This window comes from Rubinisphaera margarita, assembly GCF_022267515.1.
Taxonomy (GTDB): domain Bacteria; phylum Planctomycetota; class Planctomycetia; order Planctomycetales; family Planctomycetaceae; genus Rubinisphaera; species Rubinisphaera margarita.
On the sequence record NZ_JAKFGB010000013.1, the window covers coordinates 1 to 57,671 of the forward strand.

Sequence of the window (57,671 nt, forward strand, 5' to 3'; positions counted from 1 at the left end):
GAAGATGGAAAGCCAACATCCGAAGATGCCGACTGGTTTGATTTGATTTCTTCCGAAGAAGAAATCGGTCAGCCGTCACATACTTATTGCTGAACTCAAATCACCAACCAAATTGCCAAATATCATACGAAGGCCTCAACAGGCTCTTCGGTTTTAAGCAGACGTCAATACGCCTGCCGTCCGCGTCGCGATCCAGAAGATTCCAAATCGCGGGCTCGGCAGTTTACTGCCAAGATTTATTTTCGCAAGCGACTTTCATTCGTCAAGGAGAAAAGTCTCCAAAGAGCAGAAAGTGCGGGGCGAAAAAAAGAACGAATGCCTCAGGTCACGTCGACCCGTTGCATCCGTGTGTCGCGGAAGGGAATAATAACCTCCCGCCCTCTCGCGTCAACCAGACCGCCCGGGTTTTGTGAAAAAACGGCGAAAATCTCCCGGAGCGTCGGCGGATGACACCCCCTCCGGCGGCCGCTAGAATGTTATCTCACCAATAGTTACGCCATTTCTCCGATGCAGGAGCAAGTCATGTTTTCGCAGGTCGAAGAGTATCTCAAATCGCAGCAGACCGCCCATTTGGAGCAGCTGAAATCGTTTCTGCGGATCCCGAGCGTGAGTGCCGATCCCGAACGCAAAGCCGATATGCAGACGGCTGCCGACTTCGTTGCCGGCAAGCTGAAGGAGGCTGGACTCGACACACAGATTCATCCGGTCGATGGACACCCGATTGTCACCGGGGAATGGCGGAAGGCTGGTAAGGATGCCCCCACCGTTCTGGTCTACGGACATTACGACGTGCAGCCGCCCGATCCGCTCGATCTGTGGACGACGCCTCCATTCGAGCCGGACGTTCGCGATGGAAAGATCTACGCTCGTGGAGCGACCGACGACAAGGGGCAAATGCTGACGCATGTGCTGGCTGTCGATGCCTGGATGAAGACGGTCGGCAAGCTGCCTGTGAACGTGATCTTTGTCATCGAAGGCGAGGAAGAAGTTGGCAGCAACAATCTCGACCTCTTCCTCGAAAGCAAGAAAGAGGAGTATGCCTGTGATGTGGCGGTGGTGAGCGACACGAGTATGTACGCCGCGGATCTTCCGGCCATTACCTACGGGCTGCGGGGCATTCTGGCGTGTGAAGTGAAAGTGACCGGGCCGAATCGCGATCTGCATAGCGGGGTGTTTGGCGGAGCGGTGACGAATCCGATCAACGCGCTGACGCAGATGCTGGCGAAAGTGCAGGACGACGACGGCCGTGTGCTCATCCCCGGCTTCTACGATGATGTGATCGAGTTGACCGCCGAAGAACGGGAGCAGTTTGCTGCTCTGCCGTTTTCTGAAGACGACTTCAAGCAGGATCTTGGCGTCGATGCGGTCCACGGCGAGCCTGGGTATTCGACGACCGAACGCCGCTGGGCGCGGCCGACGTTTGATCTGAACGGGATCTATGGCGGGTATCAGGGAGCCGGGCCGAAGACGATTGTCCCCTCCTATGCTGTGGCGAAGATGACGTGTCGGCTGGTCCCGGATCAGGACGCCGCGAAACTGAGTGCGGCTCTGAAATCGCTGCTGAAATCAGTCTGCCCGCCGGGAATCAAGATGGAGTTCCGCGAATATCACGGCTGCACGGGGCACGTTTTCAATACGTCGGGACCGCATTTCCAGGCGGCTTCAAAGGCAATTGACTTCGCCTTTGGCAAGGAGCCGGTGATGATTCGCGAAGGGGGCTCGATTCCCGTTGTGGCGACGTTCCAGGAGATCTTCGGCGTTGAAACGCTGCTGCTCGGCTGGGGATTGAACAGCGACAATCTGCATAGCCCCGATGAGCACTTCCACGTGGCGAATTTCCAGCGCGGAACGCTGGCGAGTGCGAAGTTGTGGGAGGAGTTGGGGCGTTAGGCGTTAGGCAGCAGGTCGCGATGGATGACGCTGGCTTTGCCAGTGCTTTGACGACTGTTTGGGTGCACTGGCGGAGCCAGTGGCACACATTGAAAACAGGGAGCGTATTGGAGTGGCTTCGCCATCCAGACGCACGCGTCTGGGGCATCCGGTCATCAGAGGGGTTATAGCGTCATCAGCGTAAAGATGGTGACTATGACGCCTGTCATGGCGAGGAAGAGCCAGAAGGGGCTCCATTCTTTCAGCCGCCCGCCGAAGGTGTACCAGGGGTAGTAGCCGCCGGCCTGCCAGCCGTGATGCAGGTAGCAGCCGCAGGCCGGGCAGGCGTCGGCATCTTCGTAGACGGCTGCTCCACATTCGGGGCAATCGGCGGTGTCGGTTTCGTCGTCATTGTCGTAATGGTTGTCGCCGTAATCGAGGTCATCGTCCCAGTCGTCGTCTTCGTAATCCATGAGGCGATCTGCTATGCTTGGCCGAAGTTCTTGAGGTTGGTCTGCTCCGAAAAATGGGGGCAGCCGCACGATATCTGAAACCGGTCCCGCTGCCCAGACGGGACTTTCCGGATCGCGACTTATTCGCGTCCCAATAAGGTCTGTTCCATGCCCGCCATTACGATTCGTGACTCCGTTTCCGGCAGCCAGGCTCAGGTGTTGCCCGAACTTGGCTTCAATCTTTTTCAGTTTTCGGTTCCCATCAACGGGCAGACCGTTGAAGTTCTCGATGCGGACGAGAACTTCGCCGAAGGAAATGTGAAGCCGAGCCGCTGCGGAATCCCGATTCTGTTTCCGTTCCCGAACCGAATCGCCGAGGGCAAGTTCACGTGGGACGGCAAAGAATACCAGCTGCCGACGCCAAAACCGGGTGCTCATTATATTCACGGGTTCTGTCTCGACCGACCGTGGCGCGTTATCGAGCAGACCGAGAACTCGGTGACGGGTGAGTTTCAGTTGAGCAAAGATGCTCCGGATCGCCTCGAACTGTGGCCTGCCGATTTCATCATTCGCTGCACCTATCTGGTGCGCGGCAATGCCTTGAAGTCGCAGTTCTCGTTCACCAATCCGGACGACAAACCGCTGCCGTGGGGCTTCGGCACCCACGCCTACTTCCGGATTCCGCTCACCGACGGCAGTTCAACCGAGCATATCGTCCTGGAAGCTCCTGCTCACAAGAAGTGGATCCTGGAGAACTTCATTCCGACGGGCGAACAGGTCCCGGTTGATGAAGCCTGTGATCTGACCGACGGGGCGTACTACTCGACGCTGAAGCTGGACGATGTGCTCACCGACCTGCGGCCCGAGGGCGAGACGCTGGAGAGCCTGGTGATTGATGAAGGAGCCGGGCTTCAGATCGTGCAGGAATGCGACAATCGCTATCGCGAACTGGTCGTCTTCACGCCGCCGGGACGGAATGCGGTCTGCATGGAGCCGTATACGTGTCCGACCGATGCAATCAATCTTACCGCGAAGGGGATTGATTGCGGCTGGGAGACACTCGATCCGGGCAAGAGTGTCCAGACGTGGATTGATATTCGCGTCGAACCGATCATGGCCTGATTTCAACATGTCCTTCTTGAGATGAATCATTCAGAGACTGCGATGACAACGGCTGGAGAAGATGCGGTACGAATGCTGCTTGATGGCGTCGCCAATGGGGATGTCGACGTGCAGTCGGCTCTCAAGCGACTCGGCTCAATAACCGCACAGTCGGGGCCTGCCAGTCTCGATCTGGATCTCGATCGACGAGATCGGTGCGGATTTCCGGAAGCAGTTTATGGCACCGGAAAGCCAGCCGAGGTGATCATCTCCGCCTTTCAGCGTCAGTCGGCTGCCGGTCAGAACTGTCTGGCGACGCGCTGCTCGGAATCGCAGGCGGAAGCGGTGCTGCAGGAGATCCCCGAATGCGAGTGGAATCCGCTGGCACGCACGCTTCGTCTGACCGTGGAAACGAGCGAGCAGCCGAAGGGCGGGACGTTCGTCGTCACCGCTGGAACGACTGATCAACCGGTCGCCGAGGAAGCAGCCGAGACGCTGCGGTGGATGGGGTTTGATCCCGGAATGATTTTCGATGCCGGCGTGGCCGGGCCGCAGCGGTTGCTGCGATCGGTCGAGAAGCTGCAGCATGCGAAAGTGATTGTCGTCGTGGCTGGCATGGAAGGTGCATTGCCTTCCGTCGTGGGCGGCTGGGTTCCGTGTCCCGTGATTGCCGTGCCGACGAGCGTCGGTTATGGCGCCAACTTCGGTGGACTTTCGGCGTTACTGGGTATGCTTAACAGCTGTGCGGCGAATGTCTGCACGGTGAATATCGATGGTGGTTTCAAGGGCGGATATCTGGCCGGACTGATCGCTGCTCAGTCAGCGGACAACGAGAACTAGAGCGGATCGCTCTACCGGCTGTCCGCATACGATCACGTTCCTGCCTGAACCGCAGCAACTTATGCGGACGGAACGGCTACACAGATCAGTAAACTGCTCTAACGACGGAGACAACACGGATGGTGGCACGTATTGAAACACTTCCTCCCCTTCCTTCCCGAAGCCAGGATGCCCACAAGGGCACGTTTGGAACCGCACTGCTGATTGGCGGTTCGCGAGGGATGGCGGGTTCGATTTCGCTGGCCGCTCTGTCGGCTCTGAGAACCGGTGCCGGGTTGGTCTTCGTGGCCTGTCCCGAGTGCTGTCAGGATATTGTCGCGGGGTTCGATCCGTCGTACCTCACGGTCGGACTTCCCCAGCAGCCGGATGGAACCATCGCTTACGATGCCCAGGAGCTGATTAACAGTCACATCGAGAAGTCCACTGCAGTGGGCATTGGCCCCGGGCTCGGACAGTCGCGTGATGCCGAACTGCTGATGCTCGATTTGTATGTCTCGGTGAAGCAGCCGCTGGTGATTGACGCCGACGGGTTGAACGCCCTGGCCCGATTGCCGGATGGGATTCCGAAGAACCCGGCTGGTCCGCGAATTCTCACGCCGCATCCCGGTGAAATGGGGCGGCTGCTCGGCATCAGCAGCTCTGACGTACAATCGCGGCGGGACGAGATCGCCGAGGAGTTCGCCAAAGAGCACAACTGCGTGGTTGTTCTCAAAGGGTTTCAGACCATTGTCACCGATGGCGAGACGATGTTCGTGAACACCTCGGGCAACAGCGGGATGGCGACCGGAGGAACGGGCGATGTTCTGACCGGGTTGATTACGTCTTTGCTGGCTCAGGGGCTCTCGCCGATTGATGCAACGCGGATCGGCGTGCATTTGCATGGCGTGGCGGGGGATTTAATCGCCGAGCGATACGGAGAGCGGGGGCTGATCGCTTCCGATTTGCCGCTCGCGATCGCAGAAGCGATTCGGCAGCATCGCTGATCGAACACTCAAACGGTATCGATTAAACGCTTCGCACGGGCTGGTCCGTTCGGAGCGTTTTTTCGTGTTACGGCGGACGCCTATTCCGCATATCCGCTATCGCTTGGGGAAGTTGCAGCCGAGATGGCTCGGCTCGTCAGATTCCGTTCGGCCAGACGTTGGAAATGACGAAGCACGATAGAGAGTGCCTCCGCTGATTGCGGAACCAACTTTCCTGAGCACGTGCATCATGGCTAAAGTGAAAAAGAACAACGACGAACCCCGCCGCGGACTCTTCAGCGGCTGGCGGAACTGGCTGTACGACCCCCGGGTGATCATCGCCTGTGTGGGAATCTGCGCTGCTCCGTTTCTGGCGAACATGGCCCGGAAATCCGGGACCGACTTCACGACACTGCCGCAGTACCAGGTCGATCGTCGTGAGGTGAAGCTGACAGAATTGCCCACGTTCGTGCCGGTTGACCTTCTCGAACGAACCTGGCAGCGGGCAGGGCTGGAGCCGACGTTTTCGCTGCTTGAGCCGCAACTGGCGGAGCGAATCGGCAAGGCGTTCGAGTTGTCCCCCTGGGTGCGGGAAGTGAAGCACATTCGCCTGCGATACCCGAACAAGATTGAGATCGGCCTGGAATACCGGGAACCGGTGGCACTGGTGCAGTTGCAGCAGGGCTACTATCCGGTGGACCGCGATGGCATCCTGTTGCCTCCCATGGATTTCTCGATTAAGCAGCTGGGCAGTTATCCCGCGGTGGAAGGGATTGATTCCGTGCCTCGTGGACCCGCGGGTGACCACTGGGGCGATCTGGCGGTCTGGGGAGCAACGCGGCTCGCGGAGATGATGCTTGCAGCCGGCGACAAAGATTCCCCCTGGAAGCGATTCCACTTCAAAACCATTCGCGTCGAAGGACATTCGGCGACGGGAATCCGCTCCATCGATGATCTCAACCAGGTGCAGTATCGACTGATTACCGACAAAGGGAGTGAAGTCATCTGGGGGGTCGCTCCCGACGTGCCTGATCCGACCGAGCCCAACGCTGAAACCAAACTCAAGAGGCTCGAAATGTATTTCCGCGACTTCGGCGGCCTGCAGACGGCCCAGGGACCGGTGGAGATCGACCTCCGCCGCTGGAAAGATATCGCCCGCCGCCCGTTACCGTCACCAGATGGCCGAGTGACGCGCTAGAAAGAATTCAACGGGAGAGACTAGCCGAGGGATGTCGCTGAAAAAGCGGATGGCACAGAGACTGATCTCTGTGTTGCCAGGCAACAGGAAGCCTGTCTTCTGCGTTGATTGTTCGATGGACGGAACGAGACTTTGTCCGGCGAGCAACGAGGACGGCTGAGGAATGCCTGTCCCCTCTCGTTCAAGCTCAAGCTTGCCCTCGCAACAGCCGAGAGCAAGAATGACGGGACTTCAGTTCACTTCATTTCGACACCACATCGAACGTCCCCAATAAACAGAATCGACATTCATGGCGGTTACACAAGCCGATTTTCGGGCAGTTGGATCTCGCGAATTGCCGCTGCGCACGCGGCCCGATATCCGCATTGAACGAATCGGCTATCAGGGGACCGGCTACTGGATTGTGAAGGATCCGGTCGCGCTGCGCTATTATCGTCTGACGCGCGAACAGCATCAGGTGCTCGAGAAGATGCGGGGCTCGGCCACGCTGGATGAGATCCACGAAGATCTCCAGCGGGAGAATCCGTCGATTCCGGTGAAGACCAGCGACGTGCAGCGTCTGCTCGCCGACCTGCACGAAAAAAATCTGCTTTACACGAAGCGGCTCGGGCAGGGGCGCCCGCTGTTGCATCTCAATAAAAAGAATAAGCGGAAAGAGATTCAGCAGACGCTGCAAAACTTTCTCTTTCTGCGGCTGCCGGGCTGGGATCCGGAACGGACGCTCAACGCGATCTATCCGTTCTTCAAATGGATGTATACCCGCTGGGCCGTCGGCATGGTGGTGACGCTGGCGTGTGCCGCTCTGCTGCTGGTCAGTATTCAGTTCGAAGAGTTCCAGTCGAAGTTGCCGGAGTTCCAGCAGTTCTTCGGCTGGCCGAACCTGCTCTACATGTATCTGGTGATCGCCGGAGCGAAAGTGATCCACGAGTTCGGTCACGGGCTGACGTGCCGGCACTTCGGGGGGGAATGCCACAAGATCGGCGTTATGCTCCTGGTCTTCAGTCCGACGCTCTACTGCGATGTGTCGGACAGCTGGATGATGAAGAACAAATGGCATCGCATCTGGATTGGCGGAGCCGGGGCCTATATTGAGGTCTTTCTGTCCTCACTGGCGGTTTTCGGCTGGTGGTTCTCTGAGCCCGGGTTGTTCAATTATCTCTGTCTGAACCTGTTCTTCGTGACGACGGTTTCGACGGTCATCTTCAACCTGAACCCGCTGATCCGTTTCGACGGATACTACATGCTCAGCGATTATCTGGAGATCCCGAATCTCAAGCAGAAAGCCGACAAAGCCCTGCAGCGGGCCTTCGCCTGGTACTGCCTGGGAATCCACATTCCGGAAGACCCGTTCGCTCCAGATCGCGCCAAGCACTGGTTTATCCTCTATGCGGTCGCGTCGTGGATTTACAAATGGGTGCTCGTCTTAAGCATCGCCCTGTTCCTGTATACGTGGATGAAACCCTATGGACTGCAGAACCTGGCGGTGACGCTGACCGCCTTTTCGCTGGGAACGATGATTTACGGATTGGGGCGATCGCTCTATCAGATTCTGTCGATGCCGAGGAATGAACCGATGAGTAAGGTCAAGATCGCATTCTCCACGCTGGTGGCAGCCGGAATCCTCGCGGCTCTGCTCGCCATTCCGGTTCCCTGGTGGATCCACTCCAGTTTCACCCTGGAGCCGCATCAGGTGCAGCATGTCTATTCGCTGACGTCTGGACAAATCGCGGAAGTCAGCGCGAAGCCGGGGGAGTTGGTTGAAGCCGGTCAGACGTTGATGACGCTCCGAAATGATGAGCTGGAAGATGAGGAACTGCGACTCACTGCCCAGCTTGATATGGCAGAGGCCCGTCGACGGACCGCCATTTCGTTGAATGATCCGGATGAAGTCCGCATGGCCGACGAACGGATCACTTCGCTGAAGGACTTGCTGGCGCAGGTCCGCGAACAGATCGACAATCTGACCATCACCGCTCCGATCAGCGGACGCATCGTCGCAGCCGAATCGGTTCCTGAACCGCCGCTGGACGATCAGTCGAACTCCGAGCTTCGCCAGTGGTACGGCACCGTCTTCGAGGACCGCAATCTGAACGCCTCGCTTGAGCCAGCCACGCATGTCATGAGCATCGCTCCCGATGACGAAATGCAGGCCGTGCTGCTCGTCTCGCAGGACGACCGCAACGAGCTCAAGGTCGGCACGCCGGTTCTACTGCGGTGCTATCACCTGCCGGACAAAACCTTTGACGGCGAAGTCGCCAGCATTGCCGACCGCCAGAGCGATTACGCTCCCAAGCAGCTCTCCAACAAGAGCGGCGGCGACCTGGCGACAGTGACCGACCAGCAGGGCCGGGAAAAGCTGACGGATCTGGCGTATCAGGCCACAGTCAAAATCAACGAAGACACAGACCTGATGCGAAGCGGCCTGACGGGCCGAGCCCGTTTCATCGTCGACAAACGCTCCGTCGGCGGCTGGATCTGGCGCTACCTCCGCCAGACGTTTACCTTCCGCCTGTAGTGTGCAGGGCAAGTTCCGATCGCCCTGCGTGATCTGATTAAAGAGCGTCCCCGCTCTACCGAGCATCCGCGAAAGGGTGGCCCCGAAAGATTCTTTCGGGGCGGCGCAGCCGTGGGAGGACGGAATTTGACGTGGGTTCCTGGTGAGAAATTCGCACCCATAGAAAACGAAACAGGGTTGAATCTTCCCCGTCGCCAAACTGCGTTCTCCGACGGCTTCGCCGCCCTGATAGCAGAGCTATCACGGCCACCCGGGTTCATTCTCGGGTGGCACAGACATTCCTGTCTGTGCGTGATTGGACGTCGATTCCCGAAAGAGCACGACTGTCCAACCCTGCAGGCTACGGCACAAACGGGTCCGTTTTCTGAGCGCTGCCGAACGGGTGATTTGTGTCGGCCGGGTTGAGCGGCGTCATTGGTGAGTCGAAGCCTTCGCGGGTTGGCTGGAGCTGTTCCCGGGACCTGCGTTCGGCCGCTGTCTGCTGATGCTGAACGGTGCGGATATAAACCGGCAACGTCAGATGGCTGCGCGAACGGGCGGCCTGGTGTCCGGTTGCTTCCTGGGGCGTTGCCTGAGGAGAACGAGGCGCTGCGGTTGATCCGGGCTGATAAGCCGGAGCGGACTCAAGCTGAGCGGTTCCGCCCATCTGATTCTGCTGGCCTTGAGAGATGGCGGCCGTTTCGATGGGAGCCGGAGCGGTGGCCGGGGGTTGAGCGGCATCCGGAGACTGACCGCGAACGACATCGTTCCGCTCCAGATTCGCCTGGTTCAATGCCAGAGCATTCCCTTCCGGCAGATTCAGACTGGGACTGCCCGCCATTACCCAGGAGTCCCACTTCTGTTCCAGATTGCCGACCGAGTTTACGCCATAGTGGGAACTGAGAGCATGATCCCAACTGCCGTGCCGGTGGGCATCCTGCAGGAACTTCAGGAACGTCTGGCGTCCCCCCTGCTGAACGAGGTAATCGGTCAGCGAATAGCCCTGGGCATAGAGCTTCATCACGTCCCGCATGTCGGGCGGATACTCGGTCATCTTCAGCAGCGACTGCAGCGGAATCTTCCGGCCCGACCGCATGACATCGTCGAGCAGACGTGTCTGACGCCGGCGTTCCGATTCGTGCTCGATCAGCGTCGACATGCCTTCGTCGGCCCAGCGAGGCAGCGGGCGACGGAAGATGCAGGCGAGAATTGTATGCGTGATTTCGTGAGGCAGGACCGAATCAAGGATGCGTTCTTCGCTTCCTTGAATGTCCATGTTCCAGCCGAGCACTTCGCCGTTCTGGAAGTTGAAGGTGGTTGCTCCGCCGGCTCCGATCTGCCCGACGCGGCAGCGAATGGGACAGGGAGCGGACCAGTTCGGCAACTCCTGCCCGGCCCACATCACGGACAGTTCCTTGCGGAAGCGTTCGGCTTCCCGGCCCACCCGTTCGGCAAACTCAGCTGTCGGAGCGGTCACCACAAAGTTGGGCGTCCGAAACGAAGCCGCAGACAGCGGGGTCAGCGATGCGAACAGAACGGTCCAGCAGACCAGCGCAAAACGAGCGGCAGGTACACGAGCTTCCATGCTCTGGTATCCTCTTTGTTTTCAGTGAGCGTTGCGACGAAGGCGAGGGACCGAATTCCATTCAGCCCGGCATTCGGTGATCGTGCGATCGAATCGAATGCGCCTTCCGTGGAAGTGAGGGAGCCGTTTCGCAACCACTGTGCCAGTCACTGCAGTGAAGCTGCCGCGTAATGCTGCAGAATCGATCTTGCAATGCCACCCTGTGAAGCGATTCGAGACACTTTTCCAGATCTCGAATTTGCCTCCCTGTCCCGGCGGGATTGTAAGGCTTACAAGCAAACGCGCGAGCCCGAACCTGGCCTGTTTGTAAATTTGACAACAAAGAGACGCGCCTCATCGGGAAATGAGACAGCCTTCAAACGTCCCGCCAGCACCGATCCCTATTGTTCATTTTGACCAGGTTGCCTATCGTTTTCGCTGATTCAGATTGCAGTCCATGGAAAGGATGTCAGCCGTGGCCACGGAGAACGTCGAGAACGATCAACTCTATTATCCGCCCGCCGACGAACGGCAGCTCACTGCCCGAGCCGTCATCACCGGCTGTATTGTCGGGAGCGTCGTTTCCTGCACGAACATCTATATTGGACTGAAAATCGGCTGGGCATTTGGAGCCTCGATCATCTCTGCGGTGCTGGCGTTTTCGTTGTTCTCCATGTTCCAGAATCGACTTTCCATTCTGGAAACGAACATCGCTCAGACCGCTGGCTCGGCCGCCGGTTACATGTCGTCGGCTGCTGGCCTGCTGGCTCCAATTCCGGCGATGGCCATGCTCGGCTACGAGTTCCACTGGTCAGCTCTCATGCTCTGGGCGGTTTCGGTGGCCTTTCTCGGCGTCTTCTTTGCCGTTCCATTGCGACGGCAGGTCGTGGAAATCGACAAGCTTCGCTTTCCGACCGGTACTGCCACGGCTGAAACGATTCTTGCCATGTACGGCGACGCAGCCGAGGCTTTGGCGAAAGCCCGAATTCTGATTGTGGCGGGCGTTGTCGCGGGACTGTTCACACTAAATTATCACTTCTTCCCGATCCTTGAGAAACCTCAGATCCACACCTGGCCCATTCTGAGTGGTCTCTCGATTCTGGCCGTGGCGGCGACCTGGGGCTTCGAGGTCTATCTCGGTCCTTCTCTCATGGGAGCCGGATTTCTCATCGGCCCCCGAGTGGTGTTATCGCTCGTTGGGGGAGCCATTCTCGGCTGGGGCATTCTCGGTCCGATTTCTCAGCAGATGGGCTGGGCACCCGGCGAGGTGATGAGTTACTCAAACGGCCCGCGGGGCTGGCTGCTCTGGCCGGGGGTCGCTCTGATGGTCTCCGAAGCGCTGATGGCTCTGCTGCTCTCGTGGAAAACATTCGTGAACGCCCTCACGATGCCGGTGATACGGAATCTCGATACAGATGAAGGCGAGAGTGAGCCGACGCACATCCCCAACAGCTGGTGGATCGGTGGCCTGATCCTCGGCTCGATCCTGACGACATTCATTACGTACAACGTTTTCAGTATCCCCCCCTACCAGACGGTCATCGCCATCGCCCTCTCGGCAGTCCTGGCCGTGGTGGCAGTTCGTTCGGTCGGCGAAACCGATATCAATCCGATTGGCGGGATGGGCAAAGTGACTCAGCTTGTCTTTGGCGGCATCGCCCCGGGGAATATGGGCACGAACCTGATGAGTGCGGCCATTACCGCTGGCGGAGCTTCGCAGGCGGGCGACATGATGCAGGACCTGAAAACAGGTCGCCTGCTGGGAGCCGCCCCGCGGAAGCAGTTCTTCGCTCAGCTGTGCGGCATCTGCTTCGGGATCCTGTTCGCTGTTCCGGTCTACTTCATCTTCACGAAAGCCTACCCGCTCGGAAAAGACCAGCTTCCCGCTCCAGCCGCGATGGCCTGGAAGGCGATGGCCGAGGTGCTGAATGTCGGATTCTCTGCTCTGCCGCCGTATGCGGTGCATGCCATGGTGATCGCAGGGATCGTCGGGGCGCTGATTTCCATCCTGCGACTCAACAAGACCCTCCGCCCTTACATTCCTTCAGGACTGGCGATGGGCATCGCGTTCATCGTTCCCGCCTATTATTCCCTTGTGATGTTCTACGGTCTGGTCATCTACCTGATCTGGAAAACGGTCGCTCCTCAACAGGCCGAGCGGTACAACTTCGCACTGGCCTCTGGATTGATCGCCGGTGAAGGGCTGATGGGTATCGTGAACGCAGGTCTTACGATTCTGGGCATCGGCTGATTCAGTCTCTTGGTGGTCCCTTCCAAGCCGAGTCCCAGGAGGCGGAACCAATGCCTGTATCCGTTGATCTCATTTCCGCGGCCTTCAAACGCGATCCGTATCCCACCCTGATGCGGATGGTGGAGCAGGGGCCGGTAGTCGAGACGACCTTTCCGTTTCTGGGAAAGGTCTACATGGTCACGACGCATGCCGCGGTGAATGCCCTGTTGAAGGATACGAAGAATTTCATCCGCGATCCCCGGTCGCTCGGCAAGTCGCCTCTTCCCGGGTTCAACTGGTGGACACCGCGTTGCCTGAAGATCATGGCTTCGGGAATGATCATCCGCGATAATCCCGATCATCGACGGCTGCGGATACTCGTTGATCAGGCGTTCTCCCGTTCCAGCATGGAACAGTTGCAGCCGCGTGTCGAGCAGATCACCGATGACCTCCTGAGTGAGATCGAGCAAAAGGGGGCTGCCGGAGAGCCCGTCGATTTGGTGGAAGGTCTTTGCCGCCCTTTGCCGATTGCGGTCATCTCAGAGCTGCTGGGGCTGCCTCCCGAGGACCGCGACATGTTCGCCAACTGGGCCGAGCGTTTTGCGATTGATCCCTCGTTTCGCGGCCTGATCTCGCTGCTGCCAACTCTCTGGAAAATGGAGAGTTACGTTCGCAGGCAAATCAAACTCTGCCGCCAGTCTCCGCGGCCGGGGTTATTGAGCGCCCTGGTTGACGTCGAAGCCGAGGGTCAACAGCTGAGTGACGACGAAGCGGTCGGCATGACGTTGCTGTTGCTCTTCGCCGGACATGCCACGACGACAAATCTCATCGGCGACCTGATTCTCGAACTTTGCGCGCACTCGGATCAGAAGGATCTGCTTTTTGAAGACTGGTCCCGCATCGACGGAGCCGTGGAAGAAGCTCTGCGATATTCAGCTTCGGTCCTGAGCTCGAAACCGATGTATGCGGTCCACGATCTGAAATTTCACGGCCTTGAATTGGAGCGGGGAGATCGGGTGATGGCGCTGCTCTCCGCAGCGAACGTTGATCCCGCCGTGTTCCCGGAGCCTTTCCGGTTCGACATTCTCCGGAATCCGAATCCACATCTGGCATTCGGAACCGGTATTCATGTTTGCCTGGGACTTAAGCTCGCTCGGCTGGAAACGCGAGTGGCGATCTTACGCCTGCTCGGTCGATTCCCGAAACTTGAGCTGGCCGTTCCCCGTGAAGAGATCCGGTGGACAGCCCTCAAAGGCATGCGTGGACCGAGTCAACTTCCGGTCCATCTGCATTCAGAACAAGCCTGAACAGGTCGTTTTCCCGCCTGTCCGTCTACAAATGTCGCTCGGCAGAAACGCCGCATCTGACACGGACGGGGGGATCAACCACCTGAGCAGGTCTAGGCGGGGATCGACTGGCTGACACGGTCCTTGGAGACCGACGCCGCCTTGGCTTGAGTCACCCCGCCTGTCTCTTCAATCTCAAGTTCCAGCTCGCCGCGACGAATATCGATGAAGGCATCGGCATCGATACCGATTTTTACACGACCATTGGAAACCTTGAGCACTTTGATTTCGATTGAGTCACCGATCAGAATCCGTTCGTTGATTTTGCGTGACAGCACCAGCATCGCACCCTCCATGGAATTAACTGTAGATTTCGTGAAAAAAATCGAGCGTCAGCGGATGAAACACTGTTGCATTTGCCGTGCCAGATGCTCTCCGACGGGACCATTTTGAAATAATGGGTAGTCTGCGTAAATTCAGCCCGCGATTCGCTGACCGCCGATATGGGGGCGTTCTCCATCTCAGCAGGCGGCATTGATCGATCAGCAGCCCGATCGGCACGGCAGCGATCGCTGCGAAATCGACCAACCTGATCGTGCGTTCGATTTCGCAACATTCGACTGTGGTATTAAGACCGCATGTGTTGTTTTGGTGCACACTCAGACCCGGGAACGTCGAGGCCCTATTTACCATTTCCCGGAGAGTCGTTACGTTTCTCCCCAAGCGGAGGCTATTTCCGAGGAACCGGTTCTCCCAGGGAAGATCGCCTGTGAATGGCGTCAGATCTGCCTTCAGTCCCTGAGACGGAGCAGAGTCTGAAGGATGGATCGCTCACGTCGCCTGGCGACGCCCCCCAGCATCGGTTGCCCATATGAAAGTTCGAATCCTGATCCTCGATTCGCAGGATCCTCCGCTGTCCAGTCGCATCGAGGCCCATCCGAACTGGGAACTCGTGACCGTCCAGGAGACCGGTGCGGCCTGCACCCTGATCCGGGATCGCGAATGCCATCTGGCCATCGCCAACGATACCCAGACGGAATCCCTGTCCAAGGCGCTGCGGGAAGAGTGCAACGCCGATCTCAGTGAGGTGCCAATCATCGTCGTCAGCTCCGGCGATGATCACACCTCGACCGTCAACTCGCTGAGTCTGGGGGCCATCTGCTTCGTGCCGAAATCGGCTCCGGATCTGGTCCTTTCCGATGTCATTCACCGCATCCTCCGCGTCTGCGGCTACGGCGTCTCCCAGGAAAGCATCTTCAAAGATTGCCTCCAGTGTCATTTCGTTTTCCGGATCGACAACGACACGAGCATCGTCGCGAACTATGTGTCCCAGCTGCGTGAAATCATCTCCGTGATGACGAACGCCTCCACGCGGGACCGCATTCGTGTGGCCGTCGCGACAGAAGAAGCGCTGCTGAATGCCATCATCCACGGCAACCTCGAAGTCGACTCCGCACTCCGGAATGGAGACGGAACCAAATTCGTCAAGCGAATGAAAGAGCGGCAGGCGCAGGCTCCTTACGAAGGCCGCCGCGTGCGACTCACGACCAATATCGGGGAAAGCTCGATCGAAGTGATCGTCGCCGACGAGGGTCCGGGATTCGACCGTTCGGCAATTCCTGACCCAACCGACCCCGACTTCATCATGCGTCCCCACGGTCGGGGCCTGTTGTTGATTCAGACATTCATGGACGATGTCAGCTTCAATGAAACAGGGAACGAGATCACGATGCGGAAGTCGTTCGAAACCGAACCGTCGGACGCCTGACCATCAGAGTTGTCGGATGTCGCTGGCTCGCGCGGGGTGCCACTGGCTCGGCCAGTGTCCTCGTGCAACGCGTCCGACCCGCCGGCCTCGACTCTAACCGTGCATCCGCCTCGCCAGTGAGAACGCTCCCAGCACCCCGGCTTCGCTCCCCAGAGAGGGCGGCACGATATAGTTGTCGATGTTCTCCAGAATCTCGGGAGCCTGAACGTAGCCGTTGAGGAGCTTCACCACATGCTTCCGCACGAGGTGATGCAGATTCGGATGCTCCATGACGCCCCCACCCAGAATGACCTTCTGCGGTGACACCGTGCAGATGTAATTCACAACCGCATGAGCCAGATACTCCGCTTCGAGGTCCCAGGCCGGATGGTCGGACGGCAGGTCCTTCCCCGCCTTGCCCCAGCGATCTTCAATAGCCGGGCCACAGGCGAGACCTTCGAGACAATCGCCATGGAACGGGCAGCGGCCTGGAAAGGGATCGCGTTCCAGATTGTGCGGAATGCGGATGTGCCCCATTTCGGGATGAATCAGACCGTGCATCAGCTCGCCATTGACCAGTCCACCGCCGCCAATCCCGGTGCCGATCGTGAGATAGATGAATGTATCGAGTCCCTGTGCGGCTCCCCAGGTATGCTCGCTGAGTGCGGCGACATTCACGTCGGTATCGAACGCGACGGGAACCTTGAGCGCGTCCCGAATTGGCTGCACGAAGTTGGTATGACTCCAGTGCGGCTTGGGCGTCGCGGTGATGTAGCCGAAATGCTCGGAATCGGGGTTCGGATCGACCGGACCGAACGAGCCAATTCCGATCGCTTCGAACGCGTTCTTGTCGGTGGCGTGCTTCTTGAAGAAATCGATGCAGCGACCGATCGTCTCGTCCGGAGTTGTTGTCGGGAATCGTTCGATATGCTGAATATCATCGGGGTCGCTGCCGATCGCGCACACGAACTTGGTTCCCCCCGCTTCAATTCCGCCATACAGTAATTGCATCGTTGCCAACCTCTGGTTTCCGGTCTGGTGCGTTCGATCGCTCGGCGAGCACTGGCCTCCCATTGTATCGGGAGGTCTTCAGGATCAAGCAAGCCGCGGTCGATGCTATGATAATTTCCCTCCATTTGACCAGTCACTGCCGTGAGCATTCTTTCGGATTCATCCTCGGCTGCCACTCCCTCTCCAGAGACAGCGTCCACTGTCAGTACGCTGCTGCAAGGATTGATGGGCGGAATGCTCGCCATTCAGATGGCGCTGACCGCGCCGCTCTGGGGTCATGGGCACTTCTTCCCGCAGATCCCTCTGTGGGCGGCCTGGAATCACCCGACGATCGCTGTTGGAGAAATGGTCGTGATAGTTCTTTCAGGAGCCGGCATCCTCTGGATCCTCGCGGCCTTCCTGCAGAAGTTTCGTCAATCGCCGCGCACGGGGATACTGGAGCGGTTGCTGTGGGGCGTGACTGGCGTCGCTTTGCTGACAGCGATGCTCGACAATCAACACCGCATTCAGGCCTGGGCGGTGCAGTTTCTGCTCTACGCGGTCTGCTTTTCGCTGCTCCGTCCCGCGATGCAGATCCACTGGCTGCGGTGGATAACCATTTCGATCTATTTCTTCTCCGCCGTCTCGAAGCTCGATGCCTCATTTCTGAACTCGCACGGTCAGACGATGCTCGATGGAATCCTGCAGCTGGCGAGGATCGACGCCGATTTACCGCCCGCTTTGAGAAGCGGCATCGCGCTCAGCATTCCCGCCTTTGAATTGCTGACCGCGTTCCTGCTTCTGTGGTCGCGGACACGGCGGATCGGCTGGTACTGCAGCCTGTTGATGCACTCGGCTCTGATTCTGGTGCTCGGCCCCTTCGGGCTGAATCATCATTTGCCGGTGCTGATCTGGAACTTCTTCTTCATCCTGCAGAACTCACTCCTGTTCGGGAGAGGAGCGGACATTGTCGCAGCCGACGCAGGTTCCTGCTCCGACTGGTCGTGGAACGCCGCGACATACGCTCGCATCGTGCTGACTGGCTGCCTGCTGTTTCCGGTCAGTGAATGGTTCAACGTCGGAGATGTCTGGCCATCGTGGGGTCTGTATGCCTCTCGGGGTGCGAAAGTGAACTTCTACCTTCGGGAAAGCGCGCTGGAAAAGATTCCGCGGGAACTGCAGGCTCACTGCTTCCGCACAGCCGAGTATCCGGAGTACGTACGGGTCGACCTTTACCGCTGGTCGTTTGCGGAAACGAATGCGCCACCCTATCCGGAAGACCGCTTTCTGATCGGAGTTTCCTCCGTAACGATTCGGAAATACGATCTCGAGTCTGATTTCGTTCTCGTCCATCACGGCACAGCGAGCCGCTGGTCGGGACAACGCAGCGTCACCATGCTCGATGATTTCAGCGAACTCCAGAGCTTCTCCGACCGGTTCTGGTTTAATGCGTCTCAGGGGACCCTGAACGATCCAGTCGCTCGTCCGGATCCGTTTTGAACGAGCCAACGAGCGGCTCCTGTTCCGGACGCTGCTGAAACAGGTGTACTTCCCAGCGATCGTACCCAACTGCGGACGCGTCGTCCGCGACGATCTCCAGAACGCGATCGACATCCTGTTGGAACTGCGGTGAGCTTTCTTCCGGCAGGTAGTCGACACGCATCACCACACGCAGCACACGGTCGGTTTCCCGATGCATCCCGTGCTTGCCCCCTTCGACACGCGGGCTCGAATGCGGAAAGACTTCGGCCAGCCGATCGGTCAGCTCACGAAAGGGACGGGTGTGCAGTTCCCAGTAGGTCAGCAGACCTCCGGAAACGCAGACTGCGAACAGGAACATCCCGGCCACGATCCAGCGTCCTCGACGCGATCCTGTTGCGGGTGAAGTCTCGGCATTCATAGGGCAGAAACGATCCTCTGGTCAAAAAGAAGGATCATCGTAACACCCGTGCGTGTTCGACGCAGCTTCGCCGACGATTCCATCGATCTGAATGATCGCCTCAGCGATTGATCGCGACCAGTTCGATCGTCAGTTTGAGGGTTTCTCCTGCGAGCGGATGATTCGTATCGAGCGTCGCTTCATCCCCATTGATCTGCACGATCCAGACATTGACTTCGCTTCCGTCGATACTGGTCGCCAGCTGGTCCCCCTGATGAATGCCGGACGGAAGCCCGTTCACCGGCACGGTCAACTGGCGACGATGGTCCCGCAGGCCGAAGCTCTGTTCCGGGTCGAGCAGAATCGTTTTCGTCTGCCCTGCCTCCATCCCCACAATCTGCTGCCGAAACGATTCGAGATAGGCTTCGTCATCGAGCGAAAAGACCAGCGGTTTGCGGTTGTTGGTGTCTTCAATCACCCCGCCGTCCCGCGTACTGGCGCGATAGTGGACGGTCACAGTGTCGTTCGGTGCAGCAGAAATCGTCATAAGAGAGAGATCCTCGGATCGACGGCGGCTGGCCAGGCCAGATGGAATCAGCAGTTCACAGAGCCTGCGATTCCTGTTCCCCGGAGCCGTTGCGATGCGACGGGGCCGGTTGATTCGGGCTTCGTGACTCGTGATAATCCGATGGTCCCGGTTGTAACGGTTCTGCGACTCATCGGCTGCTGGAATAGATGGATTCTACCGCTTCAAATCCTGTTATTTTAGTGAAAACAGGAAAACCGAATCGCTTATCACTGTGAGGCATGTCATCATCAAAATGGAGCGGCAGTTGACTTTCGGCATCACGAAAAGCGACCGCTTGCTCTTCGTTGTCAATCGGCAACAGGCTCGGGTCGATGAATGAAAATCGCAACGGCCTGGATTCGACTTCTTGAGAGATTCCAGGAACCAGAATCGGCCAGACAGCCTGTTTTCAAGGCCAACGAGGCAATCCACCGGAGTAGATTCGATCGCCAGTCGATGTTCGGCGCGGCAATTGCTTCTCCTGAGATTGCCCGGTTTCGCTATCGGAAAAACTACGTTCTATAAAGACCGGCGGGCGGCATGGAGACCCCACGAAACTATTCTGACTGACACCGGAACGGAGTCCACACGAGTTCATCCAACTCGGGGAAGATGATCGTATGTCGTTGAAGTTGACCGCAGACTCGTATCTGGCAGGCGTGCGGGCCAGCGGGCTCGTTGATGCCACGCTGCTCGACAGCACGCTGGCCGAATTGAAGCGTCACGGTCGCAGGCTCGACGACGCCAACGATATCTCCAATGAACTGCTCAAACGCGGACTGATCACCGACTGGCAGGCCGAGAAGCTCCTCCAGGGCCGCCATAAAGGGTTCGTGCTCGGCCGCTACAAACTGATGAACCTCCTCGGCCGTGGTGAAATGAGTGCCGTCTATCTGGCCGAACACATCGCCATGCAGCGGCGCTGTGCCATCAAAGTGCTGCCGGCCAACCGTGTCAAAGACACCTCCTACCTCGGCCGCTTCCAGCGGGAAGCCCGCGCCGTGGCTGCTCTCGATCATCCCAATATCGTTCGCGCTTACGATGTCGATCAGCAGAACGAAGGGGGAGCCGAGATTCACTTCCTGGTCATGGAATACGTGAACGGCGACAGCGTCGAGAACATCGTGAAATCCAAAGGTCCGATGGGCTTCATTGAAATTGCGGACGTCGTCCGTCAGGCCGCTGAAGGACTCGCACATGCCCACGACGCCGGACTCGTGCACCGCGACATTAAACCGGGCAACCTGCTCGTCACGCGGCAGGGCACCGTCAAGCTGCTCGATCTCGGCCTGGCCCGGTTCTTCAAGGAAGACGGCGAAGAGTCGTTGACAATCAAGCACGATGAAAAAGTGCTCGGCACGGCCGACTATCTGGCTCCCGAACAGGCCGTCGACAGTCATAATGTCGATCAGCGGGGCGATATCTACAGCCTGGGATGCACGTTCTACTTCGCGTTGACAGGACACCCGCCGTTCACGGACGGCACACTGGTGCAGCGACTGCTGGCTCATCAGACGCGTCAGCCGCCGTCGATCAAAGTTGATCGTCCCGATGTTCCGGAGAGTCTGCTGGCGATCGTTGAAAAGATGATGGCCAAAAAGCGGGAAGACCGATATCAGTCCGCTCGCGAACTGGCCGATGCGCTCACTCGCTGGCTGGGCGATCACGGCTCCGAAGACTGGAAGCGAAAGAACATTCACTTAATCAGCATGCTCTATGGCACCGAACGGGCTCAGAGCGTGGTCGGCGGCCCGGCAAAACCGGCTCCGTCAACAGAGGCTCCCAGCGAAGCCGTCCGACGTCGCAACAATGTGCGGCCCGGAGAACGCTATCTCGATCCCTCTGCGAAGTCCTCGCCTTCGGCTGCCAACCGGGGTGAACGACGTCCTCCCGCCGGTCAACAGCGGCGGAGACGACCTGTCCCCGCGGAAGGGTCCGTCGCGGGGCGAAACCCGGCTCACACCGCCAAGCGGCAACTCGCAGAAGCGCAGGCGGCTCAAAACGACAATCAGAAGATTCTGATTCTGGTCGCTTTGCTGGTTCTGGTGGCCGCAATCACTGCCGGCATCACTTACGCAATCGTTACGGTCACGTCGGCAGCTTCACAGTCTGCACCGGTTGAGCCGGTTGCACCGGCCGACGATTCCGAGAACTTGCCGGAAGAGTAAGATTTGCCTCAATCGGCTTGCCCGTCGACCCGTTTCGGGCTTCAATTGCGTCATCAGACGTGATGCAAAACGGCAACATCAATCGCAGGGTGTTGGCGAGAAACCACTTGGCTGCCGGGCGACTGGTCAGTCCTTTGCCTTGTCGGAGCCGGGTTCAACGGAGCGTGTTGCGAACGATCCCTGAACTGAGTGCGGCTGCGGCACATGCGGCGTTGCGACCCGCGGGACAGCGAGGAAAACCGGACGTACGCAAGAACGACCCGTGTCTTCGGACACGCGGTCGTTTTTTTTGCGCTGCCGACCCCCGCGCATCGTGACAGACAAGGATGCTCGTACACTGCCTATCGTAGAAACTCTACGAGCGATCCGACGATCAAGTGCCATTCGAGAAATGGTTCCGCTCGCTTCACGAAAATGCTGCTGCGAAAGTGACGGCGGCCATCAGGAGGATGGAGAAGCAATCGAAGCGATCGTCGGCGGAGAGGTTGAACTTTCAGAAGCCCTGCTCCGCGACTACATCAACGCCACAGTGGGTTTCAAAAGCGTTGGCACAGCAATAAATAAATCTCCGAAAAGTATCATGTGAATGCTCAGCCGCGATGGAAATCCGAACGTCAACAACCTCTTCAGCGTGACGAGGTTGTTGCAGGACGATGCGGGAGTGGAGTTTAAGGTGGTAGCCGCGAAGGCTAAGGGGAGGAAGACGAACGCTGGGTTTGATCGCGGAGTCGTTTTCAGAATCCTCGTCAGGCGGTGCCTGACCTACGAGACTGACCTGCGGGACTCGGTTCAATAGAAGTCGTAGTAGATCTTCCATTCGGCGGTGTGTGGATTTCGGTAGAACTGCAGAGAGCCGCCGTCGACGACGTTCAGATTGATTTTTGAATCAGACGAGATCTGGAAAGCGAATTCAAATCCATCGCCGGGATCAATGCCCGATTGACAAAAGGACGGGTAGCCTCCGACCTTATGCACATAATGGTGCTCGCCCAGATCGTAGTAATCATTGATCTCACCGCTGGCTTCCAGAGCGAGAATTTCATCGCTCATCTCCTCGGTTAGCCCTCCTCCATCCCAACAGGGCCATTCGTCATCGATCCGCTGAAATGAAACGGGGAATGGGTTAAGGAATGATCGGGGCGATGGCCAATCTCGTTGAACAAGATCTGCCATGTTCGAGTATTCGCGAACGATCCACTTTTCGCCCATCGGCTCGAATTCGTCTGGAAGCGAAGTTCCGATGAAGACGGTTACCAGTGCAACGCCTTCAAGACATGCAGGCACGAAGGGTAACGATGCCAGGCAGATTTGCGCAAGCGGAAGTAAGGGATCGCCCACCGAGTTAACGGGCATCTCTTCATCCGGACCAGACAGGAACACTCGACCAAGCCAACTCTCCGTCGGCTCGCCAGTCGGCCTGAAACCACCAGCAGTAAGTTTGACGGCGGATTTCGCCAGGCGGGAACGTATCTCTTCGGGAGTCATGATCTACCTGCTCGACAAACTCGAAATACACCACCAAAATTGAATATGGACCACACTGAGATTCTAATGATTCTTCAAGCAGAGGGGGCCCGCAGAATCCCCGCCGATCAGCATTGTAGACGAGGCTCCCTCCTGCCGTACATAACAGAAAAAACCGGAGCCCGGCGGTGTTGCCGAACTCCGGTTTGGAATTCCGGCGGGATGGCCCGGAGGTTTACCTCCGGGTTGCGCCAGCAACAAGCAGTTGCCCATTGAGGCCGTTGGCTTGAAGGAACTCGAGCGTTCGAAAGACGTCTTTACCATCTCAGGTTGAGGTCAGCGACGTTCTGTTGTCGAGGCCCCGAATGACGTCGAGACTCGCCCGACTGTTCACGGAGATGGAGAACAGAGATACTGCATTCTCGCTCGCCGCGTTGCAGCATACGGGGCTTCCGAAAATCACTTCGGAGCCGAGGGGACGATTGCTGCGAGCGCGGGAAGGTTGTGAGTATTGCAGTTCACTCGGCGGCTGCGGTCGTTGAGAAAGGGGATCCCATGGCAGGCAAACTGACCGTCGACGATGTTGACTCATTCATGCGGCGTTTCAAACTGCTCATCGGCGGCATCATCGTGCTGTTCTTTCTTCCGCTGGTTATCTATGCCTTTTATCTCGACCAGCGGCTGGACAAGTTCGAAGCGACGCTCCGCCCGAGTCCGCCGCAGGAGCTGGAAGTCGGTGAACTGGCTCGGGGAGATCTGTTTCATGTCGCCACCAATCCGGTGGAAGGGCAGATCGTGTACGTGCCGGCTTACTCGCACGTTTATCACGGCGACGGCAAACCGCATTTGCTGACGATCACGCTCAGCGTTCGCAACACCAGCATGGAGAGTGAAATCGTCGTCCGGTCGATCCGGTATTTCGACACCAAAGGTGTTGAGGTCCGCTCCTATCTGGAGAAACCCGTTCGGCTGCCGCCTCTCGGGACAACGGAACTGGTTGTCGAACGGGACGACGCCTCCGGCGGCAGCGGAGCGAACTTCATCGTCGAATGGTACGCCGACAAACCAGTGACCGAGCCGATCATCGAAGCGGTGATGATCGACACCGGTTCTCAGCAGGGCATTTCCTTCGTCCGCCGCGGTTTCGTGATTGGCGAAGCTGCTTCCGATGAAGAAAGCAACGATGATTGATCCGGCAATCGCCGGGTACAGATGAGTTTGCTGGCCTTCATAGAATCTTCCAGCAGGATCTGTAAGCTCTCTGAGAAGGACAGCCGGAACCCGCAAACGTGGAGTGCTTTTCATCTGATCTTCGGGAGACGAGTCATGTCGTTGCCAGAGAGCGTCAATCCGTCGGTGGAAACAACTATGGCCAGCGCAGCAGCCGGGCGGTTTCGAATCGATGAGCTGGGCAGGCGGTGGAGCTGGTTCGTCGGCCTGGGTGTGGTGACGCTGATTTTCGGAGCGATCATCATCACCTATTCGATCGTCGCCACACTGGCGATGGTGATCGTTCTGGGTGTCCTGATGCTGGCCGCCGGGGTGCTGGAAGCGGCTCTCGCGTTCCTGGTCAAGAACTGGGAAGGGTTCTTTCTTTCCCTGTTGATGGGCCTTCTGTATGCGGTCGGAGGACTGGTTCTGGTTGCCAACCCAGCCGCCTCGGCTGCCGCGTTCACGCTTGTGATCGCGCTTATGCTGATCTTCGGCGGCGTCTTCCGAATCCTCGTCGCCAGCGCCGATCGGTTCCCCAACTGGACCTGGCTCCTGATGCACGGCGTCCTTTCCGTGCTGCTTGGCGTGCTGATCTGGAGCAAGTGGCCCGCGTCGGGGCTCTGGGTAATCGGTCTGTTCATCGGGATCGATATGATCGTGAATGGCTGGACGCTCATCATGCTCGGAATGGCCGCCAAAAAGGTGCACCAGTCCGCAGTCGAGATTCAGAATCGACTGAGCTGAGTCCGCTTCACGATCCGGGAAAACCGCCGGTTACGGCAGTTGATCCGGAAGCGGGCGGAGTTCGAGTTTGCGGACGAACATCTCGGCTCCTTCGGTCTGCAGCAGGATCTTTCCCTGTGACGGCACGACGTCTTCGGCTCGGTTCACGATCACGCCATTGACACGATAGGTCAGCGTGTCGCCGTTGACGAAACACTCGAGGGTCGTCCATTCCTGACCCGGACTCTCAACGTCGTTGGCTCCACGGAAGTTGAGGACGTCTTTCCAGTCCGGATCGCGGCCGGACCAGTTAATCCGTCCGCTGGTGAAGGTTTTCTTCTCTCCGCCGGGTGTCCAGACCGCTTCGCCGTCGCGGTCCAGCGTAACCTCGCTGGTGGCGGAAGCGTGGATCGTCTCACCGTTCTCGTCTTTCCCCTGCAGGACAAGGATGTCGCCGACGCCGCCTTCGATGATCTGACATTCCACCGAGGTCATCCACGGGCCGGGCTGAGTTGCCGAGCCGCCGAAGTTTCCGTCCGGCCCCTGACAATGCAGCAGCAGTCCGCCATCACGGGCTCGATCTTTGCGGGTTCGCCAGGTCGCCGTGCCCCAGCGGTACTCCATCACGAGGTAATAGTTCGCGTACTCCTCGCGAGTGATGAGTCCTCCGAAACCGTCGCCGGAAATGCGAAGGATTCCATCCGGTTTGAGCGTGAAGACGCCCCGGGGATCTTCATGGCGATCGTCAGTCAGCCACGTGTACCAGTGCGTCTTGAGATCTTTCGACGGTACGAGCGTGATGGTCTTTTCAGGGACGACGGCTGGAGTCTTCTTCTCAGGTTCAGCCGCGGTGGCGTGGTTGACGAGAAGAGAGGTCAGGGAAACAGCAAAAAGAGCGGAGAGGCAAAGACGTCTGATCATGGCGGCAGGTTCCCGGTGCTAAAGGCAAAGTGGGGAGGAAGGTCGTCCACGGGAGTGGACAGGCAGGTGGGCCGGTGAGCAGCGGAATCGATTGTACGAAACTCGGCTCCGAATCGCGAATCCAAAGCCCCTGTACTCTCTTCAAGGGAGGAACGGTCCTGATTGTCGATCCTTTCCCGGGCGAATTCAATCGGGTATACAGACGGCAGGAAGACCCACGAACTGACGTCCAGTTTGTCGCGAACCTGAATCCCACTCACAGAGGAAAGTCGCCCATGAAGAATCTTGTTTTCACCGTTGCAGGTCTACTGATGTTGTCGAACGTCGCTTTGGCGCAGAAGAAGCAGTTTGAAGTCGGGCAGCCGCTCGGTGCGGTGAATGAAGCCGGTCAGTTCGTCAAGATCAGCGACAATGTCAAAGTCTATGGCAGCTTCCGGTTCGCCGAGAGCGTCACTTACGATCCGGTTCGCGATCTGCTGGTCGTCATGAACGCCGGCGTGCCCCAGGATCAGCAGGAAAACGATGGCTACGTCTCTCTGTTGAATCCGGATGGTTCCGTGCATACCACAAAGTGGATCGGCGCGAGCCGCAATGGCCTCACGCTGAATCACCCGCTCGGCAGTGCCGTTCTCGACGGCGTTCTTTACACCGCTGATATGGATACCGTGCGGACGTTCGACCTCGAAACGGGCGAACCCGGCCGCTCGTATCACGTGCCTGGCTCGACGTTTCTCAACGGAATCGGAGTCGCGAAAGACGGCACGATGTTTGTCTCGAACACGCGTCCGCCGGAACGGGTTTACAAAATCACCGCCGACGGCGACGTCTCCACGTTTGTCGATGGCAAGCCTCTGGTGAATCCGAACGGCGTCGCCATCGATACTGATGGCAATGTGGTTGTCGTCAATGTGGGAGACAACGCGGTGATGACGTTCGACCCGGAGAACGGCAAGCTGCTCAAGACGGAGCACGCGGTTGAAGGGGGCAACGATGGCATCGTGATTCTGAAAGACGGGACCAAGTATGTGAGCAGCGTTCGCTTCGGCAGCGTCTCGGAGATCAAGCCAGGGCAGTCGGCTCGCATGATCGCCGCCGGGATTCCGAGTGCCGCTTCCATGGGTTACGACCCGAAACGAAACCAACTGGTGATCCCGATGAATAACAACAACGCCGTCGCTTTCATTAAGCTGGGCGAATAGTAGTCGCTGAAACGAAAAGCAGCCGGGATGCGACAAACATCCCGGCTGCGTTCATTTTCGCTTCGCGAACGATTATCGCTCGTCGCGGTTCCGTTCCCGTGATTTCTGCTGCTTCTGTTCCCATTGCTCTGCCCGTTCTTTCAAAGCGGACATCGCGTCGAGAACTTCATCCGCGTCGCCGCGATATTCGGCTTTCACGGTATCGCCTTCCTGCTTCACTTGAGCGTGAGTGAAGACCTGCTGGAGCCGCTCTTCGTTGCCGGCCCACAGTTTGGCGAAGGCCATCAGGCCATCGATTGTATTCTTCACCTGTCCGGCGACCTGTTCGGAGTTGGCCTGAAGAGTCACGTCTTTGAACGCTTCGCCGTTGTTTTCACCGACCGCATAGGTGATTTGCTGATGTTGCTGGAGAATCGGAAAGAATCCGTCTCGCTGGGAAATCGACTGCAAATTGGTGGCCGCTCCGTAGAAGACTGAACCCTGAGGAACCTTGGCGGTCAATGGGGAGTCAGCTCCCTCCAGCGATTTGCTCTCGCCGCTCAGCAAAGCGATGGCTCGGTCAGCCAGTTCCTGAGACGAACTCAGCACGACCTGTTCTCCGTCGACCAGGACAACGACCATCGTCTCCGGCTGTCCCATTCGCGGGCCAGACCGCTCCCGATCAGCAGAACGGTTATTCTTCGAGGACTTATCCCGGGCCTGATCCCGATGAGCACGATCACCATGTTCAGCTCCGTGATGTTCGCCCTTTGTCTTCGTGATGACGAAGGCAGGATGACCGCCGATCTTCATCGACTTCACCTTGTCCTTACTGCGGATTTCCTTCTGCACCTTCTGCATATCGTAGCTGGCGAGCACGATCATTGTGCCCGTATGGGCTTCATAGGTCGAACCAAATGCCGTCACGCCCTTCAGGCCGTCCTTCAGATCGACACCGTACTTCTCCTGAAATTTCTGTTCGGCTTTCTCGATGTCATCCGCTTTCTTCTCACGCATCTTCCCGGCAAGAGCCGTCTGCTGGAAGGCGTCGAAGTCGACATGCATCACCCACTTCGCATCAGCGGGAACATGGGCGGCATTCAGAGACTCAGCCGAGGCCTGGCTCGACAATCCGACGACACAGGCTGCCGCCAGCATCAGAGAATGGCAGGGTGTAAGCTTCATAGGTAACTCCTTTCGATGAGTGAGATCCGCCTCAGCAAACCAGCGGATGCAATTGTAGAATCCAGAATGGATACCCATTGACCAGACGAGCAAGTCTCGCGCCGGACGACCATCGATCGCAAACTGCCTCCGCTCGATTCTCGGTGCAGACGGTCACGGCGGCGATTAGAATGCGGGGAGACCCGTACCGTTCTCTTGCGAAAGTTCTCATCATGATTCGCGAAGCATTTCCTTATCTCCGCGTCGCCAACGCGGCTGCTGCGATCGACTTTTATCAGAAGGCGTTCGGTGCGACCGAGAAGCTTCGGCTCAGCGAACCGGGCGGCCGCATCGGACATGCTGAACTGCTCTTCGGAGAGTTTGTCGTGATGATTTCCGACGAGTATCCCGAGTTCGGCATCCATGGTCCGCAGCACTTCGGAGGGACCGGCTCTTCGGTGCATCTGCATGTCGACAATGTCGATGCGCTGGTCCAACAGGCGGAAGCAGCCGGAGCAGAAGTCATCATGCCTCCCCGCGACCAGTTCTATGGCGAACGAGCCGGCAAAGTGAAAGACCCCTTCGGCCACGAATGGCTGATTGGCTCTCAAATCGAAGAGGTCTCGCCGGAAGAAATGCAGCGCCGCTTTACGGCGATGTTCGAAGGAATGGAATAGCGGCGTCTTTCCGAACCAATTGCATCGATGGCTGTCTTCGCAATCTGAACGTCTAAGCAGAAGTCCCTGAAATCGAAGTCTGAGAGTGAGCGATGAATCTGGATTCTCTGCAGAATGAATGTCTGGCTGGGGAACGACACAAGTTTCTGCACTTCTGGGGCCACCAGCCGCGAAAGACCGGTGTCGTCGATGAGAGTTGCATGAGCCAGTGGTATCCCGCTGGATTTAACGTCGAAGGAATCCTTTACCCGACCGCGGAACACTACATGATGGCCGCGAAAGCCAGGCTCTTCGACGATCGAACCACGGAGCAGTCGATTCTCAACTCGCCTCATCCCGGAGCCGCGAAAAAGCTCGGACGACAAGTCTCTGGTTTCGATGAGCATCTCTGGGAGCAATCGCGAGAGCAGATTGTTCTGGATGCCAACCGGGCGAAGTTCTCCCAACACTCTTTATTGCTGGATTTCCTCTTACGAACAGGAGCGCGAATACTGGTCGAAGCGAGCCCGCATGACAGAATCTGGGGAATCGGTCTATCGGCTCGCGATGCTGCCGCCCACGATCCGCTTCAATGGCTGGGACTCAATCTGCTTGGCTTTGCGTTGATGCGAGTCCGTGATGATCTAAGTCTGCAACAATAAAGCTGCGAGGTCGTCATGAGTAACAACCAGTCACATCTGGTCCGCGTTTCCCTCGAACGACTTTCCGTTGGCGAGGCGTTTGGACAGCAATTCTTCTATCCCGGCGTTGTGGTAGCGGCGGATCCTTCACGGTCGCCGGCTCCTTTGGAAGCGTTGAAATGGCAGGCCGTGGCGTCACCTGGTCTGCCCACGTAGCCATCGGAACCCGCCCCCGATAATTCCCACGAAACGGAGGCTGGCGTTGCTTTGAACGGTCGTTAAACTGGACGAAGTCGATCTTATACTCCGTTGCTGGAGGGAATCGCGTATCGGTCCCGCAGGCAGCTGTTTTTCCTTACGTTTTGAGAGCGAGTCGGGCTCGCGTCGGTTGTCCTGTTTCAGGCGGATCTGACCCTGACCGGAGAGAACTGACCGAAGACACCGCGGGCGGACGAACAGCCGAATGAATTATCAGCCCGATGAGCCCTCTGCTGATAGGCCTCTTGAGGAGGAAGTTCTGGATCGTTTTGGCGTTCTTCCGAACTTCTTTCGGCTTGCGCCCGATTCCCCGGACATCGTGCAGAACCTCTGGGGCTTTGCGAAAGCGGGGTATCTGGATAACCCGTTGCCGTCTCTATTCAAAGAGCGGCTCTTCGTTTATCTGTCGCGTTATTGCGATGTCCGGTACTGCATTGCCCGCCATGTTGGCTTTCTAATCGGCCTGGGTCGGCCATCTGGTGACCGGCTCGTGTCGCCGGAGAGTCTCGACGAGATTCTGCAACTGATCCGCCGCCCGTTGCCCAGCAGCGAACTCCTGTCGGAGCAGATCGAAGCTCTGCGCGAAATCGACCTGCTCCCTGAGCTTCCGTCCTCGGATTCTCCGCTCGAAGAAGCGGTGTTCTCCTGCGCCACGCATGTCTTCCTCCAGTCGCCAGAGGCCCCCCGTTGCCTGGAAGCTTTGCGGCTGGTTCTTGACAGCGACACGCATCAGCACCTTCTGCTGTTTCTCGCGTTCGTACGCACGGCCCATTTCTGGACCAAGGTCCATCCGGAACTTCAGGAAGAAGCCGATATCAAGGAGCTTCTCACTGTCCATGAATCGCTGGCGGAATGCGTTCTGAGAGAACCCGATCCGTATTCGGACGAGACGACGCAGATTCTCCTCACAGAGCTCGCTCATCTGCGGCAGGAGCGACAACAGGCCGAATTGTTACGAGTGACGCTCTCGAGCATCGGAGATGCGGTCATCGCCACCGATCCTCACGGTCTGGTCACGAACATGAATATCGTCGCCGAGGAGTTAACCGGCTGGCCGCTCGACGAGGCCATCGGACAGCCTCTGGAAACCGTCTTCCGCATCGTTAACGAGGAGACCGGGGAAACGGTCGAGAACCCCGCGAAACGGTCGCTGCGGGAAGGGGTCATTGTCGGCCTGGCGAATCACACGATTCTGATTGCTCGAGACGGAGCACGGCATCCCATCGACGACAGTGCGGCTCCGATTCGGAAAGACGATCTGATCGTTGGCTGCGTGCTCGTCTTCCGGGATGTGACGGAGCGCAGAGAAGCCGAGGAGGAACTCGCCGAGCAGGCGCGGCTGATGTCAATGCGGGCCGATATCAGTGCGGCTCTCGCGACGGCCGATACTGTGCAAACTGTTCTGCAGCGATGTGCGATGACGCTGGTCAAGCATCTGAATATGGCGTTCGTTCGCATCTGGACACTCAACGAAGCCGACGATGTGCTTGAACTGCAGGCCAGTGCCGGGCTCTACACACATCTGGACGGGCCACACGGCCGGGTCAAAGTCGGTGAATTCAAGATTGGTCGCATCGCCCGGGACCGGGAACCGCTGCTGACCAATGATGTCCCGCATGATCCCAATATCAGTAATCCGGAATGGGCGAAACAGGAGGGCATGAACGCCTTCGCCGGATACCCGCTAATCATCGGCGAACGGGTCGTGGGCGTCCTGGCAATGTTCTCCCGGCCAACGTTGTCCGAGACCATGCTGACCAACCTCGGACCGCTGGCCGAAGCGATCGCGCAGTATCTTGACCGGAAGCAGACCGAAGCCGCGCTCGCTGAGAGCGAATTGCGATATCGACTGATCGGACAAGCGGCCAACGACGCCATCTGGGACTGGAATCTCGTGACCAACGAAGTGGCCTGGAATGAAGGGCTGCAGGCGCGTTTCGGTTACAAACCGCACCAGATCGGTAACGATGCCGTCTGGTGGTACGAACACATCCACCCCGAGGATCGGGAGCGCGTCGTGCACAGCATTCACGAAGCCATCGACGGTGGAGAAACGTACTGGACCGAAGAGTACCGGTATCGTCGCGAAGACGGAACACATGCCGTGGTCTGCGATCGCGGTCAGATTGTCCGCGACGAGAATGGTAAGCCGGGACGGATGGTCGGCTCCATGCTGGATCTGACAGAACGCATCGAATCCGAGGAGCGACTGCGGGAGAGCGAAGAAAAGATTCGTCTGATGGCCGACACGATTCCAAACCTGGCGTGGATGGCCCAACCGGACGGGAATATTTTCTGGTACAACCAGCCCTGGTATGAATACACCGGGTTGACGCCCGAAGAGGTGCAGGGCTGGGGCTGGCAGTCCATTCACGATCCTGACGTCTTGCCGGAAGTCATCGCCCGCTGGAACGAATCGTTGGTGACCGGCCAGCCGTTCAACATGGTTTTCCCACTCAAAGGAGCTGATGGCAAGTTCCGCCCGTTCCTGACCCGCGTGAATCCGCTGCACGACGAATCGGGCGGCATCCGTTACTGGTTCGGCACAAACACCGACATTTCCGAGCAACAGGAAACGCAGGCCCGTCTGCGCGAGATCGCCGCCCAACTCTCGGAAGCCGATCGTCGGAAAGACGAATTTCTGGCGACACTGGCCCACGAACTCCGAAACCCTCTGGCGCCGATACGCATGGGACTCGAAGCGATGCGGGTCTTTGCCGATGACCCGGAAACAATCGAAGAGATTCGCACCACAATGGAGCGGCAGACGCATCAGCTGATCGCTCTGGTCGATGACCTGCTCGATGTTTCACGAATCACGCGCGGAAAACTCGAACTGAGACGCGCTCGAGTTGAGGTCAAGGACGTTGTCGCCAGCGCCGTCGAGGCCTCCACTCCCTTTATTAAGGAAGCCGGGCACACGCTGTCACTGTCCATCCCCGAGGATTCGATGCCGCTCGACGCCGATCCGCATCGCCTGTCGCAGGTTCTGTCCAATCTTCTCAACAACGCCGCCAAGTACACGCCGGAAGGGGGAACGATTGACCTTCGAGCCGAAAAGCGGCACGACAAAGTCGTTCTCTCGGTGAAAGACAACGGGATCGGCATCCCTCAGGAAATGCGGGACCGCATCTTTGAGATGTTCGCTCAGATCGAGCGGCCGATGGAGAAGGGTTACACCGGCCTCGGCATCGGATTAACGCTTGTCAAATCACTGGTCGAGATGCATAACGGACACGTTGAGGTCCACAGCGAAGGGGAAGACCAGGGCAGCGAATTCGTCGTCCGTCTGCCTCTGGCGGGAGCGTCTGCCGCACAGCCCACAATTCGGAAAGGGATGTCCAACAGCAGGACCACCGAGACGAAGCGCAAGGTATTGATCGTCGATGACAACCTGCCGGCCGCTCAAATGCTCAGCCTCGTGGTCAAGATGCTCGGCAGCGAAATTCAGCTCGCCGGCGATGGTCAGGAAGCGATCGATGTCGCCGCGGAATTTCTGCCGGATGTCATTCTGATGGATCTCGGCATGCCGCGAATGAACGGCTACGAAGCCGCAAGACACATCCGTAACCAGCCCTGGGGTCAGGACATGCTGCTCGTCGCCCTGACCGGCTGGGGACAGGACGAAGACAAACAACGCACCCGCGAAGCCGGCTTCGACCACCACCTCACCAAGCCAGCCGAACCCGCCACGCTCAACGAAATCTTCGCGGCGATCGACGAACGCCGGGGGTAACCGTTCGGCACGGCCCGGGTGTCAGTTCTTCCCGCCGAGATCCAGAAACAGCATCATCGACGGGTTGCCCACGGGAGTGTACTCGCCGGTGAAGTTGAGCCGTCCGGTTTTCTTGTCGACGGCAAACGTGGCGAGGTTGTCGGCTCGCTGATTGAGGGTGTAGAAAAACCGGCCGGTCGGATCGAAGCTGAAACTGCGCGGGTAGTTGCCGCGAGTCCATTCTTCGTCGACGTAGCTCAGGGTGCCATCCTCGGCAATGGCGAAGATGCCGACGCTGTCGTGCAGACGGTTGCCCGCGTAGACAAAGCGGCCATCTTCTGAGACCAGAATCTCCGAACAGAAATTGCTGCCCGCGTAGCCCGGCGGAAGCGTGGAGATGGTCTGCCTCGCCGTCAGCCGGCCCTGCTCAGCATCGTAGTCGAACAGAACGAGCGTCGAGGCTTCTTCCTGAATTGAATAGAACCAGCGGCCGTTCGGATGAAAGTGGAAGTGCCGCGGTCCGTCACCCGGCGGAAGCGCGACGTAAGCCGGCTCGTTCGGCGTGAGCTGTCCGCTGTCAGAATCGAATTTCCAGAGGTAGATTCGATCGACTCCCAGGTCGGCGTGCAGAACGTACTTGCCGGAAGGATCGGCTTCGATCATGTGGGCGTGCGTCCGGTCGTGCCCGCTGAAGGCGAAGCTGCCCGGCGGCGCGTTCTCGGAGGTCGTCGGGCCGATCTTTCCGGTCGGCTCTTCGACATCGACGGCTTCACCAAGTGTGCCATCCTTGAGGACTGGCAGCACGGCGACGGTGCCTCCAAAATAGTTGGCGACGAACAGGTGCTTCCCGGACGGATGCAGCTTCACATACGTCGGCCCTGCACCGCCGGAGGCAACCGTGTTGAGCAACGTCAGTTGTCCGTCCTCGGGATCAACGGCGAAGGCACTCACACTGCCCGATTTCGTTCCGCCGAAGCGATCGGTTTCATTCGCGGAATAAATTCGAGTGCCTTCTGCGTTAGCGGCCAGACAACTCGGGCTCGTTCCCATCCGCACTACACCAGCTGGCGAAAGTTCCCCGGTTTTACGATCGACCTGAAACAGATGAATGCCCCGCCCGTTTCCGGGAGGCAGATCAACCTGCGTTGGCAGCACATCGGTCAGTGGAGAACTGAAGGTGCCGACATAAGCCATCAAGGGCGGTTCACCGGCGGAGGCGTGTTGCGAAAGGCCAGGGCTGAGGCCGACGGCGATTGAAAGGGCGAGAAACAGCAGGCGGCACGGCGGAAGATTGGTCACGGTGGGAGACTCCTGAGGAACAAGCAGCAGGCGAGCGTCTCAATTCTGACTCCGGGGCCACGAAAATGCCACCTCGTGAAATCACACGGCTACTTTTTGAGTGGAGGGCCGGAAAAGGCATTCCCAAGATCGCATTTGCGGCTATCAAAGAGTTACTGCGGAGCGATTCAAAGGGAATTGACGTCAGTTGTTCGTTTGTTCTCGATGACGTGCGGTGAGACGATAATCGATAAAACTCCTGCTAGAATTGCAGCCACGCGTCGAAGCTGCCACAGAGAGGGCCAGGGTGGCAACTTAGGCTCTTAGACGAGAAGTCATCGAAGACGATCAACAGAGATCACGTGCGAACAGAAAGTCATGGCTCTGCATTCCCCCAACTTCCAACAGCTGTTTGAGTCGTCCCCTGGCTTGTATCTCGTTCTGACCCGCGATTTCACGATCGTGGCGGTAACCAACGCTTACCTCCAGGCGACAATGACGGAGCGCGAGTCGATCCTGGGCAAGAACATCTTCGAGGTCTTCCCCGACAATCCCCGGGATCCCACTGCAACCGGTGTCGCCAACCTGCGTTCCTCGCTGCAGCGAGTCGTCCAGACTCGAGCCGCCGATACGATGGCCGTTCAGAAGTACGACATTCCCCGGCCCCAGTCCGAGGGAGGCGGGTTCGAGGAACGCTTCTGGAGTCCTCGGAATTCTCCGGTGTTCGGAGCAGATGGAGACGTCGAGTACATCATTCATCGCGTGGAGGACGTGACGGAATTCATCCGTCTCAAGAAACGACGGGCCGAACAGGAAAAGGACTATCAGGAGCTTCGCCTCCATTCGGAACAGATAGAAGCCGAGGTCTTCCAGCGGGCGCAGGAGATCCAGGAGTCGAATCGCAAGCTGCGCGAGGCCAATGAAGAGCTCCGAGCCGCGCATAAACATCTCTCGGATGCCGATCGCCGGAAGGATGAATTCCTGGCCATGTTGGCCCATGAACTCCGCAATCCCCTGGCTCCGATCCGCAGCGGACTCGACATTCTCGCCATGAGCGGCAGTGATCAGGCCGACACGATTGCCGTGATGCAGGAGCAGATGGAACATCTTGTCCGTCTGGTGGACGACTTGCTCGACATGTCCCGCATCATGCAGGGACGAATCGAGCTGCGTCGCGACGCGGTCGAGCTTTCTGCTCTGGTCAATCGCTCCCTGGAGACCGTGAGACCGCTGATTGAAACTCATCGGCACGAACTGGATGTCTCGCTGCCAGAACACCCTGTCTGGCTGGATGCCGATCCCGTCCGAATCCTCCAGGTCATCGAGAATCTGCTGACCAACGCCATCAAATACACCGACACAGGCGGACGCATTGAGGTGACGGTCGAACAGGATGGCGCGGAGGCCGTCGTCAGCGTTCGGGACACGGGCGTCGGAATCGAGGAGGAATTGCTGTCGCAGGTGTTCGACCTCTTTATGCAGTCGCCTCGTTCGATTGACCGTGCCCAGGGCGGGTTGGGAATCGGTCTGACGCTGGTGCAGAAACTTGTCACCATGCACGGCGGCAGCATCACGGCTCACAGCGCCGGGAGAGGAAACGGAAGCACCTTCGTCGTGCGGCTTCCTGTCGTGAAGCCCCCCGCCCCGGCCAGCGACACCAGCGTTCCTCCGACTTCTGGCGAGTCCCGCCGCATTCTTGTCGTCGACGACAATCAAAGTGCAGCGAAGATGCTTTCCATTTTGTTGACGAGACTCGGTGATCACGAAGTGGAGACGATTTACGAGGCGACCGAAGTCGTCGCCTCGGTGCAGGAATTCCGTCCCGATCTCATCCTGCTGGACATCGGCCTGCCAAAGATGAACGGCTACGAAGTGGCACGGGCCCTTCGGAGAGAACCCGACTTCGACAACATCCAGCTGGTTGCCCTGACCGGCTACGGACAGGACGAAGATCGCGAAAAGTCAAAAGCCGCCGGCTTCGACCTGCATCTTGTAAAGCCACCCGCCATCGAACAAATCAAAGCCGTGCTCGCCCACCCGATGCAAAACGGCGAATAAGCAGAGAACCCAAAGCGAACGACACCCGCGTCCGATCGCTCAAGCATTGAGGAATGCGGTCCCCCCGCGGTGTGTTCGTCAGCCTGCCTGCTATTCCAAGTTCGTTAACCCCATGAAAAAAGGCACGTTGCGAAGTTCGCAAAGTGCCTGAAAAGTGGAGGATAGGGGACTTGAACCCCTGACCTTTTGGCTGCCAGCCAAACGCTCTCCCAGCTGAGCTAATCCCCCGGGAAAACGACGCTTCTCGCGTCGGTGGGCCGTATTATGAACAATCGGCTCACAATTGCAAATCGATGGACCTCTTTTTTTCGTAGCCTCGGGATTCCTCCGATTTTCGCCGCAAACGCTGGACGAAACCGAACGCATCAGTCAAAGTTGTTGAGTCCTCACACTGAGGAACTGGACTTGCCGCTGGACGAGGTGAAGGGCCCATGCTGAATATCCTCGATTCTGGACACGGCTCGAACCTCAAATGTTCGCGCCGCGATTTTCTAAGCATAGGCTCCCTGCTTTGCGGCGGCCTGTCGCTGGAGCAGATGTGCCGAGCTGGCGCGAAGGCGGGAACCGGTTCGTTGCTGAGGGACCGGTCGGTCATCTTTCTGTTCATGCATGGCGGGCCGAGTCAGTTCGAAACGTTCGACCCGAAGATGACCGCCCCGATGGAGATTCGCAGTGCGACCGGGGAAGTGAAGACGTCCTTACCGGGGGTCACATTCGGCGGCACGTTCGAAAAGCTGGCTCCGCTGGCAGATCGCATGGCGATCGTTCGCTCGTTCACGACCGGAGACAGCCGGCACGATATCAAGCCGCTTGTGCATCGGACGACAAACGATGCGAATCTTGGGACGATGTACGCTCGCGTCGCCGGGCCGAATCATCCGGAAACCGGGATGCCGCGAAATCTCGCGCTCTATCCGCAGGCGGTGGCACCGGACGCACAGCCCACGACCATGAAATTCGGGAAGTTTGAGTCAACCGGATCGTACTCGTCGGCGCTGGCGCCTTTTGCTCCGGGAGCGGGCGGGAATCTTCAGAATGACATGAAGCTTTCGATTCCGATGCGGCGGCTCCACGACCGGAGGACGCTGCTGTCCGAAATCGATCAACTGCGGCGGAACAACGATCGCGATGCCGTTTACGCGGCGATGGATCCCCTCCGTCAACTCGCCTTCGATACCATTCTCGGCGGGCTGGCCGAAGCGTTCGATTTGAGCCGGGAAGATCCGAAACTGGTGGAGCGTTACGACACGAGCAGGATCGCCACGCCGGAGAATATCAGTCGGAAGTGGAACAACTACAACAACTATGTCGACAACGGACAGAGTCTCGGCAAGCTGCTGTTGATGGCCCGGCGGTTGTGTGAGCGGGGAGCCGGCTTTGTGACTGTGACGACGAACTTCGTCTGGGATATGCACGCCGACAAGAACAACGCCGGCATGGTCGAAGGGATGCGTTACATGGGACGCCCGTTCGATCATGCGGTTTCCGCGCTGATTGAAGACATCCACAGCCGTGGACTCGATGAGAAGATCCTGCTCGTCTGCTGCGGCGAGATGGGGCGGACGCCGCGGATTAACAAGAACGGCGGCCGCGATCACTGGGGCAATCTGGCGCCGCTGATGCTCTCCGGCGGCGGTTTGCCGATGGGGCAGGTGATTGGCGACTCGTCCCGCGATGGCAGCGTGCCGGCGACAAAGCCGATCACATTGCAGAATCTCGTGGCTACGATCATGAAGTCGCTGATCGACCCGAGCGAACTCCGGCTGCTGACCGACATCCCCCGGGAGATCATGCAGGCGACGACCGAGTGGGAATCGATTCGCGAATTGATTTGAATGGTCGGAAAAGAAAAACGCCTCGCTACAAAAGCGAGGCGTTCGTGAATTATTGAGCCCGGTTCCGCTTACGTTGCGGCGGGTTCGGTTGTTTCTTCCACGACCTGTTCCGCAGCCGCTTCGGCTGGTTCTTCGGTCAGTTCTTCTTCCGCGGCTTCAATTTTAGCAGCCTCAATGTCCTCTGCACTCGGCGGGTTCGGAGCGATCTCAGCGAGTTCATCGCTTGTGCTCTCGGTTCCCTTCAGCAGAGCCGCGGCCATGGCCGATTTCTGCAGGTTGGCACAACAGGCTTCTTCTGCAGCTTCCGCAGCCAGCTTTTCTTCGTGACAGCAAACTCCGGTACCGCCTTCGGCGACGCTCACGGCATGACTGCAGCAGGAACCCCCGGCCGTGCATCCCGGAAACTGTTTGTCTGTCTTCATGCCGAGCGCGGCTTTGAAGTCGTTCTGGTTCGAATATGCCCAGCCGCCGGCGAACAGGAGAAGAGCAACCGCGAACAGCAGCTTGGTCATCTGGCTTCGTTTCGACGAGGCAGCCGACCGGTCGATCTGCTGAGCCGATTCGACTTCACCCGCCACCATGTTCGGGGCGTCTTCGAAACCATTATTCTCCTGTTGAGTCATCGCATCCCTCCAAAAGTTGAGCGGTATTAGACGTCCCAATAGTTTATCCACAAACAAAATGTTCGCACAGCCTTTGTTTTCCTCGAGCGAAAGATTTTCGCAAACAGAGCCCGGGCCAGCGTGTCTACTGTTATGAGGGAAAAGAGGTTGCGGCAATTTGTGGAAGGTAAGCGGGCGGTTCGATTCCCATCTTCTGTCGGTTTGGACAGGGGAGCCGATCGGAGTTTGACCTGGCCCTGTGGGGTTCGTAGACTGAATTGAGGTCGTTGATATGTGCGAAGTTGTGCATTCTGCACGGTGAATTTCGCTCCAGCGATCAACCGATCTTCTCCCATCAAAATGAATCCTCGGCTGCAGATGCAACGTCGCGCATCCGGTTGAGGAACATCGCCTGTGCTGGATCGAAATGAGGAACACCATGCGAAGCTTCCTTTCTCCCGTCGTATGCGGCGTTCTCGTCGCCGCTGTGAGTCTGCTCAGCAGTTCTCCCCTTCAGGCCCAGCCCAAGAAGGATCCGGTCGAAACGCACACGCTGACGGCCAAAGACGGTTGGCCGATCAAAATCACTTATTACAAGCACGAAGGGAATCGGGACACGCCGGTCGTGGTGCTGCTGCACGCCATGGGGGGCGACCGACGGGCCTGGACAGCCGGCTACGCGAATCAGCTGTGGACCAAAGGTTTTGCGGTCATCGCCGTCGACCTGCGGAAGCACGGCGAAAGCAAGGCAGAAACGTCCAGCGGATCAGCGACCGACGTCGGCGATCTCAAGCCGGACGACTACAAGCGAATGGTCGCCTACGACATGGATGCGGTTAAAGATTTCATCTTCAAGGAGCATCAGGAACAGAACCTGAACATGCGAAAGATGGGAATCGTCGCTCCTGAGATGTCAGCTGTGATTGCGTTGAACTTCGCGATGGTCGACTGGAAACAGGTTCCTTACGACGACGCCCCGGTCGCTTCGATGCGGACGCCTCGCGGTCAGGATGTGCGGGCGATCGTGCTGATCTCGCCGGAAACCTCGGTTCGCGGTCTCACTACGGCGTCGCCAGTCCGAATGATGAGAAATGGTGCCCTTCCGATCGCGTTTCTGTTCTGCGTGGGTGCCGAAGACACTCTCGACAAAGGGGATACGCAGCAGCTGTATTCCCAGATCCGCGGACGGGGAGCCTCTGACCGCGTTTTGATGGAGTCGTATCCTTACAATCTGCGAGGCATGGCGTTGTTCGGCAAGAATCTGAAGATTGAGCCGCATATTGAAGTCTTCCTCGAAAAGTTCCTGCTGGAACTCGACGACGAGTGGGTCGACCGCCGCAGCAGACTGCAACGGTAAACGAGTCTCAACTCAAGTGGCACTGACCTGGTCAGTGCCTTTCTTTTTGGATCTCGCTTCAACCACACTGGCGGAGCCAGTTGCACAATCTCCCCATTTTGCCTGAAGAGAAGGGTCGCTTATGAAACCGGAGCGTCTGTTCGTGATGCTGGCTCTGGCCAGCCTGTTGTTGTCCCCCACTGCACAAGCCGCCCCGACGGAGCAGACGGAAGCTGCGAAGTCGCACGGCGAAAAGACGGACGTCGAGAAAACGGACACCGAGAAAACGGACACCGAGAAAACGGACACCGAGAAAACGGACGCCGAGAAGATGAACTTCGTCTTCTTCCTCGTCGATGACCTCGGCTGGGCCGATCTCGGATGCTTCGGAAGCAAGTATTACGAAACCCCGGAGATCGACAAACTCTGTGCTTCCGGCATGAAGTTCACACAGGGATACGCCGCCTGTCCGGTTTGTTCTCCGACTCGGGCGAGCATCATGACCGGCCGACATCCCGTGCGGGTCGATGTGACCGACTGGCTTCCCGGCATGAATACCGATCGGGTGAAAGACGCGAAGTTCAAGCACGTTCACGATCGCGACGATCTTGCTCCGGAAGAGGTGACGATTGCCGAAGCCCTGAAAGACGGGGGCTATCAGACCTTCTTTGCCGGCAAGTGGCATCTTGGAGATGAAGGCAACTGGCCGACCGAGCAGGGCTTCGACATCAATATCGGTGGACACGACCGCGGCTCACCTCCGGGCGGCTACTACGCGCCGTGGAAGAATCCGGTCCTGGAAGCCAAAGAAAAGGACGAATACCTGACCGAACGGTTGACTGAAGAATCGGTCAAATTTCTGAAGTCGCGGGACGAAGAGAAGCCGTTCCTGCTTTATCTTTCCTATTACAACGTGCATACGCCGATTACGCCGTATAAGAAGCATGTGGAGCACTTCGAGGAGAAAGCCGCCCGTGAATTCGATACGCCCACGCCGACCGTGGAAGAACACGACGGCGTTTCCCGGGCGCGCCAGGACAATCCCGAATACGCTTCGATGATCAAAGCAGTCGACGACAGCGTCGGGGTCCTCATGGAGACGCTGAAGACGTTGGCGCTCGAAGAGAACACGACCGTCATCTTCTTTTCCGACAATGGAGGACTGTGCACGACCCGAAGCGCGGGCCCGACGTCGAATCTGCCGCTGCGTTCCGGGAAAGGCTGGCTGTATGAAGGGGGCGTGCGGGAACCGATGATCGTGCGGGCTCCGGGCGTCACCTCGCCGGGGTCGGTTTGCGATGTTCCGGTCGTGAGCATGGACTTCTTCCCCACGATTCTCGAACTGGCGGGAATGCCGAGTCAGCCTGAACTTCACGCCGACGGAAAATCGCTCGTGCCATTGCTGAAGCAGGAAGAATCGGGCGACGAGCGTGCCTTCTACTGGCACTATCCTCACTATCACGGTTCGACCTGGACGCCGGGAGCTTCGATTCGGAAAGGGGACTGGAAACTGATCCAGTTCTACCACTACGGCAACCAAGAGCTCTACAACCTCAAGAATGACCCGGGCGAACAGGAAGACCTGTCGAAGAAGAATCCGCTCAAAGCCCGGCAGCTGATGCAGGCCCTGGACTCCTGGCAGAAATCGATGAAGGCGAAAATGCCGGAACCGGTCGAATAGGTCGTTCCGCCCGCTGGGATGCCTGATCCGCTGGAGAATCGATCGCGCGAGCCGGTGAGGGATTTCCCTCGCCGGCATGAGGATCACCGCGTCAGAATCGCGGGATCAGCCAGATTCGATGCGATCGGGGGCGGGCTGTACGGGTTATTCAGGAGAGTGGGAATACAACGGTCGCAAGTGCCATTTCTCCCCTGACGCCTGCGCTCCGTTGAATCGCGGCAATTCGACGAACTGGCTCCATTTTGGGAAGAAAATCCTTCAAAGGCGGTCGAAACAGAGGATACAATTCCTTTTGTGAGTTTAGATAAGCCTCAATCTCGCGCCAGTTTTTGGTTCTCAGAGATTGCCACGTCCACTATCGATAGAGATCAGGCGGCCTGAAATTCGGTCGACCGGCAGTAGACGAAAGCTCTGTTCCGCCTGCAATACGCCCGCCCGGGGAGATGCATCACGATGAGACGATCACGACTTTGGCTTGCCGCCGCTGTCCTTTGTGCTGGAAACTACGCGAGCGATGCATTCCTGTTCGCTGGTGAGCCAGTTCAGCAGCGTGTGCTTGAGCTCCACCGCACTCCGGAAGGTCGGGACTACGCAGCGATTGGCCTGCGTCTGCCCGAAAACCACATCCAGACTCCGGCACAACTCGCCATTCTGGTCGACACCTCGGCCAGTCAGCAGGGGGCGTTCCGCGAGCAGTCACTGAATGTGCTGCGGGAAATGCTCAGCCAGATCGGTGAAGAGACTGCTGTCGCCGTCTGGGCTGTCGATGTCGCTCAAGTCGCTCTGACCGACGGATTCGTCACTCTGACCGCCGAAAAGACCGATGAGATCCTGGCGAAGCTGGCCGACCGCATCCCGGCTGGTTCGACCGATCTGGCCGGAGCGATTGAAAACTCGCTCGACTCCATCGATACCGCCCAGTCTGCCCGCATTGTTTATCTGGGCGACGGCTACAGTGCTGCCCGTCTGATCTCTTCGGACGAAATGACCGAACTGGTCGACACGCTGGCTGACCGGCAGACGCCAATGATCAGCTATGCTCTGGGAGCCCAGAAAGATCTGGAAGTTCTCGGCGTGCTCGCACTTCGCAGCGGCGGCATCGTAGTGACCGACAACGGATCGCAGTCGGCTGAAGAGATTGCCGCCACGATCCAGGGCTCGGTCAACTCGGCTGTCTGGTATCCCTCGGAACTCTCAGTGACGGGTGATGTTTCCGTCCTGCCGAACGCTCCGCTGCCGGTTCGAGCCGATCGTGATACGATTTACCTCGGCAAGGTTGCTGACGAAGCCACGAGCTTCACCGTTTCTCTCAGCGATGGCAACAATCAGCTCGATGCCGAGTCGGCTGTCGCCAACCTGGAACAGGGACATGCCGCCTTGCGGGCTCTGTGGCTCCGGGCTGAAGAGAACAACGGACTCAGCATTCCGACTGCTGGCGTGGCCGTGCTGGACGAAGTTAAGTCTCAGTATGAAGTTCAGGTCGCGCGGATGCTGCAGGCGGCGAACACCGCTGCCAACAAGGGGCAGTTCGAAGAGTCTCAGAAGATTTCCCGGGCTCTGCTCCAGCTGGATCCGCGAAACAAAGCTGCTGCCAGGATTTTGAATGTCCAGCACGTCGCGCTGCTGCAGCAGGCCGTTCCCAGCGGGGACGATCAGGCTCCTCAGGGAGCTGTGGGTGTGCCGACTGAAAACACCGAAGAAGCTCCGGCGACTGTGCCTGACGGAACGATGACAATCGACCAGGCTCTGCAGAACCGTCCGGGAGCAACGCAGACCGCTCCTCCGCAGCGGACCATTGAAGACGACCTGATTGGTGACTATCGCGCCCGTCAGAAGGCCGCCGGCGAGAAACTCGCTCTGCAGGTCGAACGGGCCATTGAAGAAGCTCGTTCGATCGTCCAGGTCGATCCGGAAGCGGCGATCTCCATCATGAAGAACATTCAGGGCAATATCCGCATTGCCCAGGATATCGATCCCGAACTGCTTCAGAATCTCGATCGCCGTGTGGTCAGCGTCGCTCAACAGCTGCGAGCTCAGCGGGAACAGATTCGCAATCGTCGGATCCGCATTGAACAGGATCTGGCCGAACAGGAAGCTCGACGTCGTGTGATCGAATCGATGCAACTCGAAGAAGAACGTCTCGAACAATTGATCGATCAGGTCCGTGCTCTGCTCGACGATGGGTTCCACGGCGATCCGAGTGCTTATCCCGAAGCAGAAGCTGTCGCGGAAGCGGCTGTCCAGCTCGTCCCGTTCAGTGGAGCAGCCAACTCGGCTCGCTTTACCGCTGAAGCCGCCGGTCAGCTGGAAGACGCCCGCTACCTGCGACTGCTGCGAGCCGACCGGTTCCTCGAAACTCTGACCCAGGTCGAGTTCTCGCATGTGCCGTTCCCGGATGAACCGCCGATTCGTTGGCCGTCTGCTCCAGTCTGGAAGGCTCTGACGGAACGCCGCAGCATCTGGAAGTCGGTCGACCTTCGTGACGATTCGCCAGCCGAACGCCGCATCCGAGCCGCTCTCGAAGAAGAGACGGAACTGACGTTCGTCGATACCCCGCTGGCCGATGCTCTGAACATTATCGGCGAACTGCACAACATCACGATTCTCCTCGACGTCGTCACACTGGACGATGAAGGGATCTCATCGGATGAACCGGTCAACATCTTTATCTCCGGTATCAAGCTGAAGAGTGCTCTGAAGCTGATGCTTGAGCAGACGCCGACTCCGGTCGAGCTGACCTGGATCATCGAAGATGAAGTGATGAAGATCACGACATTGCTTAAGGCCGAAGAAGTCAACGAATTCCGCGTCTATCCGGTGACCGACCTGGTCATTCCCCCGCAGCCCCTGCAGGGTGGCGGCGGCGGTCTGGGCGGCGGCGTCGGTGGCGGCCAGATGGGCGGCCAGGGTGGCGGTCTTGGTGGCGGCGGCCTCGGTGGCGGCGGTGGCGGTCAGTTCGGTGGTGGCGGCTTCTTCAGCATCCCGCCGGCTGCTCTCTACGACGCAAAAAAAAACCAGTAGATCCTGAACACGATTGCGATCGTCGCGATTGTGAGCCAGAACATACGCAACGGATCGGGAAGGATTCTTCCCGGTCCGTTGTGTCGTTGAACAACCTCCTTCAGACCGGGCAGCTTCTCTCAACGCTGGCCGGTTTCACGATAGGGACCTCTGTTCTTCAGGGGGAAGAAGTCGATCCTCTCAAGGATCTCGACAGCCCTCCCTCGCGCGACGTCTGGAAGAACTACTTCTCCACATCCCACGAAGGAGCCGAAGTCCGTGAACTGATTCAGCGACTGCAGCGCGGTCGGCACTTTGATCACATCGTCGTCGCCCTCGAAGAAGCCTTGAGAGCCGGCAAGTCCGAGCCCTGGATGTACGAGGTGCTTGCGCTTTCGATGGAGATCGAAGGGCGTCCGGATGACGAAGTGAATCGCGTCCTGCTTTCGCTGACCGACTTCAACGCGACCGACGTTCCGAACCTGCTCGGCTCGGCGGCTTACCTCGTTCGACTTGGAGCCGAACAGCAGGCGTTGAACCTCTATCGGCAGGTCTCGCGACTTGAACCGACCCGACCGGAGCCTTATCTGCTCGGCATGCGTCTGGCAGAAAAACTGGATGACGTCGAAGCCGGAATCTGGGCGACGACAGGAATCCTCACCTACTACTGGTTCGATGGTTATCAGCAGCAGCACAATCGAGCCGTCAAACTTCTGTCGAATTGGAAACTCGCTGCCCGGCAACAGGAAAAGACGGAGCTCGCCGAGCGGATCGACAAGAATCTGCAACGGGCTCAGATCCGGGATCTCGAACTTCGGCTGACCTGGTCCGGTGATGCCGATCTGGATCTGATTGTCGCCGAGCCACTCGGAACAACCTGTTCGTTCGCGAATCCTCACACGGCTTCCGGAGGAGCCCTGCTTCATGAAGGAGCCGGCCCCAATCAGGCCGAATGCTACGAGCATTACGTCTGTGCATTTGGCGCCCCCGGGGCTTACGTCGTGACCGCTCAGTACAACTACGGCCGCGTCGTGGGCAATCGGGCGAAACTGGAAGTCATTCGCTATGCCGGGACGGATCACGAGCAACGGGATTTCGTAAATGTCGTGTTTGACCAACAGGCGAAGAAGTTCCGAATCTCGCTGCACCAGGGACGACGCACCGAGCAGACTCCGGTCTTTGAACCGGTCCGGGAATCGAGCGAGGCACGGCGAAAAACGACGGCGATCCTGCTGCACCGGTTGCGACAGGATCTGCGCTATCAGCCGCCTGCTCCGTTGAACCAGATCTCCCCCGCAGCGGCGGGAGCAGTCGGCTACTCACCGGTGATTGCCCCCGTCTCTTCGGGCGTCCGGCTCGATGCCACCGCCGTCGTATCGCCGGATCGACGCTATGTTCGCCTCGGCATGCAGCCGAGCATTACCAGCGTGACCGACGTCTTTACGTTCAGCTTCGCCAGCGGACAGTGACATTTGGATAAGGCCGGGCCAACTGCGTAGAATAGCTGCGGAGTTTAGCCCATGAGACACGGTTCCCATCTCGATCCCCCCAACCGCTTTGAGCGCGTCCACGTCGAACCCGATTTCGAGCATCTCGAATGGGATGTCGAGTATCTTAAGGAACGGGCGGATCGCAAGATTCAGTATCTCGCTGACTCCTCCCGGTCAATCGTTTCCGAGAACGACTCCCCCGACGTTCCGTTCCGGTTCAGCTTGAATCCTTACCGAGGCTGCGCACATGCCTGCCCGTACTGCTACGCCCGAAACTCTCATGAATATCTCGGGCTGAATGCCGGGCTGGATTTCGAGACTCGAATCTTCGTCAAACACGAGGCTCCGAAACTGTTGCGGGACTTTCTCAGTCGCGACCGATGGGTGCCGGAACCGATCATCTTTTCGGGCGTCACGGACTGCTATCAGCCGGCCGAGCGGAAGTTTCGACTGACTCGACAATGCCTTGAAGTCGCCAGTGACTGTCACCAGCCGGTCAGTATTATCACGAAGAATGCTCTCGTGCTGCGGGATCTCGACTTGCTGAGGGACATGGCGGCCCGCCGTCTCGTGCATGTGAATCTCTCGATCACGTCGCTCGATGTCGAACTGGCCCGCGTGATGGAGCCTCGCACGAGCATTCCGGCCGCTCGTCTGCGTGCCGTCGAGTCCCTGGCCAATGCGGGCGTCCCGGTCCGCGTTATGGTCGCGCCGCTGATTCCGGGGCTGAACGATCACGAAGCCGCGGGCATTCTCAAAGCGGCTCGAGACGCAGGCGCGGTTGATGCCCGCTATGTGCTCCTGCGACTTCCCTTGACCGTAGAGCCGGTTTTTCGCGAATGGCTCGAGAGAACGCAGCCGTTGAAAGCCGAGAAGGTGGAAAGCCTTGTCAGGCAGACTCGCAGCGGGAAGCTGAACGAATCGAACTGGGGCGAACGGATGGTCGGCAGCGGCGAGATTGCCAATCAGATCCGAACCATGTTCCAGGTCTTCCGCCAGAAGTATGGGTTTAGCAACCTGCCCGAACTCGATGTCACGCAGTTCGTGCCCCCCCAGCCGTCAAGCGGTCAACTTCGGCTGTTCTGATCCAGAATCCGACGGACTCGATACGGCCTGAGATCAGCCCGCTTTATTGGAAATGAAGTCGTTGGCTTTGCCGAGCGGGAGCTTGAGCGTGAAGCTGGTTCCTTCTCCCACGCGGCTGTCGACTCGGATACGGCCGCGATGAGCCTCGATAATCTGCCGGCAAAAGGCCAGACCGAGTCCGGTTCCCCCCTGACCGTGTTCGTCGGCCTTCTTGGTCGTGTAGAAGTTGTCGAAGATTTTTGGCAGCTGATCAGCCGGGATTCCGCTGCCGGTATCTTTGACCGCGACCAGAGCCCAGGGGCCTTCGCGATCGACGTCGACGGTGATCGTCAACGTGCCGCCTTCAGCCATCGCCTGACGAGCATTGATGATCAGGTTCAGGAGAATCTGCTGCAGCTGATTCGGGTTTACATCCGCATAGGCTTCTTCCGCGTAGTTCTTGACCAGCGAGACCCGGTGCTTCTGCAGATCTTTCTCGACCAGAACGAGGACGTCTTCGACCAGATGCGAAAGGCAATGCATCTCCCGGGCATCCGCCCGATGCCGTGCGTAGGACAGCATTCCGGTCGTGATTTTGGCCGCGCGCTGACCGGCCGCCAGAATCTTGTCGAAGGCCTTGTCGCGAGTCGCGTCGTCGCGATGCCGCAGCCCCATTTTGGCGTAGTTGATAACCGTCGTCAGGATGTTGTTGAACTCGTGCGTGATCGAAGAGGCCAGCACACCAACAGTGCTCATCTTCTCCAGTTGCAACATCAGCTTCTGCATTTCAGCGAGCTGATTCTCGAGTGCAGCGACCCGTTCCGGAGTGTTCTGGGAAGGCTCATCAGAAACAGATTGATTCGGGGCGTACATGGCGGCTGTCGATTCCTTTCTCTGCGCGGAGGAATCTTTCTGACAATTGCCGGGCTGGCAATCAGTCTTCGCCTGTGGGTGCTCTCCAGCAGCCAGAGCAGGCGCGCGAACTCCGCTGTTCTCGAAGATCGGCAGGGGCCCGCCAAAAACTTGTGGGAAGGCGCCCCGGTTTGAAAGTCACTCGTGAGAACGTGTCTGCTGCCCCGGTTAGGATTTCCCCGGAGGATGGGTAAACCAGAGAAACCGACATTCTCCGCAATTGAAAATTGTTCGCCACGTGGACAAGATGGAGCCTGCTGATGAGCGGCTCACTCCGTTCTCGTCTTCCGAAGTTCGCCAGCGATGCTCCAATCGAATTCCCACGGAGAGAACGATGACTGTGGCCCGTTCCGATGATTTATTCACGCCCCTCCCGGTCAAACCGACCGCTGAAGAACGGCTCGCTGAACTGAATCTCTCGCTGTCTCCCGAGATCGATTACGACATTGAATCGATGTTCCCGAAGACCGACGGCTGGGGCTGGAAAACCGAGATAAAACGGAAGGTCAAGCTGATCCAGCAGATCGAACCGGAACTGCGAGACTGTCTGCACGAGGGAGAACGCGTTCTCTATGTCGCCAAGGGAGTCCGCTACTCGTTTATGGAGTTCTATTTCATGGGACTCTGGGCTTCGATGATCAATCACACGCAGTTCGTGCTGACGAATCTCCGACTGGTGATGATTCACTGCAACTCGCGCGGGAAAGCCAAACGAACCTTCTGGATGCTGTATTACAGCCAGATCGAGAAGTTCAAGGGAACCTGGAACGGGATGCTGAACCTGAAACTCAAGGACGGGAAAAAGCTGTCCTTTTCCGGGTTCTCAAAATCCGATCGCAAAGAAATGCCGGCCATCTTTCAGAAGGCGCTCGATCGCTATCGGGCTTCCGGGTTCAATCCTGCGTCCTCGCAGTCGCTGGAGAACCTTTGTTCGTACTGCAAAGATCAGGTACCGGTGCAAACTCATACCTGTGACAACTGCGGAGCGACCTATTGGACTCCGTTTCAACTGGCCTGGCGAAGTTTTATTTTCCCGTCCTGGGGCGACTTTCTGATGGGACACACCTCGATAGCTGTTCTGGAGATGTTCGGCGGGATCATCACGTGGACCACCTTGCTGATCGGCATCAAACGGTGGGCGGAGACCGGCAATACCCTGCCGCTCGTGCTCACGTTCATCGCGTTCGTGATCGCGCATGGCGTTGATGCGATTATTACCGTTCGCATCGCGAAGAAAGGCCTGCATCCGAAAAATCTGCCGGAGCCGGCCTGACCAACAAAAAAGTGTGATGCCCGCGGAGGACATCACACCTGGAATCTATCAGATTCGATTCGTTGACTTTAGAACGCCTGAACTTCCGGCAGTGCCTGCGACATCTGCGGCTGCCAACCGAAACTCGGAGACGCTGAGAAGTTCCCCTGAGCCTGGAAGTCATGCTGAGGCATCATCCCGTCGAACGGTGAAGCCACCTGCGGAGCAGACATCGTGGTCTGCGGGGCCATCATCGCCTGGGGTGCCATCATCATCTGCTGATTCTGAGCGGTCCAGTCGAAAGTTGGCGGTGCGGCGACCTGATACTGCGGGTTCATTCCGGGCGTATTGTAGGGCATTCCGTAGCCGACTTGCGGAGCGGGCATCGGAGGAGCCCAGGCGGTTGTTGTCTGGGGATAGCCATTCATCTGCGGATAGCTGGCCATGTGCGGCTGAGCGGTCATCTGAGGATAACTCGCCATGCCTGGATCCATCGGCATCATCGGGGCGGCTGCCATCTGCGGAGCACCACCCATCATCGGAGCGTTCCAGGCGGCAATCTGAGCACCCTGCGTTTCCCAGGGGGCGGCTCCGGCGGGAACGCCAGCCATCCGCGTGGGAGCCTGCTGGTTCTTCAGGTTCGGATATCGTTCTTCAAGACCGGCGAGGCGCGACTGGACCTGATACCGACTCGGATCGGAAATCACGGCTCGTTCATACATGGCCATCGCTTCCTGCGGACGGCCCTGAGCTTCGTAGACCTGGCCCAGCTGAGCGATAGCGTGATCGTGCCGTGGATTGATTCGCAGAGCCTGCATCAGAGAGCCTTCCGCGGCCTGATAGTTGCCATTCTTCTGCTGCAACCAGGCCATTTCAACCTGAGCTTCCGCCGAATAGGGCTGAGCTCCGGCCCATGTGGTCAGCATCTGTTCGGCTTCTCCGACACGGCCCTGTTCGACCATCATCGCCGCCAGACCGTGATACGACGGCTGGTGGGAGGGATCGATACTGATGGCCTGACGGTAGATTTGTTCGGCCTGCATGTATTCGCCCCGCTTGGCGTTCGCAGCCGCGAGGTTATACAGATAGTGCGGGTTGGTCGGGTCTTCGACGACCGCCTTGTGAAATTCACGAGCGGCCATTGTGTAGTTACCACGCTGGTAATAGGCTTGGCCCGACTCATTCATTACAAACCCGGTCATTCTCGTGCAGCCGCACAGGCTGAAGAGAGCAGCCGTCGAGAGGACGGTACCGGCAATGAGTCCAAGACGATTAAGGCAGGAGATCATGGAGGAACCTCACTTCGATCGACCCGGGATCCGGGCCTGTCGAGTCGCTGGAGATGACTGCTGAGGAACAGCCAAGGGGAAATGATTGAAAGGAGGAGGGTGCGGCGGAGTGGAATGGTGCCGCGACTTGATTTCAACAAAAAATAGCGATCCCCAATTTTTCCCTCAAGATGAATGCGAATTCGGCCGAAAAGCTCCGGAAGCTGGTAAAGTTTGCAATCCCGGTCGCCGGCGTGCATGGGAATGGGTGTTATTTCCCGACGGTTTCTGCTACGCTCGTCGTTTCGAACCGTTCCATACGGTCTGGATCCGTGCGCCGTCACGGTGATTCATATGACAATATTCGCTTTGTCTTTACCGACGAAGTCCCCCGAAACATTCAGGAAAAAACTGAGAGGAGGTGAATTGCGTGGTTAAATTGCGTCTCCGCGAAGGAGAAAATGTCAACGACGCCGTCAAGCGTTTCCGGAAGCTGGTTGAACACAGCGGAATTAAGAAGGAAATGCGTCGCCGGGAATACTACGAGAAGCCCAGCGAAACCAAGCGACGTGCACGTCGTCGGGCAGAACGCCGCGAGCAAATTAACCGACGCGCACGCTAGTTCGCGACTGATTCGATAACTCATCGAATTGCGAACCAGCTCACACTCTCAGAGTGAGGAATCGACCCCCTGGGTTCATTCCTGCGGAAGGAACGAAAAAGGCGCTGACTGAACAGTCAGTGCCTTTTTTATGCGCCCGCTGAACCTGCTGAGCAGCTGGCTTCACAGGGGAAACCATTCCGTCCGTCCAGAACGCGGAGTTCGAGCGGTCCGCTTTAATAGAAAAAGCACGCCCCGGATTAAGGCGTGCTTTTTGAGTTCTACGAGCGTTGAAGGGCCGGCAAAGAACAGTTTACGTCACTGAAGGCCGCTCCTCTTACGCGGAACCTGATCTAGAAATCCTGGATCTGCTCGTTCCCGTTGCGGGTGGCCAGATTGCCAAAGATTGTGCGATCAATTGATTTCGAGATGTCGCGGGTTGAGCCGTCGCACATCGAGAAGACCACGATCCCGTCGTGCCAGCTGCCGAAGGTGAAGATCGGGCTGAGATAATTGGAATCATCATAATCGGCCAGCAGATCGTCGATCTGCCGAGTGGAATCATTCTGGTGGGGTACGGCACTACAGCAGGAAGCTCCATCACCCCAAAAACCGAACAGAGAATCGCCCACCATCAGCGTCGTTGTCATTCCATCCGAGATGTCCCGGTCGGTGACAGCACTGTTCCGGAAGAGAACGCCATTGTTGATTGATCCGCCGCTGGAACTTCCAGGAGCAGGCGTCCGGCCGGCCACGCCGCGATAAGACGAGAAGCCGAAACCTTCCGGTCGCGTATTCGGGAGCACGGCACTCGGGCAGATGAAGGAATCCATCTGAATCCGCACGGCCGTCTGGTTCTTCTGATTCCAGTTCAGGGCGGAGTCAAACTTCAGCTGACGAGTTTCCGCACCGGCGGCCACTTCCGCATCCAGTTCAGGCAGCATTAACGCCATCCACGACCAGAGGTTGTCGTACCACCAGTGATCAACGGTGTACTGCGGGTTGGACTCCAGATTGAAAACAATCGGATTGGCCTGGAAGTTGAGCGGATACTTTGTATTGAGCGTGAGTTCGAACGCGACGTAATTGATGTTCGTCCCGTCGATGAATCCGTCGCCGTCGACGTCTTCATTGACATCCTGGATTCCGTTGCTGTTCACATCGCCCGGTTCCGGTCGGATGTACCCTGACGGGAAGCACTTGTGTGAATCGAGATAGTTGTGTGCGGCCAGCACAATCTGGTGCAGGTTGTTGCGGCAAGCGGTGCGGCGAGCGGCTTCGCGGGCACGCTGGACGGCCGGCAGCAGCAGGGCGACCAGAACGCCGATAATGGCGATCACAACGAGCAGTTCAACAAGCGTGAAGCCGCGTCGTTTGGTAATAGTTGGGGCGTGCAGCGGCACCATAAGATATCTCCATGGAGGGTCCACAGGCCCCGCTAAAACAAGGCTCATGAACTGCGTACGATAGGGTCTCGAGACTGATTTACATTATCAGGAGCGGTCGACGAATGCAAATTGCCCAATGGATGATCGGAGAAATCTGAACACCTTGCCGAAACGGACCGGTCCTCTCTTAAACGTCTACTGATCCGAAATTCTACAACGCCTTTCGCCGAATCGAGCCGCCTGCTCATGATCTCTCGCCTTCTCTTGAGAGATTCTCCGGCAGTGCCGGGAAAATGCGGAGGATGCCGCGTGTATTTTCGGAAAATTCGGCCCAACTTGCCCGGCTTTCTGCAGTTTCCCCCTTCGAAAGACGATGTAGACAAAAACAGGTGCCATCGATGAGCCACGATTGAACGACAGCAGGCCGGTTTTCTTCTGGAAAGGTATTCCTGGTCCGGAGACCCCGCGATGAGTCACGTCGGCTTCAATTCACTCAATCCCGCTATCCTGGCCAGCTCGGTCAGTGGAGGGCAGCAGGTCCGTTCTGGTCGCAACGAAGCGGCGCAGGCCAGTTCTGGACAGGATTTTCGCAGCACCATCGAAGCACTGAACAGTCGTCAGTCGGGCGATGTCAGTGAAGCCTCGCTGGAGTCCGACCGCGATGCCGATGGCCGCGAAGCGTTAGGCGGAGAAGACGAATCGACCGATCAGCACGAAGCGGCTTTGAAGAACCTGGAACGACTGCATGATTCGCGGCGTTGTCCCGACGCTGAACAGATCTGCGGCAACATTCTTGATCTCGATGGGTAACAGATTCGCACCAATACCGGTGGCTTCCTGCTTAACGTCGAGCGAAACTCCTTGCAGATTCTCAGGTTCTGCGGATCCCTGCGTCCCCGGGCGAGAAGTCGATCTTGCTGCAAAGAGCCCATCACGAGTACAGTCCGGCCGATTTCGCAGGAAGCGTTTTTCTATATCGGCCAGGACATGCTGCAGCGACTGCACAGATGGGTTTCCCCGGGGTTGGGAATCGACCTGGGAACAGCGAACACTCTGATCGCGGTTCTGGGGACCGGTATTGTCGTGAATGAACCGTCGGTGGTCGCTCTCGCCCGCGACTCCCGACGGATTCTCGGTCGCGGAACCGCCGTCGGGAAGCTGGCTCGTCAGATGCTCGGCCGGACCCCGGACACAATTTCCGCTGTTCGCCCTCTTTCTGAAGGGGTCATTACCGACTTCAAACTCTGCGAAGCGATGCTCAAGTACTTCGTTCGCAAAGCGATTGGCAACGGCCGAGCTCTGCGTCCCCGTACGGTTATCGCGGTCCCCGGACGAATTTCGCCCGTCGAAAAACGGGCCGTCTTTCACAGCGCCGAGCGGTCTGGAGCCGGGAAGGTTTACCTCATCGAAGAGCCGCGGGCTGCGGCCATCGGAGCTGGTATGCCGATCTCGGAGCCGATTGCGTCCATGGTCTGCGATCTGGGAGGCGGCACGACCGAAGCGGCGGTATTAAGCCTGGGAGACATTGTCGTCAGCAAGTCCTCCCGAGTCGCCGGCGAGCATTTTGATCAGGCGATCGTCGATTACCTGCGAAGACAATACTCACTCCGGATCGGCCTTCAGACAGCCGAACAGGTGAAGATCGATCTGGGATCGGCATGGCGACTGTCGCACGAACATGCGATGGAAGTCCGCGGGCTCGACCTGGTCAGTGGCGTGCCCCGCAAGGCGATCGTGACCAGCGAAGAAATCCGCGAAGTGATGCTGCGAACTCTGGAAGAGATTGGCGCGTGTCTTCGCGAGACAATCGAACAATGTCCACCGGAGTTGATTTCGGACCTCGCGCAGACCGGCCTCGTTCTCACCGGCGGCGGTGCCCTGATCCGCGGAATTGACCAGTATTTGCGCGAGTACCTGGGGATCCCGGTCCGCATCGATGACGATCCGACCACAACAGTCGCTCGCGGCACTGCGATCTGTCTCGAACATCTCTCGCAGTGGAAACACGTGCTGATGTCGGACAGTGGAAACCTTTGAGTCGCTGTTGCTCTCTGGAACGTTCGAGGCCATGAATTATCGCAATCAGACACGAGCGACTCTGGTGCTCATTGGCTGGATGATTCTCGGCTGCGCGGCCGCAGCTCTGCCGGAGAGCTCACGGGTTCAATTGCGAATGAAGCTGCGCGATCTGTCCGCGCCAATCGTTAACCGAATACCGGAAATCCAATGGCCGTCCAGCATAGGACGCGTTCTTGTATCGACCTCAACTGAGGCCAGGTCGGTTGAAGAAGGTGCAACGTTCGATGCTTCCGCGACTGAGGAGATCTCCCGGCTCGAACGGAAGTTGATCGCCATGCAGGCAGCCTTACAAGCTGGAGAACACTCCTTGCCGGCTGAGGCTTCCGAGCGACTGTTTCGACCACGTCTCGTAGCCGCCCGGAGGCTTTCGGGTGAGATGGAACAGCAGTGGAGAAGCGGAAAATGGCTCGACGCTGGTGAGAACCGGCAACTTCAGGAACGGGACTGGATTCTGAAATCGGAAGACTCGCTGATCGACCTCGGAGCCGATCACGAGGTTCGCCCCGATGACCTGGTGCTGGCCGGCCGCGTGATTGTCGGTCAGATTGAGCAGGTCGGGCGCTGGAGCAGTTCCTTCCGCGAAGTCAACGATCCGGAGTTCCGCTGCCCCGTAGCGGTAATGAAACTCGATGGCGAAGTCTGGCGGAACGTGGGCATCGGAAGTCTGCACGGGACTGGTGCCGAGTATTGCGATCTCAAATATGTCGAGAACACCGCGCCCGTCGCGGCTGGTGACTACATCGTCCTGCACGACCGCGAATCGAGTTGGGACCAGCCCCTCGTGCTCGGAAAGATTGCCGCGGCGAAAGTAAAGGGAAACAGCCCGTTCTGGGAGATCGAGGTGGATCCCGCCGCTCGGCTCGAAACGGTTCGCGATGTCTTTGTCCTCTCCGAACAGGTTTCTCCGGCTCGCCTCGCCACAGCGGATTCAGCGGGTGACGCGGGCAGTCCGCAAGGGAAGGGGGGACCATGAAACGGACCCTGCAGATTCTGATTCATCTGGCGATCGTCTTGCCAGTAATGGCAGTCGCAGCCGTTGTCGAGATCCGCGGAGAATCAGTCGGCTTACTTCAGAACATTCTGTTGCCCTTGCTGGCGACGGGAATTTGCCTGCAACAGCCCTCAGGGGTCATCGCGGCCGTGTTCGTCGGCATCGGTCTGGTCGGCGAAGCCTGTGGTTCGCTTCCAATCGGAACAAGTGCCGTCTCCAGCGCAATGGGCGGCCTGATCTGCCTGAATGTCCTGCGAGAACAGCGAATCCCGTGGATCTGGCGGGGAACCCTGAATGTTTTTTGCGTTTGCGGCGTGCAGGTTCTGATCGGCGAACTGGCGACCGCGATTCGCTCCAGCGGGGGCAAGGCCATCGTGCCGGCGTTTCAGCACGCCATTCAACTTGCCGCGATCGCCGCCGGACTCTGGTTGCTGGTCACGATTCTGGTCGCGGGCGTATCAGCGGCCTTGTCGTTCCCGATGAACCGCCGGACGGAAATCGAACTCCGATAGCTCGCGCCCAGTGCAGATTCCAAAGAAGAAAGGCCACGGAAGAATCCGTGGCCTTTGCTGTTCTGAAGTCAGAGAGGACTAATTCCTCTTCGGACCTTCGTTAACCGGGACATCGCAGGCGATGTCGCACTGGTCGTTATCGCAGTCATCGGTTTCGTCCTGGAAGGCGGAACCGCGAGTGTAAGCAGCGAAACCACCACCGAAGTCTTTTGACTTGGAGAAACCAGTGTACCAGTAGGACTGATTCAGGCTGCCGATCGCATCCCCAACATCGTTGAGTTCGGCGACAACAGCGTGCTGAATGGAGCTCAGCCCCACAATCAGACCGATCACGAGCAGTGTCGCGATCAGCACGAGTTCAGCCGAGACGATGAAGCCGGCTTCGTCTTTCAGCAGTGCGTTAAACATTGAGAATTCCTTGCGTGAGATTGTTGGAACGTGCAATAACTTTCGGACCCGCCGCCGGCCAAAGCGGCTCGCAGACAGATTCACTTCACGAATTGATCGTTTTCGGGCTCGTGAAAACGGAGGTTTCGAAAGTGCGTATGAATACGAAAGAGTCCAACGAGAATCTGTCGGCCAAAACAGAATCTCCTTCGACTGCTGCAGCTCTCGGTACCGTGCGACAAGGGCGGCTCCATCCCAGAGTCGACTGATGCCGAGAATCACCTGCGAATGTTGCACAAATTCAACATTTCGGCAAGTCCGCTCATCCTATCAGAGGAACCAGACTGATTAACAAGCAGAATCTCCCCATTTTACGCATTTTTCTCAGAACGTCTCGGATCGGGAATCATCCTCATTGACCGAAAACCCGGCCGGTTCAGCGTGGGAACTCGCATTCGCTCCACTTCGTCGAGGCGAAAAAATAGCCAGGGTCATGAAACTGCTTCAAGACCCTGGCCGATTCAAGTCAGGAGAACCTGATCAAACTAGTTGAACTTCTTCTTGCCTTCGGCCATCGGAACATCGCAAGCCAGATCGCACTGATCGTTGTCGCAATCGTCCTGCTGGTCGTTGTACTGAGAGCCGCGGGTGTAAGC

The 57,671-nt window shown here is 58.1% G+C and carries 48 protein-coding genes and 1 tRNA gene (1 of these 49 running past the window's edge); 31 read left to right on the top strand and 18 right to left on the bottom strand.

Annotated features, from left to right (window positions below; all coding sequences use genetic code 11):
- Positions 1-522 precede the first annotated feature (522 nt).
- Complete coding sequence (locus tag L1A08_RS12390) at positions 523-1,890, top strand: dipeptidase (protein WP_238756720.1); 1,368 nt, start codon at positions 523-525, stop codon at positions 1,888-1,890.
- A 164-nt stretch (positions 1,891-2,054) separates the two neighbouring features.
- Here L1A08_RS12390 and L1A08_RS12395 read toward each other — a convergent pair whose 3' ends face one another.
- Complete coding sequence (locus tag L1A08_RS12395) at positions 2,055-2,342, bottom strand: hypothetical protein (protein ID WP_238756721.1); 288 nt, start codon at positions 2,340-2,342, stop codon at positions 2,055-2,057.
- A gap of 147 nt (positions 2,343-2,489) precedes the next feature.
- Between L1A08_RS12395 and L1A08_RS12400 the strand changes: the two genes are divergently transcribed.
- The 5 genes from L1A08_RS12400 (at position 2,490) to L1A08_RS12420 (ending at position 8,937) form a co-directional block, all read left to right on the top strand.
- Positions 2,490-3,443, top strand: coding sequence for an aldose 1-epimerase (locus L1A08_RS12400; RefSeq protein WP_238756722.1), 954 nt, complete (start codon positions 2,490-2,492; stop codon positions 3,441-3,443).
- 42 nt (positions 3,444-3,485) lie between these two features.
- Entirely contained in the window at positions 3,486-4,262 is a 777-nt protein-coding gene (larB, locus tag L1A08_RS12405) for a nickel pincer cofactor biosynthesis protein LarB (RefSeq protein WP_238756723.1), read from the top strand.
- Positions 4,263-4,381: 119 nt separating this feature from the next.
- On the top strand, positions 4,382-5,245 hold the full coding sequence (locus L1A08_RS12410; protein WP_238756724.1) for an NAD(P)H-hydrate dehydratase: 864 nt from the start codon (positions 4,382-4,384) through the stop codon (positions 5,243-5,245).
- Positions 5,246-5,474: 229 nt separating this feature from the next.
- Complete coding sequence (locus L1A08_RS12415; protein WP_238756725.1) at positions 5,475-6,422, top strand: cell division protein FtsQ/DivIB; 948 nt, start codon at positions 5,475-5,477, stop codon at positions 6,420-6,422.
- Positions 6,423-6,711: 289 nt separating this feature from the next.
- Positions 6,712-8,937 carry an HlyD family efflux transporter periplasmic adaptor subunit gene (locus tag L1A08_RS12420; protein ID WP_238756726.1) on the top strand — a complete coding sequence of 742 codons (2,226 nt, stop codon included), beginning with the start codon at positions 6,712-6,714 and terminating at the stop codon, positions 8,935-8,937.
- A gap of 340 nt (positions 8,938-9,277) precedes the next feature.
- Here the strand turns inward: L1A08_RS12420 and L1A08_RS12425 are convergent, their stop codons facing one another.
- Positions 9,278-10,501: a peptidase MA family metallohydrolase gene (locus L1A08_RS12425; RefSeq protein WP_238756727.1), complete on the bottom strand. Its 1,224-nt coding sequence runs from the start codon at positions 10,499-10,501 to the stop codon at positions 9,278-9,280.
- Between the two features lie 454 nt (positions 10,502-10,955).
- On the opposite strand from L1A08_RS12425, the gene L1A08_RS12430 reads away from it, so the two are divergent.
- Both L1A08_RS12430 and L1A08_RS12435 read left to right on the top strand, forming a co-directional pair.
- Entirely contained in the window at positions 10,956-12,731 is a 1,776-nt protein-coding gene (locus L1A08_RS12430; protein WP_238756728.1) for an OPT family oligopeptide transporter, read from the top strand.
- 50 nt (positions 12,732-12,781) lie between these two features.
- Positions 12,782-14,017, top strand: a complete 1,236-nt coding sequence (locus L1A08_RS12435) for a cytochrome P450 family protein (protein ID WP_238756729.1) — start codon at positions 12,782-12,784, stop codon at positions 14,015-14,017.
- Between the two features lie 92 nt (positions 14,018-14,109).
- On the opposite strand, the gene L1A08_RS12440 is transcribed toward L1A08_RS12435, so the two are convergent.
- Positions 14,110-14,340: a carbon storage regulator gene (locus tag L1A08_RS12440; RefSeq protein WP_238756730.1), complete on the bottom strand. Its 231-nt coding sequence runs from the start codon at positions 14,338-14,340 to the stop codon at positions 14,110-14,112.
- A gap of 527 nt (positions 14,341-14,867) precedes the next feature.
- Between L1A08_RS12440 and L1A08_RS12445 the strand changes: the two genes are divergently transcribed.
- Positions 14,868-15,764 carry an ATP-binding protein gene (locus L1A08_RS12445; RefSeq protein ID WP_238756731.1) on the top strand — a complete coding sequence of 299 codons (897 nt, stop codon included), beginning with the start codon at positions 14,868-14,870 and terminating at the stop codon, positions 15,762-15,764.
- A gap of 93 nt (positions 15,765-15,857) precedes the next feature.
- On the opposite strand, the gene L1A08_RS12450 is transcribed toward L1A08_RS12445, so the two are convergent.
- A complete protein-coding gene (locus L1A08_RS12450) occupies positions 15,858-16,754 on the bottom strand; it encodes an ROK family protein (RefSeq protein ID WP_238756732.1) in 897 nt (298 codons plus the stop codon).
- 234 nt (positions 16,755-16,988) lie between these two features.
- Here L1A08_RS12450 and L1A08_RS12455 point away from each other — a divergent pair, with 234 nt between their 5' ends.
- Positions 16,989-18,233 carry a MauE/DoxX family redox-associated membrane protein gene (locus L1A08_RS12455; RefSeq protein WP_238756733.1) on the top strand — a complete coding sequence of 415 codons (1,245 nt, stop codon included), beginning with the start codon at positions 16,989-16,991 and terminating at the stop codon, positions 18,231-18,233.
- Here the strand turns inward: L1A08_RS12455 and L1A08_RS12460 are convergent.
- The 3 genes from L1A08_RS12460 to L1A08_RS12470 all read right to left on the bottom strand — a co-directional run bounded on the left by L1A08_RS12460 (position 18,178) and on the right by L1A08_RS12470 (position 19,529).
- Positions 18,178-18,633, bottom strand: coding sequence for a hypothetical protein (locus tag L1A08_RS12460; RefSeq protein ID WP_238756734.1), 456 nt, complete (start codon positions 18,631-18,633; stop codon positions 18,178-18,180). The two genes, L1A08_RS12455 and L1A08_RS12460, sit on opposite strands and share 56 nt — an antisense overlap.
- A 100-nt stretch (positions 18,634-18,733) precedes the next feature.
- The gene (locus tag L1A08_RS12465) at positions 18,734-19,159 is read right to left on the bottom strand and encodes an FKBP-type peptidyl-prolyl cis-trans isomerase (RefSeq protein WP_238756735.1); all 426 of its coding nucleotides are present in this window, start codon (positions 19,157-19,159) and stop codon (positions 18,734-18,736) included.
- A 169-nt stretch (positions 19,160-19,328) separates the two neighbouring features.
- Complete coding sequence (locus L1A08_RS12470) at positions 19,329-19,529, bottom strand: hypothetical protein (RefSeq protein WP_238756736.1); 201 nt, start codon at positions 19,527-19,529, stop codon at positions 19,329-19,331.
- A 271-nt stretch (positions 19,530-19,800) separates the two neighbouring features.
- Between L1A08_RS12470 and L1A08_RS12475 the strand changes: the two genes are divergently transcribed.
- Positions 19,801-21,348, top strand: coding sequence for a serine/threonine protein kinase (locus tag L1A08_RS12475; RefSeq protein WP_238756737.1), 1,548 nt, complete (start codon positions 19,801-19,803; stop codon positions 21,346-21,348).
- Between the two features lie 789 nt (positions 21,349-22,137).
- Here the strand turns inward: L1A08_RS12475 and L1A08_RS12480 are convergent.
- Complete coding sequence (locus tag L1A08_RS12480; protein WP_315860583.1) at positions 22,138-22,833, bottom strand: DUF1963 domain-containing protein; 696 nt, start codon at positions 22,831-22,833, stop codon at positions 22,138-22,140.
- Positions 22,834-23,316: 483 nt separating this feature from the next.
- On the opposite strand from L1A08_RS12480, the gene L1A08_RS12485 reads away from it, so the two are divergent.
- Positions 23,317-24,003: a DUF3124 domain-containing protein gene (locus tag L1A08_RS12485; protein ID WP_238756739.1), complete on the top strand. Its 687-nt coding sequence runs from the start codon at positions 23,317-23,319 to the stop codon at positions 24,001-24,003.
- A gap of 135 nt (positions 24,004-24,138) precedes the next feature.
- Positions 24,139-24,768: an HdeD family acid-resistance protein gene (locus L1A08_RS12490; RefSeq protein WP_238756740.1), complete on the top strand. Its 630-nt coding sequence runs from the start codon at positions 24,139-24,141 to the stop codon at positions 24,766-24,768.
- A gap of 30 nt (positions 24,769-24,798) precedes the next feature.
- Here L1A08_RS12490 and L1A08_RS12495 read toward each other — a convergent pair whose 3' ends face one another.
- Positions 24,799-25,668 carry a 3-keto-disaccharide hydrolase gene (locus L1A08_RS12495; protein WP_238756741.1) on the bottom strand — a complete coding sequence of 290 codons (870 nt, stop codon included), beginning with the start codon at positions 25,666-25,668 and terminating at the stop codon, positions 24,799-24,801.
- A 275-nt stretch (positions 25,669-25,943) separates the two neighbouring features.
- Here L1A08_RS12495 and L1A08_RS12500 point away from each other — a divergent pair, with 275 nt between their 5' ends.
- A complete protein-coding gene (locus L1A08_RS12500; RefSeq protein WP_238756742.1) occupies positions 25,944-26,867 on the top strand; it encodes an SMP-30/gluconolactonase/LRE family protein in 924 nt (307 codons plus the stop codon).
- Positions 26,868-26,939: 72 nt separating this feature from the next.
- On the opposite strand, the gene L1A08_RS12505 is transcribed toward L1A08_RS12500, so the two are convergent.
- Positions 26,940-28,031 (bottom strand): hypothetical protein, encoded by a 1,092-nt coding sequence (locus L1A08_RS12505; RefSeq protein WP_238756743.1) that lies wholly within the window; start codon positions 28,029-28,031, stop codon positions 26,940-26,942.
- A gap of 212 nt (positions 28,032-28,243) precedes the next feature.
- Between L1A08_RS12505 and L1A08_RS12510 the strand changes: the two genes are divergently transcribed.
- The 4 genes from L1A08_RS12510 to L1A08_RS12525 all read left to right on the top strand — a co-directional run bounded on the left by L1A08_RS12510 (position 28,244) and on the right by L1A08_RS12525 (position 33,301).
- Positions 28,244-28,687 (top strand): VOC family protein, encoded by a 444-nt coding sequence (locus L1A08_RS12510; protein WP_238756744.1) that lies wholly within the window; start codon positions 28,244-28,246, stop codon positions 28,685-28,687.
- 92 nt (positions 28,688-28,779) lie between these two features.
- Entirely contained in the window at positions 28,780-29,328 is a 549-nt protein-coding gene (locus tag L1A08_RS12515; protein WP_238756745.1) for an NADAR family protein, read from the top strand.
- Between the two features lie 15 nt (positions 29,329-29,343).
- Complete coding sequence (locus L1A08_RS12520; RefSeq protein ID WP_238756746.1) at positions 29,344-29,523, top strand: hypothetical protein; 180 nt, start codon at positions 29,344-29,346, stop codon at positions 29,521-29,523.
- Between the two features lie 247 nt (positions 29,524-29,770).
- Positions 29,771-33,301 carry a PAS domain S-box protein gene (locus tag L1A08_RS12525; protein ID WP_238756747.1) on the top strand — a complete coding sequence of 1,177 codons (3,531 nt, stop codon included), beginning with the start codon at positions 29,771-29,773 and terminating at the stop codon, positions 33,299-33,301.
- Positions 33,302-33,322: 21 nt separating this feature from the next.
- Here L1A08_RS12525 and L1A08_RS12530 read toward each other — a convergent pair whose 3' ends face one another.
- Entirely contained in the window at positions 33,323-34,579 is a 1,257-nt protein-coding gene (locus tag L1A08_RS12530) for a lactonase family protein (protein WP_238756748.1), read from the bottom strand.
- Between the two features lie 357 nt (positions 34,580-34,936).
- Between L1A08_RS12530 and L1A08_RS12535 the strand changes: the two genes are divergently transcribed.
- On the top strand, positions 34,937-36,616 hold the full coding sequence (locus L1A08_RS12535) for a hybrid sensor histidine kinase/response regulator (protein WP_238756749.1): 1,680 nt from the start codon (positions 34,937-34,939) through the stop codon (positions 36,614-36,616).
- A 155-nt stretch (positions 36,617-36,771) separates the two neighbouring features.
- On the opposite strand, the gene L1A08_RS12540 is transcribed toward L1A08_RS12535, so the two are convergent.
- Positions 36,772-36,844, bottom strand: a tRNA-Ala gene (locus L1A08_RS12540).
- A gap of 203 nt (positions 36,845-37,047) precedes the next feature.
- On the opposite strand from L1A08_RS12540, the gene L1A08_RS12545 reads away from it, so the two are divergent.
- Complete coding sequence (locus L1A08_RS12545) at positions 37,048-38,451, top strand: DUF1501 domain-containing protein (protein WP_238756750.1); 1,404 nt, start codon at positions 37,048-37,050, stop codon at positions 38,449-38,451.
- Positions 38,452-38,519: 68 nt separating this feature from the next.
- On the opposite strand, the gene L1A08_RS12550 is transcribed toward L1A08_RS12545, so the two are convergent.
- Complete coding sequence (locus L1A08_RS12550; protein WP_238756751.1) at positions 38,520-39,074, bottom strand: hypothetical protein; 555 nt, start codon at positions 39,072-39,074, stop codon at positions 38,520-38,522.
- Positions 39,075-39,492: 418 nt separating this feature from the next.
- On the opposite strand from L1A08_RS12550, the gene L1A08_RS12555 reads away from it, so the two are divergent.
- The 5 genes from L1A08_RS12555 to L1A08_RS12575 all read left to right on the top strand — a co-directional run bounded on the left by L1A08_RS12555 (position 39,493) and on the right by L1A08_RS12575 (position 47,646).
- Positions 39,493-40,410 carry an alpha/beta hydrolase gene (locus L1A08_RS12555; RefSeq protein WP_238756752.1) on the top strand — a complete coding sequence of 306 codons (918 nt, stop codon included), beginning with the start codon at positions 39,493-39,495 and terminating at the stop codon, positions 40,408-40,410.
- 121 nt (positions 40,411-40,531) lie between these two features.
- Positions 40,532-42,070, top strand: coding sequence for a sulfatase (locus L1A08_RS12560; protein WP_238756753.1), 1,539 nt, complete (start codon positions 40,532-40,534; stop codon positions 42,068-42,070).
- Positions 42,071-42,523: 453 nt separating this feature from the next.
- Complete coding sequence (locus tag L1A08_RS12565; RefSeq protein WP_238756754.1) at positions 42,524-45,091, top strand: hypothetical protein; 2,568 nt, start codon at positions 42,524-42,526, stop codon at positions 45,089-45,091.
- 86 nt (positions 45,092-45,177) lie between these two features.
- Positions 45,178-46,539 carry a tetratricopeptide repeat protein gene (locus tag L1A08_RS12570; RefSeq protein ID WP_238756755.1) on the top strand — a complete coding sequence of 454 codons (1,362 nt, stop codon included), beginning with the start codon at positions 45,178-45,180 and terminating at the stop codon, positions 46,537-46,539.
- 51 nt (positions 46,540-46,590) lie between these two features.
- Complete coding sequence (locus L1A08_RS12575) at positions 46,591-47,646, top strand: PA0069 family radical SAM protein (RefSeq protein WP_238756756.1); 1,056 nt, start codon at positions 46,591-46,593, stop codon at positions 47,644-47,646.
- 33 nt (positions 47,647-47,679) lie between these two features.
- On the opposite strand, the gene L1A08_RS12580 is transcribed toward L1A08_RS12575, so the two are convergent.
- Positions 47,680-48,498 carry a sensor histidine kinase gene (locus tag L1A08_RS12580; protein WP_238756757.1) on the bottom strand — a complete coding sequence of 273 codons (819 nt, stop codon included), beginning with the start codon at positions 48,496-48,498 and terminating at the stop codon, positions 47,680-47,682.
- A gap of 373 nt (positions 48,499-48,871) precedes the next feature.
- Here L1A08_RS12580 and L1A08_RS12585 point away from each other — a divergent pair, with 373 nt between their 5' ends.
- Positions 48,872-49,810 (top strand): hypothetical protein, encoded by a 939-nt coding sequence (locus tag L1A08_RS12585; protein WP_238756758.1) that lies wholly within the window; start codon positions 48,872-48,874, stop codon positions 49,808-49,810.
- 68 nt (positions 49,811-49,878) lie between these two features.
- Here the strand turns inward: L1A08_RS12585 and L1A08_RS12590 are convergent, their stop codons facing one another.
- Positions 49,879-51,078, bottom strand: coding sequence for a tetratricopeptide repeat protein (locus L1A08_RS12590; RefSeq protein ID WP_238756759.1), 1,200 nt, complete (start codon positions 51,076-51,078; stop codon positions 49,879-49,881).
- A gap of 409 nt (positions 51,079-51,487) precedes the next feature.
- Between L1A08_RS12590 and rpsU the strand changes: the two genes are divergently transcribed.
- A complete protein-coding gene (gene rpsU, locus L1A08_RS12595; protein ID WP_238756760.1) occupies positions 51,488-51,679 on the top strand; it encodes a 30S ribosomal protein S21 in 192 nt (63 codons plus the stop codon).
- A 332-nt stretch (positions 51,680-52,011) separates the two neighbouring features.
- Here the strand turns inward: rpsU and L1A08_RS12600 are convergent, their stop codons facing one another.
- Positions 52,012-53,064, bottom strand: a complete 1,053-nt coding sequence (locus L1A08_RS12600; protein ID WP_238756761.1) for a DUF1559 family PulG-like putative transporter — start codon at positions 53,062-53,064, stop codon at positions 52,012-52,014.
- A gap of 450 nt (positions 53,065-53,514) precedes the next feature.
- Between L1A08_RS12600 and L1A08_RS12605 the strand changes: the two genes are divergently transcribed.
- From L1A08_RS12605 to L1A08_RS12620, 4 genes are all read left to right on the top strand, one after another.
- Positions 53,515-53,856, top strand: a complete 342-nt coding sequence (locus L1A08_RS12605; RefSeq protein ID WP_238756762.1) for a hypothetical protein — start codon at positions 53,515-53,517, stop codon at positions 53,854-53,856.
- Between the two features lie 177 nt (positions 53,857-54,033).
- Positions 54,034-55,083 carry a rod shape-determining protein gene (mreB, locus tag L1A08_RS12610; protein ID WP_238756763.1) on the top strand — a complete coding sequence of 350 codons (1,050 nt, stop codon included), beginning with the start codon at positions 54,034-54,036 and terminating at the stop codon, positions 55,081-55,083.
- Between the two features lie 31 nt (positions 55,084-55,114).
- Positions 55,115-56,098 (top strand): rod shape-determining protein MreC, encoded by a 984-nt coding sequence (locus L1A08_RS12615; RefSeq protein WP_238756764.1) that lies wholly within the window; start codon positions 55,115-55,117, stop codon positions 56,096-56,098.
- Positions 56,095-56,628, top strand: a complete 534-nt coding sequence (locus L1A08_RS12620; RefSeq protein WP_238756765.1) for a hypothetical protein — start codon at positions 56,095-56,097, stop codon at positions 56,626-56,628. The genes L1A08_RS12615 and L1A08_RS12620 overlap by 4 nt, the downstream gene beginning before the upstream one ends.
- 78 nt (positions 56,629-56,706) lie before the next feature.
- Here the strand turns inward: L1A08_RS12620 and L1A08_RS12625 are convergent, their stop codons facing one another.
- Complete coding sequence (locus L1A08_RS12625) at positions 56,707-57,036, bottom strand: hypothetical protein (RefSeq protein WP_238756766.1); 330 nt, start codon at positions 57,034-57,036, stop codon at positions 56,707-56,709.
- A gap of 524 nt (positions 57,037-57,560) precedes the next feature.
- Positions 57,561-57,671: the final stretch of a hypothetical protein gene (locus L1A08_RS12630; RefSeq protein WP_238756767.1), read on the bottom strand. The gene runs 222 nt beyond the window's last position; the window shows 111 of its 333 coding nt (coding positions 223-333); its start codon lies off the right edge, out of view; it ends in the stop codon at positions 57,561-57,563.

Bases quoted from the DNA above. Each gene is read 5' to 3' on its own strand.
- L1A08_RS12390 (WP_238756720.1), top strand. From the start codon at position 523: ATGTTTTCGCAGGTCGAAGAGTATCTCAAATCGCAGCAGACCGCCCAT.
- L1A08_RS12395 (WP_238756721.1), bottom strand. From the start codon at position 2,342: ATGGATTACGAAGACGACGACTGGGACGATGACCTCGATTACGGCGAC.
- L1A08_RS12400 (WP_238756722.1), top strand. From the start codon at position 2,490: ATGCCCGCCATTACGATTCGTGACTCCGTTTCCGGCAGCCAGGCTCAG.
- larB (WP_238756723.1), top strand. From the start codon at position 3,486: ATGACAACGGCTGGAGAAGATGCGGTACGAATGCTGCTTGATGGCGTC.
- L1A08_RS12410 (WP_238756724.1), top strand. From the start codon at position 4,382: ATGGTGGCACGTATTGAAACACTTCCTCCCCTTCCTTCCCGAAGCCAG.
- L1A08_RS12415 (WP_238756725.1), top strand. From the start codon at position 5,475: ATGGCTAAAGTGAAAAAGAACAACGACGAACCCCGCCGCGGACTCTTC.
- L1A08_RS12420 (WP_238756726.1), top strand. From the start codon at position 6,712: ATGGCGGTTACACAAGCCGATTTTCGGGCAGTTGGATCTCGCGAATTG.
- L1A08_RS12425 (WP_238756727.1), bottom strand. From the start codon at position 10,501: ATGGAAGCTCGTGTACCTGCCGCTCGTTTTGCGCTGGTCTGCTGGACC.
- L1A08_RS12435 (WP_238756729.1), top strand. From the start codon at position 12,782: ATGCCTGTATCCGTTGATCTCATTTCCGCGGCCTTCAAACGCGATCCG.
- L1A08_RS12440 (WP_238756730.1), bottom strand. From the start codon at position 14,340: ATGCTGGTGCTGTCACGCAAAATCAACGAACGGATTCTGATCGGTGAC.
- L1A08_RS12445 (WP_238756731.1), top strand. From the start codon at position 14,868: ATGAAAGTTCGAATCCTGATCCTCGATTCGCAGGATCCTCCGCTGTCC.
- L1A08_RS12450 (WP_238756732.1), bottom strand. From the start codon at position 16,754: ATGCAATTACTGTATGGCGGAATTGAAGCGGGGGGAACCAAGTTCGTG.
- L1A08_RS12455 (WP_238756733.1), top strand. From the start codon at position 16,989: ATGCTCGCCATTCAGATGGCGCTGACCGCGCCGCTCTGGGGTCATGGG.
- L1A08_RS12460 (WP_238756734.1), bottom strand. From the start codon at position 18,633: ATGAATGCCGAGACTTCACCCGCAACAGGATCGCGTCGAGGACGCTGG.
- L1A08_RS12465 (WP_238756735.1), bottom strand. From the start codon at position 19,159: ATGACGATTTCTGCTGCACCGAACGACACTGTGACCGTCCACTATCGC.
- L1A08_RS12475 (WP_238756737.1), top strand. From the start codon at position 19,801: ATGTCGTTGAAGTTGACCGCAGACTCGTATCTGGCAGGCGTGCGGGCC.
- L1A08_RS12480 (WP_315860583.1), bottom strand. From the start codon at position 22,833: ATGACTCCCGAAGAGATACGTTCCCGCCTGGCGAAATCCGCCGTCAAA.
- L1A08_RS12490 (WP_238756740.1), top strand. From the start codon at position 24,139: ATGTCGTTGCCAGAGAGCGTCAATCCGTCGGTGGAAACAACTATGGCC.
- L1A08_RS12495 (WP_238756741.1), bottom strand. From the start codon at position 25,668: ATGATCAGACGTCTTTGCCTCTCCGCTCTTTTTGCTGTTTCCCTGACC.
- L1A08_RS12500 (WP_238756742.1), top strand. From the start codon at position 25,944: ATGAAGAATCTTGTTTTCACCGTTGCAGGTCTACTGATGTTGTCGAAC.
- L1A08_RS12505 (WP_238756743.1), bottom strand. From the start codon at position 28,031: ATGAAGCTTACACCCTGCCATTCTCTGATGCTGGCGGCAGCCTGTGTC.
- L1A08_RS12510 (WP_238756744.1), top strand. From the start codon at position 28,244: ATGATTCGCGAAGCATTTCCTTATCTCCGCGTCGCCAACGCGGCTGCT.
- L1A08_RS12515 (WP_238756745.1), top strand. From the start codon at position 28,780: ATGAATCTGGATTCTCTGCAGAATGAATGTCTGGCTGGGGAACGACAC.
- L1A08_RS12520 (WP_238756746.1), top strand. From the start codon at position 29,344: ATGAGTAACAACCAGTCACATCTGGTCCGCGTTTCCCTCGAACGACTT.
- L1A08_RS12525 (WP_238756747.1), top strand. From the start codon at position 29,771: ATGAATTATCAGCCCGATGAGCCCTCTGCTGATAGGCCTCTTGAGGAG.
- L1A08_RS12535 (WP_238756749.1), top strand. From the start codon at position 34,937: ATGGCTCTGCATTCCCCCAACTTCCAACAGCTGTTTGAGTCGTCCCCT.
- L1A08_RS12545 (WP_238756750.1), top strand. From the start codon at position 37,048: ATGCTGAATATCCTCGATTCTGGACACGGCTCGAACCTCAAATGTTCG.
- L1A08_RS12550 (WP_238756751.1), bottom strand. From the start codon at position 39,074: ATGACTCAACAGGAGAATAATGGTTTCGAAGACGCCCCGAACATGGTG.
- L1A08_RS12555 (WP_238756752.1), top strand. From the start codon at position 39,493: ATGCGAAGCTTCCTTTCTCCCGTCGTATGCGGCGTTCTCGTCGCCGCT.
- L1A08_RS12560 (WP_238756753.1), top strand. From the start codon at position 40,532: ATGAAACCGGAGCGTCTGTTCGTGATGCTGGCTCTGGCCAGCCTGTTG.
- L1A08_RS12565 (WP_238756754.1), top strand. From the start codon at position 42,524: ATGAGACGATCACGACTTTGGCTTGCCGCCGCTGTCCTTTGTGCTGGA.
- L1A08_RS12575 (WP_238756756.1), top strand. From the start codon at position 46,591: ATGAGACACGGTTCCCATCTCGATCCCCCCAACCGCTTTGAGCGCGTC.
- L1A08_RS12580 (WP_238756757.1), bottom strand. From the start codon at position 48,498: ATGTACGCCCCGAATCAATCTGTTTCTGATGAGCCTTCCCAGAACACT.
- L1A08_RS12585 (WP_238756758.1), top strand. From the start codon at position 48,872: ATGACTGTGGCCCGTTCCGATGATTTATTCACGCCCCTCCCGGTCAAA.
- L1A08_RS12590 (WP_238756759.1), bottom strand. From the start codon at position 51,078: ATGATCTCCTGCCTTAATCGTCTTGGACTCATTGCCGGTACCGTCCTC.
- L1A08_RS12600 (WP_238756761.1), bottom strand. From the start codon at position 53,064: ATGGTGCCGCTGCACGCCCCAACTATTACCAAACGACGCGGCTTCACG.
- L1A08_RS12605 (WP_238756762.1), top strand. From the start codon at position 53,515: ATGAGTCACGTCGGCTTCAATTCACTCAATCCCGCTATCCTGGCCAGC.
- mreB (WP_238756763.1), top strand. From the start codon at position 54,034: ATGCTGCAGCGACTGCACAGATGGGTTTCCCCGGGGTTGGGAATCGAC.
- L1A08_RS12615 (WP_238756764.1), top strand. From the start codon at position 55,115: ATGAATTATCGCAATCAGACACGAGCGACTCTGGTGCTCATTGGCTGG.
- L1A08_RS12620 (WP_238756765.1), top strand. From the start codon at position 56,095: ATGAAACGGACCCTGCAGATTCTGATTCATCTGGCGATCGTCTTGCCA.
- L1A08_RS12625 (WP_238756766.1), bottom strand. From the start codon at position 57,036: ATGTTTAACGCACTGCTGAAAGACGAAGCCGGCTTCATCGTCTCGGCT.